Source organism: Asticcacaulis sp. (assembly GCF_051956075.1).
GTDB lineage: Bacteria > Pseudomonadota > Alphaproteobacteria > Caulobacterales > Caulobacteraceae > Asticcacaulis.
Genome location: NZ_JBQCGA010000060.1, coordinates 226,237 through 277,991 on the forward strand (window position 1 = coordinate 226,237; position 51,755 = coordinate 277,991).

A 51,755-nucleotide genomic window follows, 5' to 3' on the forward strand; every position below is an offset into this window, starting at 1 on the left:
TGGAGACGGTCGCCGATCTGTTCGGCATTGGCCGCACCTGCTATCGCCGTATCCGCGCCGGTTGCGCCGCGCCGTCGGAGGACGATCCTTATGTCGTCCTGGGCTTGACGCCGCATGCCGACGATGACGCCGTACGCCACGCCCGTCGTCAGCGCCTGAGCGAATTCCATCCCGACCGCATTCGCGCGCGCGGTCTGCCGCAGGATTATGAAACCCTCTATACCGACCGCGCCGCCCGCATCAATCTGGCCTATGACCAAATTGTGAAGGAAAGACAGCTTCTGGCGTCTTAGATATAAGCATCTGATGCGTTTCGTTTTTCAGATGTGCAGGTGCGAAATGCGGTTAATTTTGTCTTAAAATTTAGGCATCCTCTATATCACAAGGTTGACGCGCGCCGTATTCATGCCAATCTATCAGTATGAAGACGCAAGGATGTCTTCCTGTTTGCAGTCTGTAAAGGTCTGGGGTGCAGTCTGCGGGTATTGAGGTGTAATTGAGTATGACCCACCGCGACACGTCTTTCGGCGTCTTTTCCGGGAAATCGCATCCTTGGGGTGTGCTGCGTCGCCGTAATCTGATCAGCCGCACGCTCTATGCGATCAGCATGACAGTGCTTGGCCTGGCGGCTCTGACGGGCGTGGTTCTGCTGGTGGTGTTCGCCGCCTCTGTGGCTTTGGCGGCGGCGGTCGCCGTCGGCCTGTTCGGGCTCTACGCCGCCTTCACACGTAAGCCTGCCCATGTGCGCGTTCGCACCGATGACCAGACCAATGGCAAGGGCGTCTATGTGGCGCGCAAATCCGGTTCGACCTGGACCGTGTATTAATTCCTCTGGTTTCATCGCCGGTTAAGTCTTACATCAGGGACATGACCGCAGACCTGACGAATCCGTCTCCCAATTTCAATACGCGCAGCGGCCCGCCCGATATGGTGGTGCTGCATTATACGGGCATGCGCACCGGCGAAGAGGCTCTGGCGCGCATGTGCGATCCGACCTCGCAGGTTTCGGCCCATTACATGATCGGCGAAGACGGGCGGGTGTTCCGGCTGGTCGATGAGGAACGTCGGGCCTGGCACGCCGGCAAATCGTCATGGAAGGGCCAGACCGATCTCAACAGCGCTTCCATCGGCATAGAGATTGTCAATCCTGGCCATGAATTCGGCTATCGCGACTTTTCCGACGCGCAGATTGACGCCGTCATCGGCGTGTTGGACGGGGTGCGCACGCGCTGGGAGATTCCCGATCATCGCATTCTCGGCCATTCCGATATCGCGCCGTCACGCAAGCAAGACCCCGGTGAGCGTTTTCCATGGGCGCGGCTGGCGGAGCACGGGCATGGGCTGTGGGTGCAGCCGGACCTGCCGCCTGATGGCGTGATGGGGCCGCCGCTAGGGCCGGGCGATGAAGGGCTGGGGGTGTTCTCGCTGCAAGGCGGGCTGGGCAAGCTGGGTTACGGCATCCTGCCCGGCGGGCCTTATGATGAGGAAACCGCGCTGATCGTCACAGCGTTTCAACGCCATTGGCTGCCGGACCAGATCGGCTCGGAGTTGCAGGGCAAGGCCGACGCGCGTCTGCGTGTGACTCTGATGGCGCTGTTGCGGCAGATCGCTTTGCTGGAGGTTTAGACATGGAGCTTGGACAGAAGGAGCGTGAACAAAGAGAGCGTGGACAAAGGATTTTGCTTTCCATCGCCGCGCTTTGGGGCCTGTTCGGCGTCATCATGCTGGCGGCGGGCGCGCATGCGCCGCGCATGGGCATTCTGGCGACCGGCGGCATGATGCTTCTGTTTCATGCGGCGGCGGTGATCGGCCTGATCAAGACGCCATTGGTCAGCGGCTGGCGTCGCGCCCTGCCGGTGGCGCTGATGTTGCTGGGATCGGGTTTGTTCGCTCTGGAGGTCGGGCTGCACGCGGCTCTGGGCGTCACGCCCTTCGTCATGCTGGCGCCTATTGGTGGAACGATCGCTATTCTCGGCTGGCTGGCGCTTGTCGTAACGCCGCAGCTTGAGCCTTGATTTTAGCAGAATTTGCGTCCACAAGGGCCGCGGACCAGACGGACGGGCGATCGCGGGACCGCTTTCTAGCGGCCTGAGGAAAGTCCGGGCTCCACGGTAATATGGCGGCGGGTAACGCCCGCCGGGGGCGACCCCAGGGATAGCGCCACAGAGAGCAAACCGCCGCGCTTTGGCGCGGCAAGGGTGAAAGGGTGCGGTAAGAGCGCACCGCGTTCCCGGCAACGGCGAACGGCAAGGCAAGCCCCGCCAGGAGCAAGACCAAATAGGAACGGCGCGTTCGCTTCGGCGGACAGGGCATTACCGCCCCGGACCGTTCGGGTAGGTTGCGTGAGCCGTCCAGCAATGGCCGGCCAAGAGGAATGATCGCCAAGGCAGTTTCGACTGCTGAACAGAACCCGGCTTACAGTCCGTCTGGTCCGATTTCTACAGGCGTGTTCCCGTCCACAGGGCGCGGCCGATGATGCTGAACGCCGCCAGCAGGTCGCCCTCGAAGCGCTCCGGCGGATAGATGGCGTTGTCGGAAATCAGTTCGACCCCGTCAACGCCCACCGGTCGCAGCCGTTTGATGCGCATCGTTTCGCCGATGCGGATGGCGAACACGCCCTCGCGCAAGCGACGGTCCAACCGGTCGATCAGGACATGCGCGCCGTCGGTGATCACCGGCGCCATCGCGTCCCCTTCGGCGCGCACCATGATCAAGCCTTCTGTCGTCTGCCGACCGATCTGACGCAGCAGATGGTCGTCGAGCGTCATCTGCTGCGTATAAAGCTTCAGGTCGTGACCGCTGACGGGCAGGGCGCGGCTGGCGTCGAGAATCGGCACGCTGTGCGCCGCGTCCGCCACGCCCGCGCGCCCCAGCATCAGGAAGGGGACAGAGACGTCGAGCGCTTCCGCCAGGGCGATGGCGGTCACCGCCGACGGCAGGATTCGACCTTTCGAATATTCATTAATCTTCGAGGCGCCTTCCCCGGAGAGGCGGCTCAGTTCCGCCTGCGTCAAGCCCTTATTGCGCAACAATAAATTGAGTCTATCGGAAAATTGCGCCTTTAGGGAGAAATTTTCTTGACTGAATTCATCTTTTTGGTCATTATCCATTTTTACGAATTTCCAATTCGCTTTTATGGCTTGTTGCGTTTTGGGGCAGGCCGCCAGCTCTGGCGGTGAAGCGACTCATCGGGAGGGGCATATATGCAGACTACATCCATAAATCTGGATTCGCACGGCGTAAATTCGACGGGCCAATGCTCGCGCCGCCGACTGACGGATGCGCAGATTGCGGAGATCGCCAGTCTGCGCGAACGGGGATGGGCGACACGCGCCCTGGCGCTGCGTTTTGGCGTCACGGTCAGTCTGGTCGAATGGCATTGTTTACGCCTGGGCGCTGAGGCGCCGAAAAGCCGATACGCGCTGCGCAGCGTGCCGCAGGCGCCGCAAGCCTATCTGCGCGCCGGACGCTGGGTGCGCCTCTACACTCAGGAAGAGGATGCGCGTTTGCTGGCCATGGCGCGCGAAGGGCGTCCGGGCCGCCAGATCGCCAAGGCTTTGCAGCGCAGCGCAACCTCGGTGACAGGGCGATTGATGGTTTTGGCGCGACGTGAGGCGCGGGCGGAAACCTGATCGCGCCGCCATGGCGGGATCGGGGTGAAGGCGGAGGGTGCGGGGGCGCCTTCCGCCTTTTTTGCGCCTGATATGCTGATATGCGCTTGGCAAAAACATAACGATGTTCGTTGTCCGTTCTATCCACAGCGTGTGAATAAGTAAAAATGCAGGTTTAAAACTCGATTTAGAGTCATCCAGAGTCATTGCATCCCATTTAAGCCCATGTTAACCCTGTTCAGTCCGAGTGATTTGGCCGGAGGGGTTAAAATTGCGCGTTCGGACGTGTGAAGACAGGGAGCGGGCCTGAAAGGCGCGGCAAGCGGGCGGTGTTTCTCTCCAGCCATGAGAAGCCTTTGGATGCGAAGCGGCGGATATTGGTGCCGCAGGACTTCCGCGCGTCCGCGCTCGTTCCGCATGACGATGTCGAACCCTTCGAGGGCCTGTACTGCTTCGCCGCCATTGATGCAGCCTGTATCGAATGCGGCGGCGCGGCCTTCTTCGCCGGTTATCGCGACGTCATCAACGCCATTCCGAAATTCACCCCGGCGCGCAAGGCGATGGAGCACCGCATCTACGCCGCCATGCAGCGCCTGAGCTTCGACACCGCCGGGCGCATCACCTTGCCGGAGGCGCTGTGCGAGCGTTTCGGCCTGAGCGGCAATGTGCTGATCGCGGGTCTGGGCGACTCGTTTCAGATCTGGAACCCAGACGCCTACAAAACCTATATGGCCGAGCAGGAGGCGCTGGTCAGCGCCGCCTTCACCGGGCAGGGAGGCGCCGCCTGATGTCGCAAGACGCGCACGTCTCCGTCCTGTTGCCTGAAGTGCTCGAAGCGCTGGGCGATGTTTCCGGAAAATTGGTTGTTGACGGCACCTTCGGCGCAGGCGGCTATACCCGCGCCCTGCTGGAGCGCGGCGCGCATGTTATCGGTTTTGACCGCGACGCTCGCGTCAAACCGTTCGTCGCGGCGGTGGCGAAGGATTATCCGCAACGCTTCCGCTGGGTAAATCTGCGTTTTTCCGAGATGGCCGGGGGTTTGGCTGAGTTGGGCGAGTCGGCGTGCGACGCCATAGTTCTGGACATCGGCGTCTCGTCGATGCAGCTCGATCAGGCTGAGCGCGGCTTCTCCTTCATGCGCGATGGTCCGCTCGACATGCGCATGAGCGTCGAGGGGCGCAGCGCCGCCGACATCGTCAACGAAGATGACCGCGACGAGATTGCGCGCATTCTCTGGCTGTACGGCGAGGAGCGCAAATCGCGCGCCATCGCCGCCGCTATCTGCCGCCGTCGCGAGGAGAAGCCCTTCACCCATACGCTCGATCTGGCCGAAGTCATCGAAAAGGCCCTTGGCGGCAGAAGATGGATAAAGGGGCGCGGCGCGCCTGTTCATCCGGCGACCCGAAGCTTTCAGGCGCTGCGCATTGCGGTCAATGACGAGCTGGGCGAACTTGAAGCGGCGCTGGAGACGGCGGAGACCCTGCTGCGCCCCGGCGGCGTGCTGGCCGTGGTCACCTTCCATTCGCTGGAAGACCGCATCGTCAAGACCTTTCTCAATGAACGCGCAGGGCGCGTCCCGTCCGGTTCGCGCCACGCGCCCCAGGTTGCGCGCGCCGAAGCGCCGCTTTACGAACTGATCACGCCCAAGGCGGTGCAGGCCTCCGACGCCGAGGCCGCCGCCAATCCGCGCGCGCGTTCGGCCAAGCTGCGCGCCGCACGCCGCACCGAGGCGCCGACTCCTCAACAGAAAGGATCGCGTCGATGAGCGGTTTTCTGCGCCTGTTCGAGCGTCGGGTTCGCGGCGTCCGCCTGATTGAACTGATTGGGTTGGTGCTGGTCTTTGGCATGATCTTCTGGGTCTGCTTGTCCAAGGCGCGCGAAGGCGACGACATTCGTCGCATGAATGATCTCGATCAGCAGATCGCCGACGAACAGACGGCGGTGAACGCGCTCAGGATCAAGGTGTCGCAGCTTGAACGCCCGGAGCGTCTGGAGGCCCTGGCCACCGGACTTCTCGATATGAAGCCGGTCGATCCGGCGCATGAAACGGACATCAGCGGCATCAGTCAGATCTCACGCACCACATCACGCGCGCCGCTCGTTGCGCCTGCTCCGTCACCGCCGACCGCGCCGCCTGCCGACACCCTGATTACGGCTGGGGGAGCCGCTGCGGCTGCGCCCGCGCCTGCGCCTGTGACGATCTCGGGAGGCGCGCAATGAGTCTGTCCATCTTCGAATCCACCCAATCCGGCTTTCAATGGGTCGCCGACCGCGTCTGGAAGGTCGAGCACGCCTTCGAGCGCGCCAACGCTTCCGACGCCAAGGCGTCAAGCGCGCGCATGCGCATCTTCATCATCCTGGTCGGGCTCGGCTTCGCCTATGTCTGTTTGGGCGCTTTCGCCGCGCGCGGTTCGCTGTCCGGCGACAATGACCGCATGACGGCGATTACCGGCGAGCCGAACGCGCGCGCGCAACTGGTGGATCGCAATGGCCGCCTGTTGGCCACAGATGTCAACGATTACAATATGTTCGTCGATCCGCGCGATATGACCGGCCAGGACCGCGGCCTCGTCAGAGCGGCGCTGGTTCAGATATTTCCCGACGATCGCGATCAGATTGACAAGATTTTCAGCGGCCACAGCCGCGTCATGCTGAACGGCCATATTGACGAGGGCGATCGTCAGCGTCTCCTGTCCTACGGTCTGCCCGGCGTCACCTTCGAGCCGCATCGTGTGCGCGACTATCCGCTCGGCAATACCGGCGCGGCCTATATCGGCATGACCATGCGCGGCGGCGGCGGCATGTCGGGCGCCGAAAAGGCCCTGCAGGATCAGATCGTGGCGCAGGCCGTCCACGATCAGCCCGTGCAACTGGCCATGGACCTGCGCGTACAGGGCGCGCTGGAAAACGAGGTGCGCGCCGCTGCAATCGACCAACGCGCCCTGCATGCGGTCGGCATTGTGACCAATGTGCGCACAGGCGAGATTTTGGGCATGGCGTCGTGGCCCGATTTCGATCTGAACAAACCGGCGGCCTTCACCGATGATCAGCGCCGCAATCACGCCGCCGTTGACCGCTTTGAAGTTGGCTCGATTTTTAAGGTGATCTCGATCGGCGTCGGCCTCGAAACTGGCGCGACCTCAATGAGCGCCACCTATGACGGTCGCCAGCCACTGGTTCTGGGCACCCGCAAGATCCATGACGATGAGCAGTCCGATCAGCTCATGACGCTGGAGGACGTGTTCATCCGTTCGTCCAATATCGGCACTTCGCGCATCGCGCTGGCGGTCGGCGCCGATCGGATGACGCACTATTATCAGGAACTGGGCCTGTTCCGATCGGCGGATTCCGAGCTTAGCGAGCCGGCGCCGCCAATCCTGCCGCGCCGCTGGTCGGAAAACAGCCTCGCCTCCAGCGCCTTTGGCCAATCCATGGCGATCACGCCCATGTCCTATGCCGAAGCGGCGGGCGCGGTGCTGAACGGGGGCTATTTGCGACCGCTGACCATCCGCAAATATGACGGAACCTCGCCGTTGCCGGGAACGCGGGTCATGTCGGCGACGACGACGCGCACCATGCTGGACCTGATGCGCGACAATGTGCTCAAGGGCACCGGCACGCGCGCCAATGTGCCGGGCCTTCGCGTTGGCGGCAAGACCGGCACGGCGCAAAAGCCGGTCAATGGCCGTTATACGCAGGATCGCATCTCGTCCTTCGCCGCCGTCTTCCCAACCGACGGACCTGTGGATAGCGACCGATATCTGGTGCTTGTCATGTTCGACTCGCCGCAAGGTTCGCCCAGCTCAAGTATGGTTAAGACGGGCGCCTATGTCGCGGCGCCGGTCGCCGGCCATGTCATTGAGCGGATCGCGCCCTTCCTGGGCGTAAAGCGTGTCGTTGATACGTTCAGCAACCCGAACTGGGACAAGGCGCCCGTTCAGGCCGACGATGTGACCGGAGGTGATGACTGATGAGCGCCGTGCGTCTTTCCGACATTCTGCGCCGCGATCTCGACCGCGATCCCGTCGTTACCGGGGTGACAGCGGACAGCCGTAAGGTCGCCGACGGGACGCTGTTCTGCGCCCTGCCCGGTGCGAAGGCCGACGGTCGCGACTTCATTCCCCAGGCGATCCGTCAGGGCGCCGCCGCCATTCTGGCGCCGGACAGTTCAGGTCTGGAAGGCGGCGAGTCCGTGGTGGTGCCGGTGTCGGACGTGCGCCGCGCCTATGCGCTGGCCGCAAGGGCGTTTTACGGGGCGCAGCCAAAGACCTGCGTGGCGGTGACCGGCACCAACGGCAAGACCAGCGTGGCGACCTTCTGTCGCCAGATTTTCGCGGCGCTCGGCCACAAATCAGCCTCGGTCGGCACGCTCGGCATCGTCTGTCAGACCCCCGACGGGACGGAAACCGCGATCACGCCGCCGGGCCTGACGACGCCAGACGCCGCCGATGTGGCGCGTTATATGACCCAGATGGCGCAGGACGGGGTCACCCATGTCGCGCTGGAGGCGTCGTCGCATGGCATCGACCAGAGACGGTTGGACGGGGTGTCTTTGGCGGCGGCGGGTTTCACCAATCTGACCCAGGACCATCTTGACTATCATGCGACGATGGACGCCTACCGCACGGCCAAACTACGTCTGTTTGAACAATTGTTGCCACGCGGAAAAACCGCTGTTTTAAATGCAGATTCTGACAGTTATAACGCCTTTGCAGCCATGTCGATCCTGTCGGGCCTCAGCGTCATGGCGGTCGGCGAACGCGGACGCGGCCTGAATATGACCGGCCGCGATCTGACCGTGGATGGTCAGATTCTGTATCTCGAACATCATGGCCGACGCTATGAGGTCAAGCTGCCGCTGGCGGGCCTGTTCCAGGCGTCGAATGCGCTTGTCGCCGCCGGTCTGGCGATTGCGGCGGGCGAGGACGCCGGGGCGGTGATCGACGCGCTGGGTCGGCTTAAGGGGGCGCGAGGGCGGCTGGAGCGCGTCGGCGCCCGATCGAACGGCGCCGAGGTCTATGTCGATTACGCGCATACGCCGGACGGGCTGGAGACAGTGCTGAAGGCGCTGCGCCCGCATACGCGCGGCAAACTGGTCTGCGTCTTTGGCTGCGGCGGCGACCGTGATCGCGGCAAAAGACCGCTGATGGGCGCCATCGCCGCGCGACTGGCCGATCGCGCCATTGTCACCGATGACAATCCGCGTAGTGAAGACCCGGCTTTGATCCGCGCCGAAGTGCTGGGCGGCATGGACAAGACCGCCATCGAAATCGGCGACCGCCGCGCCGCGATTTTCGAGGCGGTGGCGGGTCTGAAGACCGGCGATGTGCTGGTGGTGGCGGGCAAGGGGCACGAGCAAGGGCAGATCGTCGCGGGCCAGGTTCTGCCGTTTGACGACGTCGCAGTGGTGCGCGAAGCTCTGGCCGGTTAAGGCCATAGGCTTGAAATCTACGCACAAGACACGTTATGCCTATTCCTGACACAGGCATTGGGAGGGCAGGATGTTGCGTAATATCGCTTTGGGTATGCTGGCGCTGGGTCTGACCGCCCCGGGTGTGTCGCTGGCGCAGGACGCCGCGCCGCGACTGATCAAACAGGCAGTCTTCGGCGAGGTGCGCGAAGTCACGGGCGACGCCCTGCCTCTGGTGACGGCTAAACCGGGATGTAAGATTGCGCCTCTTTCCGGCGGGCCGTGCCTTGACGGAATCGCGCTCAGTGCGACGCCGTCGCGCGTGCTGATGCTGGCGCGCCCTGCGCAGAACGGCGACCGGGTTTCAGGCGCTTACGGTCGCGATTTCACCCTCTATACAGTCTGGCGCGATGCTCAAGGCGCGCATACGCAGGCTTTGGCGCTTCCCACCTCGAATCTGAGCGTTCCACGCGATTGTTTTGCATTGAGCGGCGAAGAGGTCGGCTACGGGATCGGCAGCCGCAACGGCGCGCCGGTGGCTGTGGAAAGCCAGATCGTCAGTTGCGGCGGCGGCCCGCGCGCGCCGCATGGCCCCTATGCGCCGCAAGGCGAGGTCATCCCTTCCGGCGCCGGCGGTTGGCATGTCTCGGAAATGCAACTTGTCGCCGGTCAACGCCGCTATCTGGCCCAGCCCGGATCGTGCGACCCGCAATTCAGCCTCAGGACCGACTGGTGCGCCGAAGCGGGCGTGCGTTACCTGCAGAGTCACCCTGACGAAAAGGAACTCGACCTGATCGCAACCAAGGCGCCAGTGCGGGCGGGCGACATATTAGGCGATGACGGCATTGAGCAATGGGTGCTGAAACGCAAGGGCGAAACCAAGTTCAAGGCCGATAGCCGCTGGTTCAAAAAATCTCTGATGACGACAGTGGACGGCTGTTCGCCGGTCGAGGCTATCCGCTGGTACGTCGAACCGGGTGAAGACGGTCTCTACATTACCGAAAAGGCGCTGAACCGTTGCGGCGCGCCTTTGGCGCCGGTTCCCGCCGACACCTATGAAGCCTATGGTCAGGATATGTTTATCGTCGATTGCGCTCAGCATCGCTGGCGCGACCGCGACGAAAAATCGCCGGATGGCTGCTTCGATCAGGCGCGCGACTATCTGAAACGCACGCGCCAGACCTCGGCCTGGGTCGTGGTGCTGAACCAGGGCGCGCGCCTCGACGACCACCTCTATGACGGCGGCTATATCAGCTATGACGTCGCGCGCGTCAGCCTGAGCAAGGACGGCGCGCTGCTGGCGAAGCGCGATACCGTCTATGCGCCCGGCGTCAGCCTGCGCAACTGCGCGCCGGTCAGCAACGGCCCGGCGGAATCGCATGGCTTCATCATCGTCAGGTCAATGGGCGTGCAATGGGCGCGTCCCTATGCCTGGATGAGTTGCCCGGTCTATTAACGCCCGTCTGTTAACGAAACGAAGCTTGCCTAATCGCCTGAGTCGGGTTCAATGACGCTTTGCATCGCGTAGCAGGACATATCTATGGCGGAACGGCCCCTTTGGACCTTTGCGGAACTGGCGCAGGCCACCGGCGGCACCTTGACGGGCCTGACGGACGGCGCGCCGCAGATGGCGAACGGCGTGAATTTCGACAGCCGCGCCCTCGCTCCGGGGGATGTGTTTCTGGCTTTGAAGGGCGTGCGCGACGGCCACGATTTCGTCCCGCAGGCTTTTGCCTCCGGCGCCGCCATTGCGGTGGTGAAGCGACCGCTTGAGGGCGGACCGTGCCTGCTGGTTCCCGATGTGCAGAAAGCGCTGGAGGACATGGCCGTATTTGCGCGCGACCGGGCGCCCGATTGCCGCAGGGGCGCGGTCACCGGCAGCGTCGGCAAGACCAGCGTGACCCAGATGGTGATGCAGGGCCTGCGCCGCGCTGGTAAGGCGCATTCGGCGGTCAAGAGCTTTAACAATCATATCGGCGTGCCGCTGACCCTGGCGCGCATGCCTGCCGACACGATGCGCGCCGTGTTCGAGATCGGCATGAACCACGCCGATGAGATCACCCCTTTGTCTGAATGTGTCGAGCCGCGCGCCGTCGTCATCACCACGGTCGGCGCCGTGCATACGGAGAATTTTCCAGATGGCGAAGCGGGCGTGGCGCGCGCCAAGGCCGAGATTTTCGACGGGTTGACGCCAGGCGGCCAGAATCTTGGAGGGTTGGCGATATTGAACGCCGACAACCGCTGGTTTGAGTTTCTCGCCAGCGAGGCGCGCGGCGCCGGCGCTCTGGTGGCCGCTTTCGGCGAGCAGGGCGGCGTCGATGCGCAACTGATCGCGCATCGCGTGCTTGGAGATCGAGCGCAGATCGAGGCGCGTTATCATGGTCGCGACATCGCGTTTTCGCTGTCGCATACGGGGCGACATCAGGCCGTCAATGCGCTGGCGTCGCTTTTGATGCTGGAGGCGCTGGAGGTCGATCTGGACACGTCCCTGGCGGCGCTCGAAAGCTTCGAGACACTGGAAGGGCGTGGCAAGGTGGTCGAACGTCCGTTTCGCGGCGGCAGACTGACCATCATAGATGAAAGTTATAACGCCAATCCGGTGTCGATGCGCGCAACGCTGCAAAGCCTCGGAGAGCGTGAAAAAACAAGCGAGTCGAACGGACGTAGGATAGCGGTTCTAACGGATATGTTAGAACTGGGCGCTGACGCCGAGGCGCAGCATGCAGGCTTGCTTGAGGCGTTAGAACGGGCGTCGGTGGCGCAGGTTTTTCTGGCTGGCCCCCTGATGAAAGCGCTTTGGGATGTTCTGCCATCGGATATGCGCGGTGCCTGGCGCGAAACAGCTATGGAATTGAGCGACGATGTGCTGAATAATCTGCAGGCGGGCGATACGGTCATGATCAAAGGTTCTAACGGCTCAAAGGCCGCTCTGATCGCCAAAGCCTTATTGGCGGAAAATAGTTAAGAAAGACAATAGACTGTTATGTTTTATCTTTTGTATGAACATCTTTCCGGCCTGCATCAGCATTTTCCGCTGATCAATCTGATGCGCTACCAGACGGTGCGCATCTTTCTGGCCATGATCACATCCTGGGTGGTAGCGGTGTCGATGGGGTCACGCTTTATCCGCTGGATGCGCGCCCGTCAGGGCAAGGGCCAACCGATCCGCGAAGATGGCCCGCAAAGCCACCTGCTGACCAAGAAGGGCACGCCGACCATGGGCGGGCTGATGATCCTGGCCGGGATCGCGGTCGCCACAATTCTGTGGGCCGATCCGCATTCGGCCAGTGGCTGGGTCGTGTTCGGCGTGACCATGGCTTATGGCGTGCTGGGCTTTATCGATGACTACGCCAAGGTGACCAAGCAAAGCTCGGCGGGCCTGACCTCGATTCAGAAGCTGATCGCTCAGATCGCCATCGCCGTCGCGGCGGTGCTGGTTATCATGTATTATTCGCCCGCGCCGCCGGACGCTCCGCATCTGGCGACGTCTCTGGTCGTGCCGGTGTTCAAGAACTTCATCTGGGATATGGGGTTGTTCTACATTGTGTTCGGCGCGGTCGTGATCTTCGGCGCCTCCAACGCCGTCAATCTGACTGACGGCCTTGACGGTCTGGCCATCGTGCCGGTGATGATCGCGGCGGGCGCCTTTGCATTGATCGCCTATCTCGTCGGCAATTTCGTCTTCGCCAACTATCTGATTGTCCACTATGTGCCCGGCGCGGGCGAGGTGGCGGTGATCTGCGCGGCCATCATCGGCGGGGGCATGGGCTTTTTGTGGTACAATGCGCCGCCTGCCAAGATTTTCATGGGCGACACAGGTTCTCTGGCGCTGGGCGGCGGGCTGGGCGCGGTGGCCGTGGCGGTCAAACACGAGATCGTATTGGCCATTATCGGCGGCCTTTTTGTCGTTGAAGCCCTTTCGGTCATAATCCAGGTGGGGTATTTCAAACTGACCAAGAAGCGCGTCTTCCTGATGGCGCCGATTCACCACCATTTCGAAAAGCTGGGATGGGCGGAATCCACCGTTGTCGTGCGTTTCTGGATCGTCGCCGCCATGCTGGCCATGCTTGGTCTGGCCACGCTCAAGATCAGATAAGGGACTCGCCGTGATTCCGGTCAAAGGCTTTGCAGGCAAGCGCGTCGCCATTTTCGGCCTCGGTCGATCCGGCCTGTCGGCGGCGCGCGCGCTCAAGGCGGGCGGCGCCGAGCCTCTGTTGTGGGACGATAAGCCTGCATCCGTCATGGCTGCGACCAGAGAGCGGTTTACGGTTGAGAACCTGAAAAACGCCGACTGGTCCGAGATCGACGCCCTGATGCTGTCTCCGGGCGTGCCGCTCACCCATCCCGAACCGCACTGGACGGTCAAGCTGGCGCAGGACGCCGGCGTTCCGGTCATCGGCGACATCGAACTGTTCGCCCAGACCCTGGCCGCCCTGCCGGAACATAAACGGCCTAAGGTGGTGGCCATCACGGGCACCAACGGCAAATCGACGACCACGGCCCTGATCGGCCACATCCTCAAAGCTGCGGGCAAGGACGTGCATGTTGGCGGCAATATCGGCGTCGGCGTGCTGGACCTGCCTGAGATGCATGCGGGCTCGGTCTATGTCATTGAAACCTCGTCCTATCAGCTCGATCTGGTCCACAGTTTTCGACCCGACGTGGCGGTTCTGACCAACTTCTCGCCCGATCATCTCGACCGCCACGGCGGCATGGACGGTTATATCAGGGCGAAAAAGCGCCTGTTCATGAATCAGACGGCGGCGCAGGTCGCGGTCATCGGCGCCGACGACGACTGGTCCGCCGCCCTGATCAGCGAAATGCGCGTAGCGAGTCCGGTGAAACTGGTTCCGGTCTCTGCGCGCCGCACTCTGGGGCAGGGTGTTTATGCGCTGAACGGCGTCCTTTACGACGGCACGGGGCCGCGCGCGCGTCAGATCATTGACCTCAAGACGGTGCGCACGCTCACCGGACGGCACAACTGGCAGAACGCGGCCTGCGCCTATGCGGCGTGCCGCGCCCTGGGGCTGGAGCCGGACGTGATCGTCGCAGGTATGAGAAGCTTCCCCGGCCTCGATCACCGCATGCAGGAGATCGGGCGTATCGGCAAGGTGCGCTTCATCAACGATTCCAAGGCGACCAATGCCGACGCCGCGCGTCAGGCCATGTCGAGCTATGACAGGTTTTTCTGGATCGCGGGCGGCGTCGCCAAGGCGGGCGGCATTCAGGATCTGCGTGACCTTTTCCCCCGCATCAAGCACGCCTTCCTGATCGGGGAGGCGGCGGAGTTGTTTGAGAAAACCATTGGCAAGGATGCCGCCTGCACCCAGTCCCGGCATCTGTTCACCGCGGTGGCGCAGGCCTATGCCGAGGCGGAGAAATCGGGCCGCGAGGAGATCGTGCTGTTCTCGCCCGCCTGCGCCAGCTTCGATCAGTTCACCGACTTCGAAGCGCGCGGCGACGCGTTCAAGCAGGCGGTCAAGGAAATATCCGGCTCCATCCTGACCGGCGAGACCTTGGCGGGACGGTAGTGCGGGGGGAAGCGGACACCATGCGTGATCATGATCTCTATCCGCCCCTTAATACGCTGAAATCAATTGTTGACGATATCTGGATTGTCGATGGGCCGCTGATCCGGTTCGGCTTCGGCCCATTCAAAATGCCGTTCCCAACGCGCATGACTGTTGTGCGGGTCGGCGGTGATCTGTTCGTGCATTCGCCGACTCCACTGACGCCCGATCTGAAGGCGCAGATTGACGCCGTGGGGCGGGTGCGCTGGTTGATCGGGCCGAACCGGTTGCATTTTTGGTGGCTGCCCGACTGGCGCGCCGCCTATCCGGAGGCCGGGGTCTGGATCGCTCCGGAAATCCGCAAACAGGCCAATGGAAGGATCGACTTCCCGACTCATCTGCTGGAGGCGCGCGATGGCTATCCATGGGACGGCGCCCTGCGCACCCTGCCGATCGTCAGCCGCTTCATGACCGAGGCCATCTTCTTGCATGCCTCCAGCCGGACCCTGATCCTGACCGATCTGATCGAAAATTTCGAGCCGGATCATGTGCGGTCCTGGGGCATGCGTCTGTTGGTCCGGTTGGGCGCGGCGGACGGTTTTATGCCGAGCGATATGCGCGCCACGTTCGGGCCGTATAAGCCCGCCCTCAGGCGAGCCATCGAGACGCTGATCGGCTGGAACCCTGAACGTATTTTGCTCGCGCACGGGCGTTGGTATGAGCGTGACGGAACGATGGAACTTCGCCGGGCGTTCAACTGGCTATTAGGGTAAAGACTTTGTTGCGGATAAGGCGCGACTTTAAGGCGATCTTAACCATGGCTTGCTGAATCCTGAACTTGAATTCTTCCCCGCCAGGATTGCGTATCATGACCCAGGCCTATGCCCATCCGTTTACGCGCACCGACCGTTCGCCGACCGCCATGTGGTGGTGGACGCTGGACCGCGTAACCCTGGCGCTGGCTTTGGTCCTGCTGACCCTGGGTTTTTTCTTCTCGTTTTCGTCTTCGCCGGTGGCTGCGCGACATATCGCCAGCCACGACGACTTCTATTACACCAAGCGCCATTTCGTCTTCATGATCCTGACGGCGGGCCTGATGGTGGCGACCTCCATGCTGTCGCTGAAGGGGCTGAAGCGCGTTTCGGTTGCGGTCTATGGCTTCATGCTGAGCATCATGGCGCTGTTGCCGGTGATCGGCCACGCCGCCAAGGGCGGACGGCGCTGGCTGGCTCTGGGGCCGGTGGCGTTGCAGCCGTCGGAATTTCTCAAGCCCGCCCTGATCGTGCTGATCGCCTGGATGTTCTGCGAAGGCCAGAAGGGCAAGGGCGTGCCGGGCGTCACCATCGCCATGATCCTGTATGCGATGGCGATTTTCCTGTTGTTGATCCAGCCTGATGTCGGCCAGTCGATCCTGATCACCATCGCCTTCGGGGCGTGCTTCTTTATTTCAGGCGTGCCGTTTCGCTGGATTATCGGCATGCTGGGCGCGGCGGGGGCGGGGCTGGTCGGCCTGTTCTTCATCCAGCCGCATTTTCGCAACCGCATTATGGGCTTTATCCAGCCGGACGCCGACTCGGCCTATCAGGTCAACGCCGCCAAGGCGGCCATCGCCAATGGCGGCCTGTGGGGCGTCGGCCTCAATGAAGGGGTGATGAAGCGGCACATTCCCGACCTGCATACCGACTTCATCTACTCCGTCGTGGCCGAGGAATACGGTCTGTGGATGACGCTGATCATCATCGGCATATTCGGCTTTATCGTCGTGCGCGGCCTGCTCAAGACGATGGCGATGCAGGATCCCTTCCGTCAGATCGCCGCGTGCGGGCTTTACATCATGCTGGGCACGCAGGTGCTGATCAATGTGTCGGTCAATCTGGGCCTGATTCCGCCCAAGGGCATGACCTTGCCGTTCATCTCCTATGGCGGCTCGTCCATGCTGGCCATGGGGCTGTGCCTTGGCTTCATCCTGGCCCTGACGCGCAAGCGCAATGATGAGATCGTGGTCAATGACGATCCGAGCCATTGGTGAAAACAGGCTTAGATTTTTACATCCGCTGCATTATGCTGCCGCATAAATTTTCGCCCTGACGCTTCGCTTCTTGAGGGCTTTTCCGGGGGCTTGAAACTTGGCCGAAAAACCACGTCGTAAATCATCGTCCTTCGCCGACAAGCCGCTGGCCGTCGTCGCCGCCGGCGGCACGGGGGGGCATCTGTTTCCCGCCGAGGCTTTGGCGCGTGAACTGAGCGCGCGCGGCTGGGAGATCGTGCTGGCCTCGGACGCGCGCGGCGCCGCTTATGCTGAAAACTTCCCGGCGAAAGAGCGCCTGTCGCTGGAGGCCGCCACCTTTAAAAAGGGCGATCCGATCGGCATGGTTAAGGCCGGATTCCGCATCGCGACGGGCATTCTTCAGGCGCGCAAGGCATTCAAGCGGCTGAAGCCGTGGGCGGTGATCGGCTTTGGCGGCTATCCGTCCTATCCGGCGCTGATGGCGGCCCTGTCGCGCAAGGATGTGACTCTGATCCACGAGCAGAATTCGGTGCTGGGCCGCTCCAACCGGCAATTGGCGGCGAAGGTTGACGCCATGGCCTGCGCCTTTCCCGTGCTGCGCATGGCGCCGCCAGAGCTGGAAGGCCGGGTGCAGGTGGTCGGCAATCCGGTGCGCCCCGATATCCGCGCCCTTTACGATCAGCCCTATCCGTCGGTCGATAAGACAGTCCGCATCCTGATCACCGGCGGCTCGCAGGGCGCGAAAATCCTGTCCGAAATGGTCCCAAGGGCGCTGGCCCTGCTGCCGGTGTCGATCCGCATTCACCTGCATGTCGAGCAGCAGACGCGCGCTGAGAACGTCGCCGAAGCCGAGGCGACCTACAAGGCCGCTGACATCGAGGCCGAGATCGCGCCCTTTTTCACCGACATGGCCGCGCGTCTGGCGCGCGCGCACATCGTCATCGGTCGCGCCGGGGCTTCGACCTGCTGCGAGTTGGCCGTTGCGGGGCGGCCTTCGCTGCTGATCCCGCTCAAGATCGCTATGGATGATCACCAGACCTGGAACGCCGAGGTGCTGAAGGAGGCCAAGGCCGCCGTCGTGGTGCGCGAAGACGACTGCACGCCGGAAAAGCTGGCCGAAGAGATACGCACCCTGATCGAAGGCGCGCAACTGCTGCCGGTGCGCGCGGCGGCGGCGAAGTCCGTGGCGCGGCCTGACGCGGCGCGATTGCTGGCCGATCTGGTCGAGCGCACCGTGGCGCGCGTGAAAGGCTAAGCATGGCGCGCGATAACGAAAACCCGACAGACGGATTGACCGGCGGCTTTGTCCAGCGCGTGCTGTTTATCATTGTCGCCGCTTTCGCCGCCTTTCTGATCTTCAAGCTGACCGGCCTGTGGCTGCTGATCTTCGGCGCCGTGGTGATCGCCACCGTGCTGCGCGCCCTGGCCGAGCCTTTGATCAAATATACGCCGCTGAACGACACCTGGGCGGTCCTGAGCGTTCTGGTCGCGGTGCTGGCCTTTCTGGCGCTGACGATTTCGCTGTTCGGTCTGCAGATCGCCGATCAGGCGCATATCCTGTCCACGCAATTGCCCGCCGCCTGGGCTGCGGTGCAGGCCAAGCTGGAGACCTTGCCCATCGGCGCGCAGATCAAGGATCAGATCGACCAGCTTGGCCATCAGGCGGGCGGGGTCGTTTCCAAACTGCCGCTGGTGGCGGGCAATGTCCTGTCTTCGGTCGCCAACACCTTTGTCGCGCTGGTGGCCGGGGTCATCCTGGCCATCAACCCGGCGCGTTACCGGGACGGCGTGGTTTTCCTGCTGCCTGACCGCCACAAGGACAAGATGCGCGAGGCTATGAACACGGCGGGCGGCGCTTTGCGGCTCTGGTTTATTGGCCAGTTCATTTCGATGGTGCTGGTCGGGACGCTGACCGGCATCGGCCTGTCGATCGTCGGCCTGCCGTCAGCGGTGACGCTGGGGCTATTGTCTGGCGTGGCGCAGTTCGTGCCGCTGGTCGGACCGGTGGCGGCGACCGCGCCGGGCCTGTTGCTGGGGGCCATGTCCGGTTGGCAGACCGTGCTGTGGGCGCTGATCGTCTATACCGGCGTGTCGCAGCTTGAGAGCAATTTTATCACCCCGATGGTGCAGAGGCGCGTCGCCGATATTCCGATTGTCATCACCCTGTTCGCCGTCATCGGTTTCGCCGGACTGATGGGGCCGATGGGGGTGCTGTTCGCCATGCCGCTGACCGTGATCATCTACACCCTGATCCGCAAGCTTTATACCGGCGCCGACGCGCGGGAAGCGCACCGCAAGGGCCTGTTTCTGACGGCGTTCCTGAAGCGCAAAAAGGACAAGTGACACCCGCCGCCCGATCCGCTACATCGGGCCGTCTTTCTTTCAAGCGAACCTGATATGGCCCACACCAAGCGTCCCACACCTTTCGACCTCGGCCCCGTGCATTTTGTCGGCATTGGCGGCATCGGCATGAGCGGCATCGCCGAAATCATGCTCAAGATCGGCTATGCCGTACAGGGCTCCGACGCCAAGGCCAGCGCCAATACCGAGCGGCTGGAAAAGCTGGGCGCGAAAATCTTTATCGGCCATGCGCCCGAGCATGTGACGGACGGCGTCTGCGCGCTGGTCTATTCGACGGCGGTCAAGCACGATAACCCGGAAATGCTGGAGGCGCGCCGCCGCCGCATCCCGCTAGTGCGCCGCGCTGAAATGCTGGCCGAACTGATGCGGCTGCAATTCTCCATCGCCGTTGGTGGCACGCATGGCAAGACGACCACGACCTCGATGGTGGCGGCGCTGCTCGATGCAGGTGGGCTTGACCCCACCGTGGTCAATGGCGGCATCATCAACGCCTATGGCACCAACGCCAAGGTTGGGGACGGCGAGTGGATCGTGGTCGAGGCCGACGAGTCGGACGGGTCTTTCCTGCGGCTGAAATCGACCCTGGCCATCGTCACCAATATCGACGCCGAGCATCTCGATCACTGGGGGGATTTTGACGCGGTTAAGAAGGGTTTTTGCGATTTTATCGAAAATATCCCGTTTTATGGCTTCGCGGCGGTCTGCATCGACCACCCGGAGGTGCAGGCGCTTTCGGCGCGCGTCGAGAATCGCCGCCTGATCCCCTATGGAACCTCGCCGCAGGCCGAGGTGCGCTGCGTCAATATTGATTTCGGCCCTGAAGGCGCCTGTTTCGACGTCATCTTCCAGCCGTCCGGCGCCGAAGCCGTGACCTGGGAAAAGCTGAAACTGCCGATGACCGGCAACCACAATGTCTCCAACGCCACGGCGGCGATTGCGGTGGCGCGCGAACTGGGCGTCAGCGAAGATGCGATCCGCGCGGGGCTGGCCGGTTTCGGCGGCGTCAAGCGGCGCTTCACCACGACCGGCGTAACAAAATCAGGCGTGCGCGTGATCGACGATTACGGTCACCACCCGGTCGAGATCGCCGCCGTCTTACGCGCCGCGCGTCAGGTGTCGCAAGGCCGGGTGATCGCCGTGGTGCAGCCGCACCGCTATACCCGCCTGCGCGACTTGATGACCGAGTTCGCCACCTGCTTTAACGACGCCGACATGGTGATCGTGGCCGATGTCTATTCGGCTGGTGAAGCGCCTATCGAAGGCGTGGACAAGCAGCATCTGGTCGAGGCTCTGCATCGCTTCGGCCACCGCAGCGTCATGGCGCTAGGCGGCCCGGCGGAACTGGCCTCGGTGGCAGCGGTCGAGGCGAAGTCGGGCGATCTGGTCGTCTGCCTCGGCGCGGGCGACATCACACAATGGGCCTACGCCCTGCCGGGTCAGTTGGACGCCCTGCAATGAGCCATGAATCGAAATCCTGGATCAGCCAGTTGCCGCCGGTGCGCGGGCGGATGCTGTATGGCGAGGCTCTGGCCCCCTTTACGTGGTTCCGCGTCGGCGGTCCGGCGGATGTGATCTTCCTGCCAGAGGACGTGGCGGACCTGTGCGATTTCCTGAAAAAGCTCGATCCGGGCGTGCCGGTGATGGCGGTCGGGGTCGGTTCGAACCTGCTGGTGCGCGATGGCGGCGTCGAGGGCGTGGTGATCCGGTTGGGCAAGAACTTCGCCGGGGTTGAGCCGCGCGGCGAGGGACGCCTATGGGCAGGCGCGGCGGCGCTGGACGCGCAGGTCGCCAAGGTGGCGGCGCAGAACGGCATTGCCGGGCTGGAGTTTTATCGCGGCGTGCCGGGAACCATCGGCGGCGCGATTGTGATGAATGCAGGCTGCTATGGTTCGGAAACCAAGGACGTGCTGATCGAAGCCCACGCGGTGACGCGATCGGGCGAACTTGTGACGCTGTCCAATGCCGAAATGGGCTATTCGTATCGCCATTCCACGCCCGACAATCTGATCTATATCGGCGCGCTCTATCAGGGGACGCCTGACGATCCGGCGGCGGTCACAGCGCGCATGGAGGCGATCACCGCCCGCCGCGAACAGACCCAGCCGATCCGCGAAAAAACCGGCGGCTCGACGTTTAAGAACCCGGAAGGCAAGAGTGCGTGGCAATGCGTCGATGAGGCAGGCTGGCGCGGGCGTCTCTATGGCGGCGCCAAGTTCTCGGAATTGCATGCCAACTTCATGATCAATACCGGCGAAGCGACCGCCACCGACCTCGAAGGTCTGGGCGAAGCTGTGCGCGCCGACGTGAAGTCAAAGCTGGGCATCGACCTGCATTGGGAAATCAAGCGCGTGGGACGGACGCACAGGTAATGTCAAAAATTATCACTACTGAAATTGCTAAAAATTGTATTCACAATGGCTTAATTAGTAGTCGAGATGACTATATTGATTGGTCTGGTGGTCTCGGTTTGTGGCGGGCTCCTGAATATTTGATTACTATCAACATTGCAAGAGAGTTTAGCAAAAACGGATTTAAGAATTTTGTAGTTTTGGAAAAAAGCGCAATAGATGCGTTTCGAGAATCTCGAACAAAAAATACAGGCCGAATCGCGTCCGATTGGCGTCCTTATGGTCGTGTTGATATAATGCTTTATAATTGTGAAAAGCCTATTGTGCCAATTGAGGTTAAAAGATTTGTAAGTACGTACTCATCGATTGGATCTGACATGAAAAGAATTACAAAATTTGTCACACGATCCCATGGGGAAAGCAGTATAAAGTTTGGAGCAATCGCTTTTTACATAGGAAGTGATGATAAAAATCCAGAGAAGGCGCAGAATAGAGTTAAAAGTAGATTGGATAATATTGAAATGGAAGCGAAATTTAATCTTCCTAAGGGGCTGACTCTTAAATTGATGGCGGGTGAAATCAAGCAAGTAGATGGAGGAGCATGGTCAGCTGCCGCGCTCATTGTAGAACCTAATGAACAAAATTGATCTATTTTGAACTTCAAAATCGTATCCGCGCGACCATAACTTAGCGAAGTCCCCCCCTCCGTCAGCGACTTCGCGCTGCCACCTCCCCCGTAAACGGGGGAGGATGAAAGATAAGGAGCCACATCATGAAGATCGGATTTATCGGCCTCGGCAATATGGGGGCGGCGATTGCGCCGAATTTTCTGCGCGCCGGGCATGAGTTGGTCGTGTGGAACCGCACGGCGACGCGCGCCGGGCCGCTGGTCGCCGAGGGCGCGAAGCTGGCCTCCGGTCCGGCCGAAGCGGCGCGGGTCGATGCGGTTTTCACCATGCTGTCCGACGATGCGGCGCTTGAGGGCGTCAGCGAGGCGATCCCTGACAATCTGCCCGCCGGGGGCCTGCACGTTTCGCTCAGCACGATTAGCGTCGCTCTCGCTTACAAGCTGACCGAGGCGCATAAAGCCAAAGGGCAGGCCTTTGTCAGCGCGCCGGTGTTCGGACGGCCCGCCGTTGCGGCCGAGGGCAAGCTTTTCATCACCGCCGCCGGGTCCGAGGCGGATATGCAGAAGGCCATGCCGCTCTTGCAGGTTATCGGCCAAAAGGTCGAAGTCTTTGGCGATACGCCTTCTATGGCGAACCTCGTCAAGCTGGCGGGCAATTTCCTGATCGTGTCGCTGACCGAGACCCTGGGCGAGGCGATGGCGCTGGTCGAGACGGGCGGCGCGTCCAAGGCGCAGTTCCTCGATTTCCTGACCTCGACCCTATTCAACGCGCCGATCTATAAAAATTACGGCGCCATGATCGTGAAAGAGACCTTCTCGCCCGCCGGGTTCGGCGCGTCTCTGGCCGCCAAGGATGTGCGGCTGGCGGGCGAGGCGGCGGAGACGCTCGGCGTCGCCATGCCGCTTAATGACCTGCTGCGCGCGCGCCTAAAACGTCTGATCGACGGCGGGGAGGGCGATCTGGACCTGACGGCTCTGTCCCTGCTGGCGCAAAGAGACGTAAAATGACTCTGCTGGACCTCTACGCCGCCAAGGGGCCACTGATCATGGGCGTGATCAATGTCACGCCCGACAGCTTTTCCGATGGCGGACGGCACAACGGCCTCGAAGCGGCGCTTGAACACGCTGAGGCGCTGCTGGAAGCCGGGGCGGATGTGCTGGATATTGGCGGCGAATCGACCCGGCCCGGCGCGCATCCGGTCAGCATCACCGAGGAGATCAACCGCATCGTGCCGGTGATCGACGCCCTGTCGCGCCGCACCGACGCGCCGTTAAGCGTCGATACCTTCAAGCCGGAAGTGGCCGAAGAGGCCCGCCACGCTGGCGCCGGCATCTGGAACGACATCAGCGCTCTGGGCGCGCCGGACGCGCTGGAGACGGCGGCGCGGCTCGATATGGAGGTCATCCTGATGCACATGCAGGGCGAGCCGCGCACCATGCAGGCGAACCCGTGGTATGAGGATGTGGTGGCCGAGGTCGAATCCTTCCTGCTGGAGCGCGCCGGGGCCGCGGTGCGCGCCGGGTTGGCGAAGGAGCGCGTCTGGCTCGATCCCGGCATAGGGTTCGGCAAGACGCTCGATCACAATCTGGCCCTTTTGCGCGCTACCGACCGGCTGGCCGGGCATGGCTATCCGCTGCTGATGGCCGCCTCACGCAAGCGTTTCATTGCCGCGCTGGAGGAGCGCGAAGGCGCGGAGCTTTCGGGGCCGGAGGAACGTTTGGGCGCCAGCATCGCCGTGCATCTGCACGCCATCCGGCAGGGCGCTAAAATGGTGCGCGTACATGATGTGGCGGAGATGAAGCAGGCTTTGCGGCTTATGCGGGCGCTGGGGTAGTTACCCCTCCACCGTTTCGCGGTCCCCCTCCCCATGAATGGGGAGGAGTCACGACATCGGCGGATAGATGTCGAAGGCGGCCAGAAAGCCGGGGTCTTCGACCACCGCGCCGCAACTGAGCAGGTATTTCCCCGGCGCTTGCAGCTTGAAGGCGGCGGGAACCAGAGGCAAGGCCAGTTCCTGACCGGACTTGCCGCCGACCAGAGACAGCACAAAGCCTTCGTCGCGATTGGCGCGGACCAGCATACCCGCCATGATCTCGTAACTGAGCAGGTCATCGTCCGGCCCGATCCGGTTCAGCCGCACCAGAATCAGCGTGTTCCGCGCCGCACGCAGCACCGGATGGTCGCGCTCGGCGAACAGATCGGGTTGCAGTTCGTTCCATCTTCCGCTCATGCGGTGACGAAGGCGAAGCGCGCCATCCGTCCCTGCGGCGTTTCGACCGCTTCGGTGAACATGCCCAGCGGCCTGACCCACAGGGTCGCTTCGCCCGCTGTCTGACCTTCCGGCGCGTACAGCACCAAAATCTCCTCGGTCTCCGAATGGCGCACCGTGCCGAAGACGCGATAGGTCTTGCCCTTATAATGGCGATAAAGGCCGCGCGGCAGGTCGCTTTTGTAGAACGAGGTTGTTATGTCCATAACAGCTCCCTAGATGGATTCTTGTCTCTCGTCTTCCTAAGGATGGTCATGCAGCGCGTTCTCATCATCGCCGGGTCCGATTCGTCGGGCGGGGCGGGCATTCAGGCCGACATCAAGACCGTAACCTGCCTCGGCGGCTACGCCATGACCGCGATTACGGCCCTGACAGCGCAGAATACGCTCGGCGTTTCAGGCGTCCTGCCCATCGCGACGGACTTTGTGCGTCAGCAGGCCGATGCGTGTCTTGACGATATCGGCGCCGATGCGATCAAGACCGGCATGCTGGGCGACGCGTCAATGATTGATTGCGTGGCGGACATCATCGAAAAGGCCGGGGTCTTCACCGCGGTCGATCCGGTCATGGTCGCCAAGGGCGGGCATCCGCTGCTGGCGGCGCAGGCGGTTCATACGCTGAAAACCCGCCTGCTGCCGCTGGCCGACCTTTTGACGCCCAATACACCTGAGGCCGAGGCGCTGACCGGCCTCAGCATCGTGAGCGAGGCCGATATGCGAACCGCCGCCGAGGCCCTGCTCGATCTGGGCGCGAAGGCGGTGCTGATGAAGGGCGGGCATCTGGATACAGGCGCTGAAGTCGTCGATCTGCTGGTTACGCGAGACGCGGTTCACCGCTTTACGGCGCCGCGTGTGGAGACGCGGCATACCCACGGCACCGGCTGCACGATGGCAAGCGCCTGCGCCGCTCTGATGCGCGAAGGCCGCCCGCTGGAGGAAGCGGTCGGCCTGGCGAAAGACTATATCGGCGGGGCGATTCTGATGGCGCCCGGTCTGGGGCAGGGGCATGGACCGCTGCGTCACAACTGGCTGCTCTGAAGCCGAAGCGGCGCGGAGCGGGGGAGCGCCCCGCGCCTTCGGAGCCAGGTTCAGGATTAACGACGGTTTCCGTCGTGCGCCTGAACGCGGATATGGCCGTTGAGCACGTCGAGCTTGCCATTCAGGGTGGCGATCTCCGAGCGGGTCAGGCCGTGACGGTCATAGGAACGCTTCAGGCGGGCGATGGCGTTCAGCTTGGTTGTCAGGCGGCTGGCTTCGCGCGGGCTCAGGCGATGCGTGCGTTCGCCCATGCGGATGTCTTCGCGTAGATTGCGAATGCGGGCGTCGATCCGGGCGGAAGCGCGCATATCCATCTTGACGGCGATGGGACGCATCGGCGCGGCGGAAGCCGCGGCGGGGATGGAGGCGGCGCCTAAGCCTGCGGTTATCAGAATGGCGGCGGCGATCAGGGTCTTGTGCGTTTTCATGGTCTGGCTCCTTGGTGTATGCCTCGCTGCTCATCAGCGATGACGCCACATTCGCATGCGGCGGCTGAGCCGTTCCTGAACCGTGCGTTTCAAGCCATGTTCATGTTGCGGGCGTGAAAAAGCCGCAATGTCCGGCCCACGCCTGATCTTGTAAGGCGGCGACATGTTGCAGCCCCGACATCGACCTGGCCGGGGTTCTGCGGACGAAAATTATTTTGAAGTTTTTTCGATCCGCGTCGGCGCAAAAAAGGCTTGCCCGTACGGGTATGAAAGCGCATAGGCGGCGCAAGAAAACGCCAGATCCTTCCTGTACCTGATCCTGCCCTAAGGAGTCTCTGATGCCGACCGCCGCCCCGCAAAAGCCGCCGCGTCAGCCCGAACGTCCGTGGTTCTCCTCCGGCCCGACCTGCAAGCGTCCGGGCTGGACTGTCAAGGCGCTGGAAAGCGCACCGGTCGGTCGTTCCAACCGCTCCAAGGTCACGGTGGGCCGCATCCAGCAGGCGCTGGAGCTGACGCGCTCGATTCTGGAGATTCCTGAAGACTATAAGGTCTTCCTGATGCCGGGTTCCGACACCGGCGCGTTTGAAGCCGCCATGTGGAATCTGCTCGGCCAGCGCAGGGTGCAGTTGCTGGCGTTTGAGAATTTCGGCGAGTTGTGGGCCGACGACGCGGTCAAGCACCTGAAACTGGACGCCGAGGTGCTGAAGGCGCCCTATGGCCGTCTGCCGGACCTGGGCAAGATCGACCCGGAGGCCGATCTCGTCTTTCCGTGGAATGGCACGACCTCGGGCGTGCGCGTGCCAAACGGCGATTTCCTGAAAGGGCATAAGGGGCTGGTGCTGTGCGACGCCACCTCGGCGGCCTTCTGCATGGAGTTGCCGTGGCCGGACCTCGACGTCGCGACCTTCTCGTTCCAGAAGGCGCTGGGCGGCGAGGCGGGCATCGGCGTGCTGGTTCTGTCGCCGCGCGCGGTCGAGCGTTTGAATACATGGGAGTCGGGCCGCGCCATTCCGAAGGTGCTGCGGCTCAAGAAGGGCGCGCAGGCGGACGATAAGACGCTGGGCGGCGATGCGATCAACACCTTCTCGTTCATGGTGATTGAGGACTATCTCGATGCGCTGAAATGGGCGACCTTTGAAGGCGGATTGTCGGGTCTGGTCCGGCGCTGCAACAACAATTTCGACGCCCTGGCCGAATGGGTCGAGGCGACATCATGGATCGACTTTGTCGCCGAGGAGGCCGATCAGCGCTCGACGACGTCGGTGTGCCTGAAATTTGTTGATCCGCTGGTGACGGCGCAGCCTTCCGAGGTGCAGGCGAAGCTGGCGGCGAAAATCGCTTCCCTGCTGGAGATCGAAGGCGTGGCGTTCGACCTCAACGGTTATCGCGCCGCGCCGCCGGGCCTGCGGGTCTGGTGCGGCTGCACGGTCGAGACGGACGATATCGACGCCCTGCTGCCGTGGCTGGACTGGGCCTATGCCGAGGCGCTGGCGGCGTTGCAGGCCGAAGGTCTGGTTGCTGTTTAAGGATTAACCACGAAATACACGAAAAGGGCGAAGCCTCCCATGGTAAGCCGGGCTCCGCCCTTTCTTATTTCGTGCTTTTCGTGTCTTTCGTGGTCCGAAATCTTCCTGAAAAAAACAGGTTACACGCCCTGATTCCTGCTCTATAGGGTGCTACCCGTGAAATCCGGGCCGTGTGCGGCCCTTCAGTGTGGCCCTATCCCGCAAATCCGAACGCTCATGGCCTGTCAGGCCGGGCGTCGCCTTGCGCGACGGCCTTTCTTTTTGCGGGAGTTTCCCTTGGCGAATGTGACGGTGATTGGCGCTCAGTGGGGCGATGAGGGCAAGGGCAAGCTGGTTGACTGGCTGTCCAATCGCGCCGATGTCGTGGTGCGCTTTCAGGGCGGACATAATGCCGGTCATACGCTCGTCGTCGGCGACAAGGTCTATAAGCTCAGCCTTTTGCCATCGGGCGTGGTGCAGGGCAAGCTCAGCATCGTCGGCAATGGCGTGGTCATCGACCCGTGGGCGCTATTCGCCGAAATCGCCCGTGTGGAGGCGCAAGGTCTGAGCATCACGCCGGACCTGCTGGTCATCGCCGATAACGCCTGCCTGATCCTGCCGATCCATTCCGAACTCGACATTGCGCGCGAAGCCGCAGCGGGCGCGGGCAAGATCGGCACGACCGGCCGCGGCATCGGTCCGGCCTATGAAGACAAGGTCGGCCGCCGCGCTATCCGCGTCGCGGACCTTGAGGATTTCGACGCCCTGGGCGCCAAGATCGACCGGCTGCTGGCGCACCACAATCCGCTGCGTCAGGGCCTCGGCCTGCCCGAAGTCGATGTCGCGGGCCTGCTGGGCAAGCTGAAAGAGATCGCGCCGCGCCTTCTGTCGCATGTCAAACCGGCCTGGTATGTGCTGGACAAGGCCAAGGCCGAGGGCAAGCGCATCCTGTTCGAGGGCGCGCAGGGCGCTCTGCTCGATATCGACCACGGCACCTATCCGTTCGTCACCTCGTCCAATACGGTCGCCGGTCAGGCCGCTGCGGGCTCCGGTATGGGGCCGAAAAGCGTCGGCTATGTGCTGGGCATCCTCAAAGCCTATACGACGCGCGTCGGCTCCGGGCCTTTCCCGACCGAGCTGTTCGATGAGGTCGGCAAGGGCATCGCCGAGCGTGGGCATGAGTTCGGCACGGTGACGGGCCGCGCGCGCCGCGTCGGCTGGCTGGACGCGGTGCTGGCGCGCCAGTCGATCGCCATCAACGGCATTGACGGCATCGCCCTGACCAAGCTCGACATTCTCGACGGCATTGATGTGATCAAGGTCTGCGTCGGTTATAAGGTCGGCGACAAGGTGCTGGACTACCTGCCCGCCGGGTTTAAGGCGCAAGCCGGGATCGAGCCGGTCTATGAGGAGATGGAAGGCTGGTCGCAAAGCACGCAGGGCGCGCGCTCGTGGAAAGACCTGCCGGGCAATGCGGTCAAATATGTCCGCCGCATCGAGGAGCTGATCGGCGCGCCGGTCGCGCTTTTGTCCACATCGCCTGAGCGAGAAGACACCATTCTGATGCGCGACCCGTTTCAGGACTGACGGTGAGGGGGGAGGGCGCGTTTAGACGCGGTTAACCTTACCGTCTAAGCGAATCTTTACGCAGTTGCAGTAAGGTCTCCGGCGAAACAAAGAATTTGTTGGTCGCCCATGTTTGCTCTTGATCCCAAATTGCAGGCCCGCCTGCGCCAGCACATGAGCCGTGTGCTGATCCTCGAAGGCAATCCCGCCTATGCCCGTATGCTGGCGGATATGCTGCGCGTGCTGGGGGCGGAGAATATCGTCATCGAATCGGATGACCGTAAAGCCGCCGATCTGTTGCGCGACCTTGATCCGCACCTGATCATCACCGAATATAAAACGGCGAAGATCGACGGCGTCGAATTTACGCGCAAGCTGCGCCACAGCCGACTGCACTGCAAGGCCGCGCCGGTCCTGATGGTCAAGGCCGACATCACGCTGGACGAACTGAAGGAGGCGCGCAATTGCGGCGTCCACGAGGTTCTGAAAAAGCCGTTCGCCTGGCAGGATCTGCTCAGCCGCCTGCAAAACGTGTTGCTGAAACCGCGCGAATGGATTGAGGTCGCCACCTATACCGGCCCTTGTCGTCGCAGCTTCAACACCGGCGATTACAAGGGCGCGAAGAAACGCAAGGGCGATGGCGGTGGCTTACGCGTCGCGGTCGAAGAAGCTGTGCGTTTGCTGCGCGCTTCGCTGGATGTGTTCGATCAGGACGCCGCCGCCGCCATGGCCTCAATCATGCAGCAGATGCAGATCATCGTCCCGGCCTGCAAGATGATCAAGAACACCAAGTTCACCAACGCCGCTTCGCATATCGTTCATGCGCTGCGCAACAAGGCCTTGTCGCGCGATCTGCTGGAGCCGCACGTCACCGCCATGATGGAAGGCTTGGGCATGGACAAGTCCGCCGCCGCGAAAAAGCTGGCGGAAGAGCTGTTTGGCGACGCGCCGGAGGCGCCGGAGCCGGATAATCGGCTGGCGGTTTAAGCGGGCGTCGCCGCCTGATTGGCGCTGACCATCGCTTTTTGCAGCTTTTCAAAGGCGCGCACCTCAATCTGACGCACGCGCTCGCGCGACACGCCAAAGCGTTCGGCCAGGTCTTCCAGCGTGGTCGGATTATCCTTGAGGCGGCGTTCGGTCAGGATTTCGCGCTCGCGGTCATTGAGTTCGCCCATCGCCGCCTGCAACAGTTCCATGCGGATGTCGTATTCCTCGGCGTCGGCCAGCACGGTTTCCTGCGACACCTGCTTGTCATCGACCAGCCAGTCCTGCCATTCGGACTCGCCTTCCGAAGCGCGCAAGGGCGCATTGAGCGACGAATCGGGCGAGGACATGCGCCGGTTCATATTGATGACGTCGGTTTCGGATACGCCCAGCTTGGTGGCGATCTGCTCGACCTGATCGTGGCGCAGATCGCCTTCTTCCAGGGCCGAAATTTCCGACTTCACCTTGCGTAGGTTGAAGAACAGCTTCTTCTGCGCGGCGGTCGTGCCCATCTTCACCAGCGACCATGAGCGCAGCACATATTCCTGTATCGACGCCTTGATCCACCACATGGCGTAGGTGGCCAGACGGAAGCCGCGCTCCGGGTCGAACTTCTTGACCGCCTGCATCAGGCCGACATTGCCTTCGGAAATGACTTCGCCGACGGGCAGGCCATAGCCGCGATAGCCCATGGCGATCTTGGCGACCAGACGCAGGTGTGAGGTCACCAGCTTGTGCGCGGCCTGCGGATCCTGATGTTCCTGCCAGCGCTTGGCCAGCATGAATTCCTCGTCCTTGGCCAGCATCGGGAATTTGCGGATTTCCGACAGATAGCGGTTGAGGCCGCCATCGGGCGTCAGCGAGGGCAGGCTGCCCAGATTGCTGCCAAGATTGCTTGACGGGGACAGGGCCACAGATGTCGTCATCGGCGTTTCGCTTTCAGGTCGGGAGTCTGACATATCGGAAGGAGAGCCAGAAGGAGAAAACGTGTCGGACATAAGACCGTCTCCATAGTCTGCGAAGGGGGAGCGCAGCAGGAATGGACAGTCTTATGCCCGACAACTGCGCTTAGATTTAGGTAGGCTTGCGACGAAAAAAAGACCCGGAAGGTGAAAAACTGTACGGAGGTGGACAGATTATCACGCCGAGCGGGCATGGCGGCATCACTTATGGGTGAGTGCGCTGCACAATTCAGGCTTCATCTTCGTCATCCTCAAGGCTCCAGTCGTCGTCATCCCAGTCGTCCTCATCAACCGCTTCGTGGCCATACATGGCGCGCAGGGCGTCGAGCAGGGCGGCCATGTCGTCGGGCAGGGGCGCGCGGAAGCGCAGCTTTTTGCCGGTGATCGGGTGGACGAAACCCAGTACGGCGGCGTGCAGGGCCTGACGCGCGAAGCCGAGATCTTTCAGGATGGTCTGAACATCGCGGTGCGGCGCGCCGGAGCCATAGACCTGATCGCCGAGGCAGGGCGCGCCCAGATGCGCCATATGCACGCGAATCTGATGCGTGCGGCCCGTCTCCAGCTTGCAGGTCAGCAGGGCGGCCAGGGGTTTGGTATCGCCGAAGACTTCATCGACCGCGTAATGGGTGATGGCTTCGCGTCCGCCGCCGCGTAACACCGCCATCTTCTTGCGGTCGTGATGCGAGCGCCCGATGCGGGTATTTACTGTGCCCTTGACGTAGCGCGGCGCGCCGCGCACCACGGCGTTATAGGCGCGGTCGATATCGTGGCGGGAAAACAGCTCGCTCAAGGCGCGGTGCGTCACATCCGTCTTGGCGGCGACCAGAACGCCGGAGGTATCCTTGTCGAGCCGGTGAACGATGCCGGGGCGTAAGACCCCGCCGATACCGGACAGGGTATCGCCGCAATGATACAGCAGGGCATTGACCAGCGTGCCGTCCGGCGTGCCGGGCGCCGGGTGGGCGGCTATGCCGGCGGGCTTGTTGACCACGATCAGATGTTCGTCTTCATAGAACACCTCCAGCGGAATGTCCTGCGGCTCCGGCGCGGCGCCGACCGGGGCAGGGACCGAAAGCTCATAGCGACCGGGCCGCGCCTTGTGCTTGCCATCGCGAATTGTCTCGCCTTCAAAGCTCAGGCGGCCCTCGCCGATCAGGACTTGCAGACGTGCGCGCGACAGGTCGCTGAACGCCGCCGCCAATACGCGGTCAAGCCGGTCGCCCGCTCCGTCTGCGCCGATTTCGGCGGTCAAAACGGTTGCGTCGTCGTCAAGGTCTTCGGAATCGGACAATGGGGCGGTCCTCAAAAAGGAAAACACCGGACGCCAGCAGCGCCCGGTGTTTTGATCCTGTCGCGCTAGGCGAAGGCTTAGATGACGTCTTCGGTGATCAGGCCGACCTTGACGTAGCCGTTCTGTTGCAGCTTGTTCAGCACCTTCACGAAGTCTTCGTAATGGATGTCCTTGTCGCCGCGGACCAGAACGCGCTGTTCGGAGAGCGGCGTACCCGGATCGGTGCGCATCAAAGCCGCGGCGACATCGGGAATCAGGGTCGCCATGCTGGTCTTCTGCGCGCCGATATATATGTCGTCCGGCCCCATGATCGAGACGAACACCGGATCGTGCTTCTTCTCATTGCTGGGCGGGGACTTGGCGGGCGGCAGGTCGAGCTTGATCGACACCTGCGCGGGCGGAATGGTCGTCATAAAGATAATCAGGAGCACCAGCATGACGTCCACGAAGGGCGTCACGTTGATGTCCGAGTTTTGCTGCACGGTGTATTTGCCACCGCCGCCGCCGCCGAGCTTTGCGCCCATGAAACACTCCCTAGTTGCGCCGCAGGCGGCGAGCGCCGCGGGCCAGTAAATTCACTCGGTCACGACAAGAGGCGCGTCAAACGCCTGCGAGCGGACCGGTCGGGGTCGATTTAGACCGAGGCGAGATTAATTGTAAAGACCTTCTGTGGCGAAAAAGCCGCAAGCCGCGATAAGTTTTCGATCCTATTTGCGGGTCAGGTTCAGGAATCGCTCCTGAAGCGCCAGATCGGTCTTGAACACGCCCGTGAAGCGCGTCGTCACCGTCGTGACATTCTTGTGGTGAACGCCGCGCGTGGACATGCACTGATGCTCGGCGTCGATCATCACCGCCACGCCCAGCGGCGCCAGCGATTCTTCAATCGCGTCGGCGACCTGCTTGGTCATGGTTTCCTGGGTTTGCAGGCGCTTGGCGAAGATTTCGACGACGCGGGCGATCTTGGAGATGCCGACGACCTTGCTGGTCGGCATATAGGCGACCCAGGCCTTGCCCAGAAACGGCGCCATATGGTGTTCACAGTGCGATTCGACGTCGATTTCGCGCAACATGACCATGTCGTCATAACCCTGCACGTCTTCGAAGGTGCGCGACAGCTCCTTGGCCGGATCGGCCTGATAGCCCTGGAACCATTCTTCATAAGCGTCCACGACGCGCTTGGGCGTGTCGATCAGGCCTTCGCGTTGCGGGTCGTCGCCGGCCCAGGCCAAAAGGGTGCGCACGGCGTCCATGGCCTCTTCCCGCGTCGGGCGGTTGGTAAAGGTGGCGACGCTCTTGGGCTTGGAGGCCCCCATCAGGCTGGTTTCCGAAAAGGCGGGGCGCGAGTCCAGACTATCCATGTTCAATCTACAATTCCCTTGAGGGCCGAGTGGCGCCGGAGCGACGGCTCCGGAAATGACGCGTGGCATCCCTCATTGAAGACACCCCGGCGGCGATCCTGCCGTCAGGATGAGACGGAAGCTGTCAGCAACAGCGACCGTTACACAAAACTCTATATCGGCTCTTATACCCCATTTTGCCACGCCTGGATCATCAAAGATGGGCGATTTGGCATGGCGTCGAGCCTATGTGGCGTCTATATGGGAGGATGCCCTGCAATTACAACCGATTTCGCCGACGCCGCATATGACACTACGTATTCACGACACCCTTCGCGGCGAAAAAATCGCCTTCGAGCCGCGCGATCCGAAGCGCGTGACCCTGTATGTCTGCGGGCCGACCGTCTATAATTACGCCCATATCGGCAATGCGCGCCCGGTCGTGGTGTTCGACGTGCTGTACCGTCTGCTGCGCCATCTTTATGGCGAGGACCATGTCGTCTATGCGCGCAACATCACCGACGTGGACGACAAGATTAACAAGAAGGCGATGGACGAAGGCGTCGATATCTCAGTCATCACCGAGCGCTACGCCAGAATTTATAATGACGACATGACGGCGCTGAACGCGCTGCCGCCCAATCATCAGCCGCGCGCCACCGCGCACATGGGCGAGATGGTGGCGATGATCGAAGACCTGTTAGAGCGCGACATGGCCTATGTGGCGGACGGCGAGGTCTTGTTCCGCGTCTCGGCCTGGGATCGCGGCGCGGGGCGGTACGGTCAGTTGGCCAAGCGCTCGCTCGACGACATGATCGCCGGGGCGCGCGTCGAGGTGGCGGGCAACAAGGACGCCGCTGCCGACTTCGTGCTGTGGAAGCCGTCCAAGCCGGGCGAACCGGTATGGGCGGGGCCGCAAGGCTTACCGGGCCGTCCGGGCTGGCACATCGAATGTTCAGCCATGAGTGAGGCGGTGCTGGGCCTGCCGGTCGACATTCATGGCGGCGGGCAGGATCTGATCTTTCCGCACCACACCAATGAGATCGCCCAGTCCTGCGCCGCCCACGGGCACGACGATCCGGCGGCCTATGCAAGATACTGGATGCATAATGGTTTTCTCGACTTCTCCGGCGAGAAGATGAGCAAAAGCCTTGGCAATGTCGTGCTGGTGCATGATCTGATCAAGGACTATCCGGGCGAGGTGATCCGCTGGGCCTTGCTGAGCGGGCATTACCGGTCGCCTTTGAACTGGACGCCGGAATTACTGGAGCAATCGAAGAAGAATTTGGATTATCTGTACGGCATTTTGTTGCGCGCAAAGCATGTTCAGCCGGATGAAACGGACGAAGAAAGCTTCGATGAACTGCTTGATGACTTAAATACGTCTGGGGCGATGTCTCGACTCTATCTGTTGGCAAAAAGCGTTGAACTATCCTCGCAAAATCCAGATGTGATCAGCAATGATAAAGGTAACTTCCTTGCCTTAGCCAACATCCTCGGCATCTTGCAACAAGACCCGGAGAAGTGGTTCAAGCACGGCGCCACGGACGATCTGTCGGCGCAGGTCGAAGACCTGCTTAAACAACGCGCTGAGGCGCGGGCGGCGAAGAACTGGCCGGAGGCGGACCGTATCCGCGATGCGCTCAATGCGCTGAATGTCGAGGTGATGGATTCCCCGACCGGCCCCACCTGGAAACTGAAGGCGAGCGTCTGATGTCGGTAAAGGTTGAACAACGCATCGGCATCACCGCGCCGGTGGACGATGTCTATGATATCCTCACCGATATCGAAAACTGGCCGACCTGGAGCCCGATCCACAAGGCCGCCTCCGGCGAGGTCAAGTTCGGCGCGCCGGTGCGACTGGAGGAATATTATGAGGGGCTGGGCCTCTGGGAACAGGAAGGCGCGGTCGGGGAATATCAGCCGCTGTCGCACATCCACATCTATATTCCGCGTCCGTTCTACGCCGGTCGCCTGATCCGCTTTTTCGAGGTCGATGTGCTGTCGGAGACGGCGACCTCGTTCTCGGTCGGCGCACTGTTCGACGGCTTCCTGTCCGAACGCGAAGGCAAGCGCTATCGTAGTTATCTGCGCCAGGGCTTTCAGGCCTTTGCGGAGGCGCTGAAGGCCAAGGCCGAGGCGGAGACCGATCCCACCAAGCCGCACGCCCGCATCACCGTGCCGGAGCCGCCGACCCTGCCGAAAAAGCCGCCGGTGTGGCAGAGACAGGCGCATTTCTGGGGCAAGAAGAAGTAACGTCAATGATTGACGAACTCTATTCGCGCGAAATTCTGCGCCGCACGACGCAACTGAAGCATGTCGGCCATCTCGACGCGCCGGACGGTCAGGCGGACCGCGTGTCCAAGCTGTGCGGCTCCAGCATCCATGTCGAGGTCAAGATGGACGGCGACCGGATCGCCGATTTCGCGCAGCAGGTCGAGGCCTGCGCCCTGGGGCAGGCCAGCGCGGCGATTCTCAGTCAGACCGTGCTTGGCGCGTCTGTGGATGAGATTCGCGCCGGGCGCGATTCGCTGCGCGCCCTGCTGAACGGGGAGGCGACGCAGATACCGGCGCGGTTCAGCGATCTGCGCATTCTGGAATCGGTCAAGGATTTCCCCGCGCGCCATACCTCGACCCTGCTGGCCTGGGAGGCGACGCTGGCGGCGATAGGTGCGGCGCAGCAAAAATAGACGTTTATTTATCACTACCCTCTTGTCATGCGCGCAAAAATACGTTCCTATGGTTGTGTTCCGCGGGGGCGAACATGGCAGGGGGTTGACGATTTTTCTCTTTTTCTTCAATGAGACGCAGCATGACGTCGCTGTACGAACGCTCGGTGCGCGCGGGGCTGAAAGCCTATAAGCTGACCCTGTCGCCCTATATCGGGCAGGCCTGCCGCTTCCGGCCGACCTGTTCAGAATATATGGCCGAGGCGCTGATCGTTCACGGTCCGCTCAAGGGCGGTATGCTGGGTGTGCGGCGGATTTGCCGCTGCCGTCCCGGCGGGGGTCATGGTTTCGATCCGGTGCCGAAACGGATCGGGACATAGCCGTTTCATCGGACCTGTTTCGCCTGTCTGACGCAGGACCACATGGAATCTTTATAAATTTTATTGCGCGATGAAGCCCGCCGTAAGGGCTACAGGTCGCCAGACTGAGAGTAATGACATGACGATCGACGTAACCTTTCCCGACGGCGCGCAACGCAGCTTCGAGGCAGGGACAACCGGCAGGGCCATCGCCGAAAGTCTGTCGAAATCGCTGGCCAAGAAGGCCGTCCTGATCAAGCTGGACGGCGAACTCCGCGACCTTGACCGGCCGCTGGAGACGGGGGGGAAGTTGGAAATCCTGACGCGCGACGCGCCGGAAGTTCTTGAGGTCATTCGTCACGACACGGCCCACATCCTGGCCGAGGCGGTGCAGGAGCTGTTTCCCGGCACGCAGGTCACGATCGGCCCGTCGATCGAGGACGGCTTCTATTACGACTTCGCGCGCGACGAACCGTTTTCGACGGACGATTTCGCGAAGATCGAAGCGAAGATGCGCGAGATCGTCGATCGCGATGAAAAGATCGTGCGCGAGGTCTGGGACCGCAACGCGGCGATCCAGCACTTCGAATCCATCGGCGAGGCCTATAAGGCCGAGATTATCCGCGACCTGCCCGAAGGCGAGACCATCACCGTCTATCGTCACGGCGAACATTGGAAAGACCTGTGCCGCGGGCCGCACCTGCCGTCGTCAAAAGCCATCGGCAAGGCGTTCAAGCTGACCAAGCTGGCCGGCGCCTATTGGCGCGGCGATCATAACAATGCGCAATTGCAGCGCATTTACGGCACCGCCTGGGCCAATGAGGCCGATCTCGAAGCCTATATCACCCGCATCGAGGAGGCCGAAAAGCGCGATCACCGCCGTCTGGGCCGTCAGATGGATCTGTTCCACATGCAGGAAGAGGGCCGGGGCATGGTGTTCTGGCATCCGCACGGCTGGACGCTGTGGCGGACGCTGGAGGCCTATATGCGCCGCCGCCTCGATGCGGGCGGCTATGTCGAGGTCAAGACGCCGCAGGTCCTGGACCGCTCCTTCTGGGAGAAGTCGGGCCATTGGGACAAATATCGCCCCAACATGTTCGTCTGCGAAACGGTCGAGGGCGAGGTTCTGTCGCTCAAGCCGATGAACTGCCCCGGCCATGTGCAGATTTTCAAGGTCGGCCTTCGCTCCTATAAGGAGCTGCCGATGCGCATGGCCGAATTCGGCGCCTGCCACCGCTACGAACCGTCGGGCTCGCTGCATGGCCTGATGCGCGTGCGCGGCTTTACGCAGGATGACGCCCACATCTTCTGCCGCGAAGACCAGATCGTCGAGGAGACGGAGAAGTTCATCCGCCTGACCCGCATGATCCATAAGGATCTCGGCATGGAGACGCACCGCATCAACCTGGCCACGCGCCCGGAGATTCGCGCCGGCTCCGACGAGTTCTGGGACCGCGCCGAAGGCATGCTGGCCGAGGCGGCCAAGGCGGCGGGCGTCGAACCGGTGATTGCGGAGGGCGACGGCGCCTTTTATGCGCCCAAGCTCGACTTCATCGTCAGGGACGCCATCGGCCGCGAATGGACCTGCGGCACGCTGCAACTCGACTATGTGCTGCCGGAACGTCTTGAAGCCGAATATGTCGCCGAGGACGGCTCGCGCCAGCGCCCGGTCATGCTGCACCGCGCGATTCTGGGGTCGTTCGAGCGCTTTATCGGCATCATGATCGAGAACTATGCCGGACGCTTCCCGATGTGGCTGGCCCCGGTGCAGGTGGTGGTCGCGCCGATCACCTCGGACGCCAATCCTTACGCCGAAAAGGTCGCTGAGGCGATGCGCGCGGCGGGCCTGCGCGTCGAGACCGATCTGCGCAACGAAAAGATCAATTACAAGATCCGCGAACATTCTTTGGCCAAGGTTCCGGTCATCGCCGTGGTCGGTCGTAAGGAGGCCGAGACCGGCGAGGTCGCGCTGCGCGTCCTGGGCGCCGAAGGTCAAACCATACTCACACTCGATGCAGCCGTGGCTAAGTTGCGCGAGGAAGCAACGCCTCCCGATCTCAAGGCCTTACCTGCATGACCCATCTGCCGCCCAGCGTTATCGACCTTCTGAAAGCCCGCAAGCTCGAAACCAGCGAAGCGCGCTACTTCATGTCGCATAGCGACATGACGTTCGAGAACGATTCGGCGGCCGATGGCGAGGACGGTGTGACGGTCATCATGACCATCTACCATACTGGAAAAGTGCTGTTCGACGCCATCGACAGCGTGCTGTGCGAACCGCGCGTAACGCAGTTCATCCTGATCGACAACGGCTCGTCGGATAAAACGCAAGTCAAGCTTCGTGATCTGGCGGCGGCCTATAGCCATATTCTGCTCGTGCAGGGGCAGGGCAATATAGGTTTTGCGCGCGCCGCCAACCTGGGCGCGCACCTGGCCAATCAGCCCTGGCTGGTCTTCCTCAATCCCGACGCCCGATTGCAGCCCCAATGCGTGCCGAATCTGATCGCGGCGGCGAAGGACGCGCCGTCACCGTGTGTGGTCGGCGCGCGTGTGCTCAACCCCGATCTCAGTGAGCAGCGCGGCGCGCGGCGCGGAGAGGTTACGCCGGTGACGACCTTGCTGTCGCTGACGCGGCTGAGTCAGATCGCGCCGTTCCTGCGGCGCTTCGAGATCCACCGCGAGTTTGACGACTTGCCGTTATCGCCCTATCCGGTCGCAACCATCTCCGGCGCCTGCTTTTGTATGGCCAAGCGCGACTTTGCGCTGCTGAAAGGCTTCGATTCCGGCTTCTTCCTGCATGTCGAGGACGTCGATCTGTGTTGGCGCGCGCGTGAAATGGGCGGCGTCGTGCTGTTCCATCCCAGCGCCGAGGTCGTCCATGAAGGCCATACCTCGCGCGCCGAACCGATGTTCGTTGAGTGGAACAAGGGCAAGGGGCTGGCGCACTACTTCCACAAACGCGCCAAAGGTAAGGGACTGTGGCGGCGCGCCTATGTCTGGGCGCTGGTTCCGCTGATCCTCGGCGTTTCGGTGCTGCGCGCTATGACGCGCGCGCGATTGCGCGAAGACGAGGACGACTTCCCCGCCGAATGAGTCAGTCCACCGCCGTGTCCGGCGGATTGTCGTACAGCGTCAGAGACACGTCATGGCCATTGTAATTATGGCCCTTGACCACGGTGACCGGGTGCGGTTGCAGCCCTTCGGCCTTGGCGGCGCTCTGGAAGGCGGTCTCGAAACGCGAATCGACGAACACCGGGCGACCGTCGCTCAGCGCGTCCGCGGCGGCCTTGGCGTCGTCATTGTCCAGTTCGGTATTGGTTCCCATGGCGAAGACGAAGCTCGGTTCGGCATAGCCCAGAACGGCGACCGGACCGGCGACAATGCCCCCGCGCGGATCGAGATGGCTGCGCACCAGCGCCTGTTCCATCATCTTTGACACCCACAGGGGCTGCAATTGCGCCAGCAGACCGACAAGGGCGAGATGCGCGATGGCGCCGCCCGCCAGAAGGGCGCCGAAGCCGACGCGGTCGGGCGAGGCGGATCGGCGCAACAATCTCAGACCGCCAAAACCCGCCAGGCCGACGGCGCCGATGACGGTTAAAACAACACATATGAGGGCCAGGAAACCATGACCGTACATGACGTAGCCGATCACGGCGGCGGCGGCGATCAGCAGTCCGCCCAGGACGCCCGCCGCAATGTTCAGGACATTCGCCCAGGTTTTGCGCGGCATATCCATGCCGATGGCGCACAGCCAGATCAAGGCGCCGAAGGTCGGCAGCGGATAGTGCGGCAGCTTGGTCGGCGACAGTTCAAACACGATAAAGGCGGGCAGGAACCAGGCGATGGCGAAGCGCACCGCCGCCTCATGCCGCCGACTGATCGCGGCCTGTACGGCGCCGCCCAGCAGCCAGGCCGCCGGGAATAGGGTGATCGGCAAAAGACCTAAATGATAGCCCGGCCACATGAAATGGCCCTCTGAGCCGCCGTCCAGCTTGCTGGCGAGGTCGTGTCCGATGGCGCCGACCCAGAACTGGCCGTCCGATTTCACCGTGATCGCCACGAACCATGGGCCGCACAGCAGTAGAACCAGGATCAGCCCCCAGCCCCAGCCCAGGCTGCGCACCCAGCGAATCTTGCGATCCCAGCCCCAGAGCGCAAAGATCGTCGTCGCCAGGATCATTGGGCCGATCGGCCCCTTAATCATGATCGTCCCGGCCAGGGACAGCCAGAACAGCAGCTTGATCCCCTTCATCTTTGGCTTGTCATCGCCTGGGCCGAGATCGCGGTTGCGTAAATAGACCTGCGACAGGCAGACCATCATCAGCGTCGTCAGGCCGCACAGGACGGCGTCGGTCTTGGCGATAAAGGCTTCGGTGGACAGCATGAAGCTGACGGCGAACAAAAGGCCCGCCTTGGCGCCGATGCGCGTGCCGAAGGCGCGCGACGCGCCCCAGGCGCAGGCGAAGGCCGCCAGCGCCGCGCCGAGCATGGATGGCCAGCGATAGGGGAAAACCTGACGCTTTTCGACCTTCGAGGTCAGCTTGACCGCCAGGGCCTGCAGCCAGTGAATGCCGACGGGCTTCTTGTAGCGGGGGACGTCCTGTACGTTGATGTCGATATAGTCGTGCGTCTCCAGCATCTGCGACGTCGCCTGCACAAAGCGCGATTCGTCGCGATCGAGCGGCGGCATGATCAGCGCGCAGGGCAGGGCGACGGCAATCGCCAGCAGGGCGGCGATCAGCGGCCCGCGCCGCCCCTTGGCGACCAGTTGCGGCAGGGCGGCTTGGAACCGTTGCAAAAGGTCGCTTGCGGCCATGGGGCTCAGTCCTCTGGTCTGGTCGTTTGGACGATGGCTGTTTACGCTGACCGGCAAGTCAGGTAAGAGGCGGAAATTCAATACGGGCAAGACCTTAATGTTCAAGGCCCTAAATGGACATAACCATCGTTTTTCGCGCGAGTTCCTGAATGGCCCTGATCGTTTCTGCCGTGGCGCCCGTCTATAACGAAGAAGGCGCCTGCGTACAAGTCGCGCAGGAGATCGCGCAGGCCTTCACGGAGGCCTTCGGCGCCGACGGATTCGAGATCGTCATGGTCGATGACTGCAGCACCGACGCCACCCTGGCGCGGTTGCAGGCGGCGAAAGCCGACCTGCCGCAATTGCGCGTCCTGCACCATGCGCGCAACGCGGGCAAGAGCCGCGCCATGCGCACCGGCGTCTTCGCCGCCCGCGCCGATCTGATCGTCACGCTTGACGGCGACGGTCAGAATCCGGCGGTGGACGCGGCGCGCCTCGTGCAGAAGCTGTCTGTGGCTCTGCCGGAGGTCGGCATGGTGGCCGGACAACGCCGCAACCGTCAGGATACAGCGTCGAAGAAGTGGGCCTCGCGCACCGCCAATGCGATCCGCAAGTCCCTGCTGAAAGACGGGTCCGACGACACGGGCTGCGGCCTGAAAGCCTTGCGTCGCGAGGTTTTCCTGCGTCTGCCCTATTTCGATCAGATGCACCGCTATCTGCCGACACTGGTGGCGCATCAGGGTTTTTCGACCCTGTTCGAGCCGGTCGATGATCGCCCGCGCGCCACAGGTCAGTCGAAATATACCAACCTCGGACGTTTAGCCGTAGCCTTGACCGACCTGCCCGGTGTACTATGGTTAAACAGCCGTCAGCGCAATTGCGGCCCGGTCAGCGAAATCTGATCGACAGCGAGACGCGCGTCGCGCTGCCACGCGAGGATGAGGTTATGGCCGTTGATCGTGATCTGATTGCCAAAGAAGCTGCAATCGGCATGTATGACGAGCCGCCGCATCGTGACGAGAAGAGGGGGTCCGCCTTGCTGGTTGCGTTTCCTTTGCTGCTGATTCCAGTGGCCATCTACAATCTTCTGGCCATTATCGCCATGCTGGGCGGGACGGACGGCGGCTCCGCCTACGGCGTCACCACCCAGGTGCTGTTCAACCTGCCCATGCCGTCGGCGGGTACGCACTGGGCAGTCAGCATCGGCGATATTATCCTGTTCGGCGCCCTGATCTGCCTGTTTTTCGAACTGCTGAAATCGACCAAGTCCGACCGCGTGGCCATCGTCAACCATTCCTTGTCGATGATCCTGTTTATCGTCTGTCTGGTCGAATTTCTGCTGCTGCGCCCGTTCGCGACCTCGACCTTCTTCCTGGTCACGACCATGACCTTGATGGATGTGCTGGCCGGGTTCATCGTCACCGCGATTTCGGCGCGTAAGGATATCGACTTCGGCCATTAGCCCTGCGACAGCATGTGCGTTTTTGCATCTATCCGAATACCGTGAAGATCAGCGCCACCACGAAGGTGTCAAAAGCCAGCGTCATGAAACGCATGGGATGGGGTTTGGTGAAAGTGAAAAGACGGGACACCTGATATTCCTTGGCAAAGATGTCTTGAGCATTGCAAGGAATGTGCCGACAAATCGGATGACTGGATTTTCAAAAATGACAGCTTGTGACTGGGTGATTTTAATAGCTTTTATAGCTTACGGAGGCTGGCGCTTCTTTAGAGCGGCGATGCTCGGCAGGGAAAAATACGGCATTGCCGAATTCTACAAAGCAAATTCGCCAGTTAGCTTCTGGCTGCTTATTGTATTTGATGGAGCAATATTTTTTGGTGGTATTATATTGCTTGGACTTTTGCTAAGCAAAAATCTGGGAATATTGTAACATCGGCTTTATATTTAATGAGGTTTAAACCTCAGATTTCCGTGCGGGTGACGCGGCCCGGACGCGGGCGGCGGTCATTCTGGCCGGAATATTCCGACTGCAGGTAGGAGGCTTTTGCCCGCTCCAGCATGTCGGGGCCGCCTTTGAGACCGCGCTTTTCGCCGCCGCTCAGCAATTGCGCCGCATAGGGGCCTTCCGCCGCCTGACCGCGTCCGCGACCGGCGCGAACGCGCGGCGCGTCATGATCCACTCTGGGACCGGCGGGAACGGGTAATTGCGAAGACTCATGGCTCATAAGCGTCATTGTCTCCGCAATTGGTGAAGAGTCAATTGTCTTAACCCTTCGTTAACCACCTTTATCGGGGAGAAGCGCTTAGCCCTTCTGCGCCAGCTTATCGATCTGCGCCTTCATGGCGGCCATCTGCTCGCGCAGGTCGCGCACCTCATCGCTGTCGCGCGCGGCGTCGGGTTCCGGCGCGGCGGCGCTTGGCGCGGCGCCCATATTGGCCCCCATGTTGGCGCCGTTATTGGCGAACGAGAACGGCGAGAACATGCGCATGGCGCGGTCGAACATGGCCAAATTCTGCGCCACCTGCTCGTCGAAGAAGCCGAGGCCGGGCGTGCCGCCGAAAGCCTGCTGGAACTGCGAGCGGAAACGCTCCTGCTGTTTGGCGAAACCGTCCAGCGACATTTCCAGATAGGTGGGCAGCAGGTTCTGCATGGAATCGCCGTAGAAGCTGATCAACTGACGCAGGAACTGTATCGGCAGCAGGTTCTGGCCGCGGCTTTCTTCCTCGAAGATGATCTGGGCCAGCACCGAACGGGTGATGTCGTCGCCGCTCTTGGCGTCGAACACCACGAAGTCCACGCCTTCGCGAACCATGTCGGACAGGTTGTCCAGCGTCACATAGGAACTGGTGGCGGTGTTGTACAGCCGACGATTGGCGTACTTCTTGATGATGACGCGCTCGCCATCGCCCCTCTTGGCCCTGGTCTTGGTTTCACTCATATCCTGCTGTTCCCAGATCTTGAAAGTCCAGATTATTCAGGTTTGCAACTGCGTTGTCGCGCTGCAACCTGACACCACACTAAACCCTTTTTCGCCCTTGCGTAAAGAGGGGGCGTGATTGGATGAAATAGAGTGATAAATCAATTGATTGCTTTAATTTGCGCCTGCGATCACGACAAAAGTGATATTGCGCGGCGCCGCCTGCACAAAAACGCAGCCGCAAACCCCGGCAGGACTTCATTGTGCGCCTTGCGCCGCGCAAAAAAACATCGCTTACCTATCAGGCCTATCAAGGTTATATCATCGCCTTGATTTACAGCGTCAGGCGCCGTACCCCAATCGGCATATTATTTCGGGATTAGCCAGAGGAAGCTGCGCCCATGTCCAATGAAGTCGTCATCGTCTCCGCCGCCCGCACCCCGGTCGGCTCGTTCTTAGGTTCACTGGCCGCCCTGCCGGGCCATGAGCTTGGCGCGCACGCCATCAAGGCGGCGGTCGAACGCGCAGGCCTCGCGCCCGCCGATGTGAACGAAGTCATCCTTGGTCAGGTTTTACAGGCGGCGCAGGGGCAGGGCCCGGCGCGTCAAGCCTCGGTCAAGGCGGGCGTGCCCTATGAAAGCCCCGCCTGGTCGATCAACCAGATCTGCGGCTCCGGCCTGCGCGCGGTCGCTCTGGGCGCGCAGCAGGTCGCGCTCGGTGAAAGCGCGATCGTCGTGGCGGGCGGGCAGGAGAGCATGTCGCTGGCCGTTCACGCCGCCTATATCCGTTCGGGTCAGAAGATGGGCGACCTCAGCATGGTGGACACCATGATCAGGGACGGGCTGTGGGACGCCTTCAACAACTATCATATGGGCACGACCGCCGAGAACATCGCCACGAAGTGGGGCATCAGCCGTCAGGAGCAGGACGAATTCGCCGCCGCTTCGCAGAACAAGGCCGAGGCCGCGCAGAAGGCTGGTCGGTTCGATGAGGAGATCGCCCCGGTCACCATCAAGGGCCGCAAGGGCGATGTGGTGGTCGATAAGGATGAGTTCATCCGTCACGGCGTCACGGCGGAAAGCCTGTCGGGTCTGCGCCCGGCCTTCTCCAAGGACGGCACGGTCACGGCGGGCAATGCGTCGGGTCTCAATGACGGCGCGGCGGCTGTGGTGCTGATGTCGAAGGCTGAGGCCGATAAGCGCGGCCTGAAGCCGCTGGCGCGCATTGTTTCCGCGGGCATTTCCGGCGTCGATCCGGCGATCATGGGCACCGGACCGATCCAGGCGGTGCAAAAGGCGCTGAACAAGGCGGGCTGGAGCGTCAATGATCTCGACCTGATCGAGGCCAACGAAGCCTTCGCCGCGCAGGCGATTAGCGTCAACCGTGAACTGGGCTGGGATCTGGCGAAGGTCAATGTCAATGGCGGCGCCATCGCCATCGGCCACCCGATCGGCGCGTCGGGCGCGCGCATCCTGACCACGCTTCTGTTCGAACTGAAACGTCGCGGCGGCGGCAAGGGCATGGCCACGCTGTGCATCGGCGGCGGCATGGGCGTCGCTTTGGCCGTCGAAGCTTAAACGACTTATTTAGGAGAGACTGGGAATGGGTAGAGTAGCACTGGTTACGGGCGGCACGCGCGGCATCGGCAAGGCCATCGTCAAGCGTTTGAAGGATGCGGGCCTGACGGTCGCCGCCGGTTATTCCGGCAATGAGGAAGCGGCCAAAAAATGCGCCGAGGAACTGGGCGTCATGGTCGTCAAGGGCAGCGTCGATAACTTCTACGACTGCAAGCGCTGCGCGCATGAGGTCGAGGCGGCGCTCGGCCCGATCGACGTGCTGGTCAACAATGCCGGCATCACGCGCGACGGCTTCTTCCACAAGATGACGCTGGAGCAGTGGCAGGACGTGATCCACACCAATATGGACAGCGTTTTTAACATGACCCGTCAGGTGATCGAAGGCATGCGCGAGCGCGGCTATGGCCGCATCATCAACATCTCGTCGATCAATGGTCAGAAAGGGCAGGCGGGCCAGACCAACTATTCCGCCGCCAAGGCGGGCATGATCGGCTTCACCAAGGCGCTGGCCATGGAGTCGGCGGCCAAGGGCATCACGGTCAACTGCGTGGCTCCCGGCTACACCTCGACCGAAATGGTGTCGGCCATCGCCCCTGCCGTGCTGGAGAAGATCGTTGCGGGCATCCCTGTCGGGCGCCTTGGCACGCCGGAAGAGGTCGCCGAAATCTGCGCCTTCCTGGCCTCGGACATGGCCTCGTTCATCACGGGCGCGACCATCGCCGTCAATGGCGGCCAGCACATGCTCTGAGGGTTTCGGCCCGCACGATGTGCCCGCACGATGTGCCTGCACGACGTGCCCGCACGATGTGTATGTATCAAGGCGCGGAAGCTACGGTTTCCGCGCCTTTTTCGTGGCGGGCGGATGGTGTCATGGCGCCTGTTCCGCCGCAAAGAATCTCCATATCGGTCTTAAATCCGCCCAAGTCAGAACCTAGCTGTTAAGACAAATGAACAAGATGGCGGCACATCATCTGACAAGGCTTTGCGGCGTCGTTTTGCTGCTGGGCGCTATGCTCGGCGCAGGCGCGGCGCAGGCGCAATTGTCGCATTCCCTGCGCGAAGCCATGTTCGGCAAGAAGGCGCAGGATACGCATTCCGCCGCCTTGCCCGCCGTCGGCCATTTCGTTTCTGAGGACGGCGACGGCTTCGTCTTCGACCAGACCCACGCCACAGCCCTGATCCGTTTCGACGGCGATGACGAAACCTGGGTTCTGACCCCGTCTCCCGGCCCCAAGGGCGACGTCATCTACAGGAACGATGTCGGCGAGCCGGTGCTGAAGGCGTCGCGCTGGGGCGGCCTGACCCTGTTCACCGACGACCGCCCGATGGGCGATCCGGCCTCGGTCAATGGCAAGGCGGACGCCTTTATCCCCGGCCATATGTCGCCCACCGCCCTGTTTCAAAGCCTGGTGCGCGCCAGCCGCCGCGTCAGCCTGGCCGTCGGGCGTAATTTGGGCTTCGACGCGCCGGACGTGACGCCGGGGGCCGACTATATCTACGCCGACGCGGCTCAGGTCACCGCCGACGCCCTGAGCCATATCGCCAGCCAGCCCCGCGGTCGCAAGGCGCTCGACCCGGTGCGCGGCGTGCAGTTCATCGAAGGCCGCCCGCCCAGCGCTACGCTCGATAACGGCGTACTGGTGCTCAAACTCGATGTCGAGCGCGGTCTGTGGGGCGGCCACGTCTCGTCCAAGCGGATCGCCAATGTGGTGATGGCGTCATATGGCGTCACCGACGCGGGCCGTTAAAAGCGGTCCTTGGCAGCGCGCAGTTCGCCGAATTTCGCCGCCTGAGCGGCCAGATCTTTCTCTTTTAGCGGCCAGACCAGAAACGGGTTGGTGGTCAATTCCTCCGCCACCGTCGCTGGCACCGTTGGCAGAGTCTCGTCGCGCAAATGGCGCGCCCGTTCGCCGCGCGCCTTGAGCGCCGTATTCACCTCAAGGCTTTCGGCGAATTTCAGGCTGGCCAGCGTATATTCGTGCGCGCTGTACAGCATCGTATCACCGGGCAGGGCTATGATGCGCCTCAGGCTGGCCCACATCTGCTCCGGCGTTCCCTCGAACAGCCGTCCGCAGCCCAGCGGGAACAGGGTGTCGCCGACAAAGGCGACGGTATCGGATGCGCTGTAATAACCGATATGGCTTAGCGTATGACCGCCGAGATCGAGAACCTGCAACTCCGCTTCGCCCAGACGAAAGACATCGCCGGGCTTCAGTTCGTGATCGAGCGGCGCGATCCGCCGCACTTCGCCGGGTCCGTAAATCGCGCAACCTGTACGCGCCTTGATGAGCGCATTGCCGCCCGCATGATCGGGGTGCCAATGGGTGTTGAGGATAAAATCCAGCCTGCGTCCGTCCAGCACCCGCAGCATGGCCGCAGGCTCCGGCGCGTCGATCATGGCGGTTCGACCACTGGCGGCGTCGGTGATCAGAAAGCCGTAATTGTCCTGCAGGGCCGGGAACATCTCGATTTTTAGCGCCATGTTCACATTCTCTCCTGCCAAATCCGCGTCCGCCTCTTATATAGAGACCTTAAACGCCACCGCAAAGGACGCGCCTTGCGCCGCACCGTCGAAGACCTCAACCGCTTCTATGCTTCGCCCGAAGGCGCGACAGTGCGCCGCCTGATCGGCGCCAAGCTGGCCGAGGCCTGGCCGGACATGCGCGGACTGGACGTGCTGGGGATCGGCTATTGCACGCCCTATCTCGATCAGTGCGTGGAGCCGCGCCGCGTCCTGTCGGCCATGCCGGGCGGGCAGGGCGCCGAGATATGGCCCGCTGACGCCAGGGTGCGCTCGGTGCTGGTCGAGGAGGAGGCGCTGCCGTTTCCGTCGGCCCTGTTTGACCGTATTCTACTGATGCACGCGCTTGAGGAATCCCCGTCCCCGCACAGCCTGCTGGCCGAATCGGCGCGGCTGTTGTCGGCCAATGGGCGGCTGATCATCGGCGTGGCGGCGCGCGGCGGTTTCTGGGCGCACGCCGAGCGCACGCCGTTCGGCTATGGCCAGCCTTACAGCCGGATGCAGCTTGAGGCCGCCTTGCGTGACGCCGAACTGGAGCCGCTGGCCTGGTCCTATGCGCTGTACGCGCCGCCGTGGAGCGCGGTGCGGCGCTGGGCCGCCCCGCTGGAGCGCGTCCTGCCTGCCCTTTGGCCGATCAGCGGCGGTCTGATTCTGATGGAGGCGGCGCGGCGTCCGTTCGTGGCGCGGGCGCGCACGGCGCAGAAATCGCTGCTGAAAGACATTCAGGGCGCTCTGGCTCCGGTTCCCGCGCCCGGCGCCCTGCCGACCCCGACCTCGCGCACGCCGGAACAGGCGTAAGCCCGATTGCTCCCGTGGCGATTCTGCGCCATAGGAAGGGCATGAAACAGCTCGTCATCATGCGTCACGCCAAGGCGGAAAAAGCCCCCGCCGGGGGCGAGGATTTCGACCGTCCGCTGGCCGAACGCGGGCGCGAGGAGGCGGTATCGGTCGCGCGCGCGCTTCTGGCCTATGGCGTCAAGCCCGACTTCGCTTTAGTGTCGTCGGCGAAGCGTACGCTGGAGACCTTCCGTCAGGTCGAGAGCGTTATGGGCGAGATTCCGGCTTTGATTGGCAAGGATTTGTATAATGCGAGCGCCGACGTCCTGCGCCGCGCCATCGAAACGCACGAGAAGGAGGGCCAGTGCGTGCTGGTCGTCGCGCATAATCCGGGCGTGCAATATCTGGTCGCCGACTACCTGTTCGAGGGCGCCGCCTCGCCGGACATTGTGGGCAAGGTGCAGAACGGCTATCCGACCGCGACCGCGACTGTGTTCGAGGTCGATGTCGCGGGACGCCCTGTCTATGACGGCATCTATCTGGCGAATTCCAGTCGTGCTTGAACACGGCTGGCAACCGCGACTGCGCGCCCGAGCCTATGCGAGGAGAGCCCCAATCTTTGCAGATCAGCGCGCAAGGCGCGCATCGGCGATTGAACGCAAGGAAAAAAGTTATGTATAAAATCGCCACGCGCGCTCTGCATGTCCTTCAGCCTGAGGATGCGCATACACTGACCATGTTGCTGCTCAAGGCCGGTCTGGGGCCGACGTCGCAGCTATCGACGCCCGAACTGGCGGTCGATCTGGCCTATGACGGCGGCGTGCTGCATTTTCCCAACTGTGTAGGGCTGGCGGCAGGTTTCGACAAGAACGCCGATGCGCCCCTGGCCATGATCCGCGCCGGATTTGGTTTCGTCGAGTGCGGCACCGTCACGCCGCTGCCGCAGGCGGGCAATCCGAAACCGCGTCTGTTTCGCCTGACGGAAGATCGCGCGGTCATCAACCGCATGGGCTTTAACAATAAGGGTCTTGAGGTGTTCGAGCGCCATCTGGCACAGATCGCGCCGCGCAAAAAGGATGCGGTGATCGGCCTCAATATCGGCGCCAACAAGGACGCCGCAGACCGCATGGCCGACTATGTCACAGGGTTGAAGCGTCTGTGGGGCATGGGATCGTATTTCACCATCAATATTTCCTCGCCCAACACGCCGGGCCTGCGCGCCCTGCAAGGCAAGTCGCATCTCGACGAGTTGCTGGACCAGATTGCGGAGACGCGCGCGGCCCTGGCCAAGGTGACCGGCAAAAACTACCCTATCTTCCTCAAGATCGCGCCCGATCTGAGCGAGAGCGAGATCAATGACAGCGTGGCCTCGACCATGGCGCACGGGCTGGATGGTATGATCGTCTCCAACACCACCCTGTCGCGCGAGGGGCTGCGCTCGCCTTTGCAGGCCGAGAGCGGCGGCATGTCGGGCGCGCCGCTGTTTGCGCTGGCGACACAGGCTCTGCGCATCGCGCGGGCGGCTTCCGGCGGCAAGTTGCTGCTGATCGGCGCGGGCGGGATCGCCTCCGGCGCCGACGCCTATGCGAAGATTCGCGCCGGCGCGTCGCTGGTGCAACTCTATTCCATGATGGTCTATGAAGGCCCCGGTATCGCCGACGCTGTCCGCCGCGACCTTGCGGCGCGGCTGCGTGCGGACGGGTTCCGTTCGGTCGGTGAAGCGGTGGGGACGGGACGTTAGAACCACGGAAAGTATCCGTTATGGTCAAGCGTTAAGATCAATCCATTTTTTGTTTTTTCTGAGCAGCACGTTTGCGAGGATGGTGAGTTTTCGCATCACCGCGGTTATGGCGACCTTTGCGGGTTTTCCGGCTGCTGTTAGTCTCTGGTACATTGCCTTGAAGTCTGTGTTGTACCGGCACGCGACCAATGCTGGCATGTAGAGGTTGTGCCTGAGGTCGCGCCGCCCGCCTTTGATGGAGGCGCGGCCCGCCCTCGTTCCGGATTCTCTTGTCATTGGGGCAACGCCCATCAGGGCGGCAGCTTGTTTGTTATCGAGCGTACCGAGTTCCGGCATGTCGATAAGCAAGCAGAAGGCCGCGATTTCTCCTATTCCAGGGATACTCAGAAGGATATCGAAGCGTGTTTTCAGTGTCTGACTTGCGGTTATCCGCGTACGCAGCTCTGCCTCTATTGCCTCCATCTGGTCTTCGATCTGCTTGATCCTGGCGGTGTTTTGCTTCCTGAGCAATGCGATCAGCAGGCCTTCGGCTCGATTTTTGGCAGCCGTGATATCCTTGATCAGGGCGCGGCGCGCTACAAGCAGCTCCCGCATGTCTTCAAGCTCCAGACTGACCGGCACATAAAGGCTGGGCTCTAAGGCCTGGCCCATCCTGGCCAGCATCTGGGCATCGACGCGATCGGTCTTGGCCAGTCGCCCGCTAGCTTCGGCAAACCGCCTGGCTTGGCGCGGATTGATCTTCGATAACGGTAAGCCAGCCTGGCTCAGGGTTCGTTCGAACTGGCGATGATAACGGCCTGTCGGCTCATAGACGATCCGCTCGACAGATGCGGACCTCAGCCAGTGAACAAGCACTTTCAGGCCCGCCTTGTCGTAAGCAAAGCGTCGGTAAACCCCATCAGGCAAACGAAAAACGTCGAGATGTGTTTTCGAAATATCGACGCCATAGGTAAAACATGTCATGATTTCCATCTCCTCGGCTTGTCATGCGGGCCTAAAAGCCCCGTATCCGTGCAGGTTGCTGGAGGTGAAAGGAAACGACCCTACTTTCCGACGGTTCTTGGAACCCAACACGAAACGGTCCGAATCCTTCCGTCGTGACTGGGGTGGCTGCCCCGGTCACGACCGTTCATGTCTAGCCAAAATGAACACACAAACCATGAGACAAGCACGGAAA

At 62.1% G+C, this 51,755-nt stretch carries 55 protein-coding genes and 1 other RNA gene (1 of these 56 running past the window's edge); 43 read left to right on the forward strand and 13 right to left on the reverse strand.

What is annotated here, in order from left to right; translation table 11 throughout:
* From ACTHLA_RS16340 to rnpB, 5 genes are all read left to right on the forward strand, one after another.
* Positions 1–293, forward strand: the end of a protein-coding gene (locus ACTHLA_RS16340; protein ID WP_440191839.1) for a TerB family tellurite resistance protein. It extends 391 nt beyond the left edge of the window; 293 of the gene's 684 nt are visible here — the last part of the coding sequence; the start codon falls outside the window, past its left edge; its stop codon occupies positions 291–293.
* Positions 294–502: 209 nt separating this feature from the next.
* Positions 503–826 carry a hypothetical protein gene (locus ACTHLA_RS16345; protein WP_440191842.1) on the forward strand — a complete coding sequence of 108 codons (324 nt, stop codon included), beginning with the start codon at positions 503–505 and terminating at the stop codon, positions 824–826.
* Between the two features lie 41 nt (positions 827–867).
* The gene (locus ACTHLA_RS16350; protein ID WP_440191845.1) at positions 868–1,626 is read left to right on the forward strand and encodes an N-acetylmuramoyl-L-alanine amidase; all 759 of its coding nucleotides are present in this window, start codon (positions 868–870) and stop codon (positions 1,624–1,626) included.
* Positions 1,627–1,679: 53 nt separating this feature from the next.
* The gene (locus tag ACTHLA_RS16355; protein WP_440191848.1) at positions 1,680–2,015 is read left to right on the forward strand and encodes a hypothetical protein; all 336 of its coding nucleotides are present in this window, start codon (positions 1,680–1,682) and stop codon (positions 2,013–2,015) included.
* Positions 2,016–2,049: 34 nt separating this feature from the next.
* An RNA gene (gene rnpB, locus ACTHLA_RS16360) (RNase P RNA component class A) lies at positions 2,050–2,434 on the forward strand.
* A gap of 4 nt (positions 2,435–2,438) precedes the next feature.
* Here rnpB and ACTHLA_RS16365 read toward each other — a convergent pair.
* On the reverse strand, positions 2,439–3,032 hold the full coding sequence (locus tag ACTHLA_RS16365; RefSeq protein ID WP_440191851.1) for a LexA family transcriptional regulator: 594 nt from the start codon (positions 3,030–3,032) through the stop codon (positions 2,439–2,441).
* A gap of 171 nt (positions 3,033–3,203) precedes the next feature.
* Here ACTHLA_RS16365 and ACTHLA_RS16370 point away from each other — a divergent pair, with 171 nt between their 5' ends.
* The 19 genes from ACTHLA_RS16370 (at position 3,204) to folP (ending at position 23,711) form a co-directional block, all read left to right on the forward strand.
* Positions 3,204–3,632, forward strand: a complete 429-nt coding sequence (locus tag ACTHLA_RS16370) for a hypothetical protein (RefSeq protein WP_440191854.1) — start codon at positions 3,204–3,206, stop codon at positions 3,630–3,632.
* A gap of 308 nt (positions 3,633–3,940) precedes the next feature.
* Positions 3,941–4,399, forward strand: coding sequence for a division/cell wall cluster transcriptional repressor MraZ (locus ACTHLA_RS16375; RefSeq protein WP_440191857.1), 459 nt, complete (start codon positions 3,941–3,943; stop codon positions 4,397–4,399).
* The gene (rsmH, locus tag ACTHLA_RS16380; RefSeq protein ID WP_440191860.1) at positions 4,399–5,376 is read left to right on the forward strand and encodes a 16S rRNA (cytosine(1402)-N(4))-methyltransferase RsmH; all 978 of its coding nucleotides are present in this window, start codon (positions 4,399–4,401) and stop codon (positions 5,374–5,376) included. The genes ACTHLA_RS16375 and rsmH overlap by 1 nt, the downstream gene beginning before the upstream one ends.
* The gene (gene ftsL / locus ACTHLA_RS16385; RefSeq protein ID WP_440191863.1) at positions 5,373–5,831 is read left to right on the forward strand and encodes a cell division protein FtsL; all 459 of its coding nucleotides are present in this window, start codon (positions 5,373–5,375) and stop codon (positions 5,829–5,831) included. Before rsmH ends, ftsL begins: the two co-directional genes overlap by 4 nt.
* A complete protein-coding gene (locus tag ACTHLA_RS16390) occupies positions 5,828–7,582 on the forward strand; it encodes a peptidoglycan D,D-transpeptidase FtsI family protein (RefSeq protein ID WP_440191866.1) in 1,755 nt (584 codons plus the stop codon). The genes ftsL and ACTHLA_RS16390 overlap by 4 nt, the downstream gene beginning before the upstream one ends.
* On the forward strand, positions 7,582–9,042 hold the full coding sequence (locus ACTHLA_RS16395; protein ID WP_440191869.1) for a UDP-N-acetylmuramoyl-L-alanyl-D-glutamate--2,6-diaminopimelate ligase: 1,461 nt from the start codon (positions 7,582–7,584) through the stop codon (positions 9,040–9,042). Before ACTHLA_RS16390 ends, ACTHLA_RS16395 begins: the two co-directional genes overlap by 1 nt.
* A 70-nt stretch (positions 9,043–9,112) precedes the next feature.
* Positions 9,113–10,477: a hypothetical protein gene (locus ACTHLA_RS16400; protein WP_440191872.1), complete on the forward strand. Its 1,365-nt coding sequence runs from the start codon at positions 9,113–9,115 to the stop codon at positions 10,475–10,477.
* An 84-nt stretch (positions 10,478–10,561) separates the two neighbouring features.
* Positions 10,562–11,986, forward strand: coding sequence for a UDP-N-acetylmuramoyl-tripeptide--D-alanyl-D-alanine ligase (locus tag ACTHLA_RS16405; RefSeq protein ID WP_440191875.1), 1,425 nt, complete (start codon positions 10,562–10,564; stop codon positions 11,984–11,986).
* An 18-nt stretch (positions 11,987–12,004) separates the two neighbouring features.
* Complete coding sequence (mraY, locus tag ACTHLA_RS16410; RefSeq protein WP_440191878.1) at positions 12,005–13,117, forward strand: phospho-N-acetylmuramoyl-pentapeptide-transferase; 1,113 nt, start codon at positions 12,005–12,007, stop codon at positions 13,115–13,117.
* A 10-nt stretch (positions 13,118–13,127) separates the two neighbouring features.
* Positions 13,128–14,552 carry a UDP-N-acetylmuramoyl-L-alanine--D-glutamate ligase gene (gene murD, locus ACTHLA_RS16415; protein WP_440191881.1) on the forward strand — a complete coding sequence of 475 codons (1,425 nt, stop codon included), beginning with the start codon at positions 13,128–13,130 and terminating at the stop codon, positions 14,550–14,552.
* A 20-nt stretch (positions 14,553–14,572) separates the two neighbouring features.
* A complete protein-coding gene (locus tag ACTHLA_RS16420; protein ID WP_440191884.1) occupies positions 14,573–15,304 on the forward strand; it encodes a DUF4336 domain-containing protein in 732 nt (243 codons plus the stop codon).
* A gap of 95 nt (positions 15,305–15,399) precedes the next feature.
* Positions 15,400–16,560 carry a peptidoglycan glycosyltransferase FtsW gene (locus ACTHLA_RS16425; RefSeq protein ID WP_440191887.1) on the forward strand — a complete coding sequence of 387 codons (1,161 nt, stop codon included), beginning with the start codon at positions 15,400–15,402 and terminating at the stop codon, positions 16,558–16,560.
* Between the two features lie 97 nt (positions 16,561–16,657).
* Complete coding sequence (murG, locus tag ACTHLA_RS16430; protein WP_440191890.1) at positions 16,658–17,794, forward strand: undecaprenyldiphospho-muramoylpentapeptide beta-N-acetylglucosaminyltransferase; 1,137 nt, start codon at positions 16,658–16,660, stop codon at positions 17,792–17,794.
* Positions 17,795–17,796: 2 nt separating this feature from the next.
* On the forward strand, positions 17,797–18,882 hold the full coding sequence (locus tag ACTHLA_RS16435) for an AI-2E family transporter (protein ID WP_440191893.1): 1,086 nt from the start codon (positions 17,797–17,799) through the stop codon (positions 18,880–18,882).
* Between the two features lie 54 nt (positions 18,883–18,936).
* Positions 18,937–20,358, forward strand: a complete 1,422-nt coding sequence (murC, locus tag ACTHLA_RS16440; protein WP_440191896.1) for a UDP-N-acetylmuramate--L-alanine ligase — start codon at positions 18,937–18,939, stop codon at positions 20,356–20,358.
* Complete coding sequence (murB, locus tag ACTHLA_RS16445) at positions 20,355–21,269, forward strand: UDP-N-acetylmuramate dehydrogenase (protein WP_440191899.1); 915 nt, start codon at positions 20,355–20,357, stop codon at positions 21,267–21,269. The genes murC and murB overlap by 4 nt, the downstream gene beginning before the upstream one ends.
* Positions 21,269–21,895 (forward strand): hypothetical protein, encoded by a 627-nt coding sequence (locus tag ACTHLA_RS16450; RefSeq protein ID WP_440191902.1) that lies wholly within the window; start codon positions 21,269–21,271, stop codon positions 21,893–21,895. Before murB ends, ACTHLA_RS16450 begins: the two co-directional genes overlap by 1 nt.
* 125 nt (positions 21,896–22,020) lie before the next feature.
* The gene (locus tag ACTHLA_RS16455; RefSeq protein ID WP_440191905.1) at positions 22,021–22,884 is read left to right on the forward strand and encodes an NAD(P)-dependent oxidoreductase; all 864 of its coding nucleotides are present in this window, start codon (positions 22,021–22,023) and stop codon (positions 22,882–22,884) included.
* The gene (gene folP / locus ACTHLA_RS16460) at positions 22,881–23,711 is read left to right on the forward strand and encodes a dihydropteroate synthase (RefSeq protein ID WP_440191908.1); all 831 of its coding nucleotides are present in this window, start codon (positions 22,881–22,883) and stop codon (positions 23,709–23,711) included. The genes ACTHLA_RS16455 and folP overlap by 4 nt, the downstream gene beginning before the upstream one ends.
* A gap of 48 nt (positions 23,712–23,759) precedes the next feature.
* Here folP and ACTHLA_RS16465 read toward each other — a convergent pair whose 3' ends face one another.
* The gene (locus tag ACTHLA_RS16465) at positions 23,760–24,107 is read right to left on the reverse strand and encodes a hypothetical protein (RefSeq protein ID WP_440191911.1); all 348 of its coding nucleotides are present in this window, start codon (positions 24,105–24,107) and stop codon (positions 23,760–23,762) included.
* On the reverse strand, positions 24,104–24,352 hold the full coding sequence (locus ACTHLA_RS16470) for a DUF1653 domain-containing protein (RefSeq protein WP_440191914.1): 249 nt from the start codon (positions 24,350–24,352) through the stop codon (positions 24,104–24,106). The genes ACTHLA_RS16465 and ACTHLA_RS16470 overlap by 4 nt, the downstream gene beginning before the upstream one ends.
* Before the next feature lie 48 nt (positions 24,353–24,400).
* Between ACTHLA_RS16470 and thiD the strand changes: the two genes are divergently transcribed.
* Complete coding sequence (thiD, locus tag ACTHLA_RS16475) at positions 24,401–25,183, forward strand: bifunctional hydroxymethylpyrimidine kinase/phosphomethylpyrimidine kinase (protein WP_440191917.1); 783 nt, start codon at positions 24,401–24,403, stop codon at positions 25,181–25,183.
* Between the two features lie 56 nt (positions 25,184–25,239).
* On the opposite strand, the gene ACTHLA_RS16480 is transcribed toward thiD, so the two are convergent.
* Positions 25,240–25,611: a hypothetical protein gene (locus ACTHLA_RS16480; protein ID WP_440191920.1), complete on the reverse strand. Its 372-nt coding sequence runs from the start codon at positions 25,609–25,611 to the stop codon at positions 25,240–25,242.
* Positions 25,612–25,949: 338 nt separating this feature from the next.
* Between ACTHLA_RS16480 and ACTHLA_RS16485 the strand changes: the two genes are divergently transcribed.
* The 3 genes from ACTHLA_RS16485 (at position 25,950) to ACTHLA_RS16495 (ending at position 29,669) form a co-directional block, all read left to right on the forward strand.
* Positions 25,950–27,137, forward strand: a complete 1,188-nt coding sequence (locus ACTHLA_RS16485) for a phosphoserine transaminase (protein ID WP_440191923.1) — start codon at positions 25,950–25,952, stop codon at positions 27,135–27,137.
* A gap of 276 nt (positions 27,138–27,413) precedes the next feature.
* On the forward strand, positions 27,414–28,703 hold the full coding sequence (locus ACTHLA_RS16490; protein WP_440191926.1) for an adenylosuccinate synthase: 1,290 nt from the start codon (positions 27,414–27,416) through the stop codon (positions 28,701–28,703).
* A 108-nt stretch (positions 28,704–28,811) separates the two neighbouring features.
* Positions 28,812–29,669: a response regulator gene (locus tag ACTHLA_RS16495; protein WP_440191929.1), complete on the forward strand. Its 858-nt coding sequence runs from the start codon at positions 28,812–28,814 to the stop codon at positions 29,667–29,669.
* On the opposite strand, the gene rpoH is transcribed toward ACTHLA_RS16495, so the two are convergent.
* From rpoH to folE, 4 genes are all read right to left on the reverse strand, one after another.
* A complete protein-coding gene (rpoH, locus tag ACTHLA_RS16500; protein WP_440191932.1) occupies positions 29,666–30,592 on the reverse strand; it encodes an RNA polymerase sigma factor RpoH in 927 nt (308 codons plus the stop codon). The genes ACTHLA_RS16495 and rpoH overlap by 4 nt on opposite strands.
* Before the next feature lie 265 nt (positions 30,593–30,857).
* Positions 30,858–31,919, reverse strand: a complete 1,062-nt coding sequence (locus tag ACTHLA_RS16505; RefSeq protein ID WP_440191935.1) for an RluA family pseudouridine synthase — start codon at positions 31,917–31,919, stop codon at positions 30,858–30,860.
* A 77-nt stretch (positions 31,920–31,996) separates the two neighbouring features.
* Entirely contained in the window at positions 31,997–32,443 is a 447-nt protein-coding gene (locus ACTHLA_RS16510; protein ID WP_440191938.1) for an ExbD/TolR family protein, read from the reverse strand.
* A gap of 183 nt (positions 32,444–32,626) precedes the next feature.
* Positions 32,627–33,232, reverse strand: a complete 606-nt coding sequence (gene folE / locus ACTHLA_RS16515; RefSeq protein WP_440192021.1) for a GTP cyclohydrolase I FolE — start codon at positions 33,230–33,232, stop codon at positions 32,627–32,629.
* 331 nt (positions 33,233–33,563) lie between these two features.
* Between folE and cysS the strand changes: the two genes are divergently transcribed.
* From cysS to ACTHLA_RS16545, 6 genes are all read left to right on the forward strand, one after another.
* On the forward strand, positions 33,564–34,970 hold the full coding sequence (cysS, locus tag ACTHLA_RS16520; RefSeq protein WP_440191941.1) for a cysteine--tRNA ligase: 1,407 nt from the start codon (positions 33,564–33,566) through the stop codon (positions 34,968–34,970).
* On the forward strand, positions 34,970–35,512 hold the full coding sequence (locus ACTHLA_RS16525) for an SRPBCC family protein (RefSeq protein ID WP_440191944.1): 543 nt from the start codon (positions 34,970–34,972) through the stop codon (positions 35,510–35,512). The genes cysS and ACTHLA_RS16525 overlap by 1 nt, the downstream gene beginning before the upstream one ends.
* A gap of 5 nt (positions 35,513–35,517) precedes the next feature.
* Positions 35,518–35,946 carry an iron-sulfur cluster assembly scaffold protein gene (locus ACTHLA_RS16530; RefSeq protein ID WP_440191947.1) on the forward strand — a complete coding sequence of 143 codons (429 nt, stop codon included), beginning with the start codon at positions 35,518–35,520 and terminating at the stop codon, positions 35,944–35,946.
* 122 nt (positions 35,947–36,068) lie between these two features.
* Entirely contained in the window at positions 36,069–36,305 is a 237-nt protein-coding gene (yidD, locus tag ACTHLA_RS16535) for a membrane protein insertion efficiency factor YidD (RefSeq protein ID WP_440191950.1), read from the forward strand.
* A gap of 118 nt (positions 36,306–36,423) precedes the next feature.
* Positions 36,424–38,361: a threonine--tRNA ligase gene (gene thrS / locus ACTHLA_RS16540; protein WP_440191953.1), complete on the forward strand. Its 1,938-nt coding sequence runs from the start codon at positions 36,424–36,426 to the stop codon at positions 38,359–38,361.
* Positions 38,358–39,377, forward strand: coding sequence for a glycosyltransferase family 2 protein (locus ACTHLA_RS16545; protein WP_440191956.1), 1,020 nt, complete (start codon positions 38,358–38,360; stop codon positions 39,375–39,377). Before thrS ends, ACTHLA_RS16545 begins: the two co-directional genes overlap by 4 nt.
* Position 39,378: 1 nt before the next feature.
* Here the strand turns inward: ACTHLA_RS16545 and ACTHLA_RS16550 are convergent, their stop codons facing one another.
* Positions 39,379–41,103, reverse strand: coding sequence for an ArnT family glycosyltransferase (locus ACTHLA_RS16550; protein WP_440191959.1), 1,725 nt, complete (start codon positions 41,101–41,103; stop codon positions 39,379–39,381).
* Between the two features lie 149 nt (positions 41,104–41,252).
* Between ACTHLA_RS16550 and ACTHLA_RS16555 the strand changes: the two genes are divergently transcribed.
* The 3 genes from ACTHLA_RS16555 to ACTHLA_RS16565 are packed head-to-tail and all read left to right on the forward strand — an operon-like array spanning position 41,253 to position 42,974.
* On the forward strand, positions 41,253–41,984 hold the full coding sequence (locus ACTHLA_RS16555) for a glycosyltransferase (RefSeq protein ID WP_440191962.1): 732 nt from the start codon (positions 41,253–41,255) through the stop codon (positions 41,982–41,984).
* A 44-nt stretch (positions 41,985–42,028) separates the two neighbouring features.
* On the forward strand, positions 42,029–42,544 hold the full coding sequence (locus ACTHLA_RS16560) for a hypothetical protein (protein ID WP_440191965.1): 516 nt from the start codon (positions 42,029–42,031) through the stop codon (positions 42,542–42,544).
* 22 nt (positions 42,545–42,566) lie between these two features.
* Positions 42,567–42,974, forward strand: a complete 408-nt coding sequence (locus ACTHLA_RS16565; RefSeq protein WP_440191968.1) for a hypothetical protein — start codon at positions 42,567–42,569, stop codon at positions 42,972–42,974.
* Positions 42,975–43,005: 31 nt separating this feature from the next.
* On the opposite strand, the gene ACTHLA_RS16570 is transcribed toward ACTHLA_RS16565, so the two are convergent.
* Positions 43,006–43,269, reverse strand: coding sequence for a hypothetical protein (locus tag ACTHLA_RS16570; protein WP_440191971.1), 264 nt, complete (start codon positions 43,267–43,269; stop codon positions 43,006–43,008).
* A 78-nt stretch (positions 43,270–43,347) separates the two neighbouring features.
* Positions 43,348–43,983, reverse strand: a complete 636-nt coding sequence (gene phaR / locus ACTHLA_RS16575) for a polyhydroxyalkanoate synthesis repressor PhaR (RefSeq protein ID WP_440191973.1) — start codon at positions 43,981–43,983, stop codon at positions 43,348–43,350.
* 380 nt (positions 43,984–44,363) lie between these two features.
* On the opposite strand from phaR, the gene ACTHLA_RS16580 reads away from it, so the two are divergent.
* The 3 genes from ACTHLA_RS16580 to ACTHLA_RS16590 all read left to right on the forward strand — a co-directional run bounded on the left by ACTHLA_RS16580 (position 44,364) and on the right by ACTHLA_RS16590 (position 47,287).
* Positions 44,364–45,539, forward strand: coding sequence for an acetyl-CoA C-acetyltransferase (locus ACTHLA_RS16580; protein WP_440191976.1), 1,176 nt, complete (start codon positions 44,364–44,366; stop codon positions 45,537–45,539).
* 25 nt (positions 45,540–45,564) lie between these two features.
* Positions 45,565–46,287, forward strand: a complete 723-nt coding sequence (phbB, locus tag ACTHLA_RS16585) for an acetoacetyl-CoA reductase (protein ID WP_440191979.1) — start codon at positions 45,565–45,567, stop codon at positions 46,285–46,287.
* A gap of 208 nt (positions 46,288–46,495) precedes the next feature.
* Positions 46,496–47,287 (forward strand): DUF4908 domain-containing protein, encoded by a 792-nt coding sequence (locus ACTHLA_RS16590; protein ID WP_440191982.1) that lies wholly within the window; start codon positions 46,496–46,498, stop codon positions 47,285–47,287.
* Here ACTHLA_RS16590 and gloB read toward each other — a convergent pair.
* Positions 47,284–48,021: a hydroxyacylglutathione hydrolase gene (gene gloB, locus ACTHLA_RS16595; protein ID WP_440191985.1), complete on the reverse strand. Its 738-nt coding sequence runs from the start codon at positions 48,019–48,021 to the stop codon at positions 47,284–47,286. The two genes, ACTHLA_RS16590 and gloB, sit on opposite strands and share 4 nt — an antisense overlap.
* A 75-nt stretch (positions 48,022–48,096) precedes the next feature.
* Between gloB and ACTHLA_RS16600 the strand changes: the two genes are divergently transcribed.
* The 3 genes from ACTHLA_RS16600 (at position 48,097) to ACTHLA_RS16610 (ending at position 50,578) form a co-directional block, all read left to right on the forward strand.
* Positions 48,097–48,858 (forward strand): methyltransferase domain-containing protein, encoded by a 762-nt coding sequence (locus ACTHLA_RS16600; protein WP_440191988.1) that lies wholly within the window; start codon positions 48,097–48,099, stop codon positions 48,856–48,858.
* A 41-nt stretch (positions 48,859–48,899) separates the two neighbouring features.
* Positions 48,900–49,400, forward strand: coding sequence for a SixA phosphatase family protein (locus ACTHLA_RS16605; RefSeq protein WP_440191991.1), 501 nt, complete (start codon positions 48,900–48,902; stop codon positions 49,398–49,400).
* A 110-nt stretch (positions 49,401–49,510) separates the two neighbouring features.
* Entirely contained in the window at positions 49,511–50,578 is a 1,068-nt protein-coding gene (locus ACTHLA_RS16610; protein WP_440191994.1) for a quinone-dependent dihydroorotate dehydrogenase, read from the forward strand.
* 24 nt (positions 50,579–50,602) lie between these two features.
* Here ACTHLA_RS16610 and ACTHLA_RS16615 read toward each other — a convergent pair whose 3' ends face one another.
* Positions 50,603–51,541: an IS110 family transposase gene (locus ACTHLA_RS16615; RefSeq protein ID WP_440191997.1), complete on the reverse strand. Its 939-nt coding sequence runs from the start codon at positions 51,539–51,541 to the stop codon at positions 50,603–50,605.
* Positions 51,542–51,755: the final 214 nt, after the last annotated feature.

Bases quoted from the DNA above. Each gene is read 5' to 3' on its own strand.
- murC (WP_440191896.1), top strand. From the start codon at position 18,937: ATGGCCCACACCAAGCGTCCCACACCTTTCGACCTCGGCCCCGTGCAT.
- thrS (WP_440191953.1), top strand. From the start codon at position 36,424: ATGACGATCGACGTAACCTTTCCCGACGGCGCGCAACGCAGCTTCGAG.
- ACTHLA_RS16465 (WP_440191911.1), bottom strand. From the start codon at position 24,107: ATGAGCGGAAGATGGAACGAACTGCAACCCGATCTGTTCGCCGAGCGC.
- ACTHLA_RS16555 (WP_440191962.1), top strand. From the start codon at position 41,253: ATGGCCCTGATCGTTTCTGCCGTGGCGCCCGTCTATAACGAAGAAGGC.
- thiD (WP_440191917.1), top strand. From the start codon at position 24,401: ATGCAGCGCGTTCTCATCATCGCCGGGTCCGATTCGTCGGGCGGGGCG.
- ACTHLA_RS16530 (WP_440191947.1), top strand. From the start codon at position 35,518: ATGATTGACGAACTCTATTCGCGCGAAATTCTGCGCCGCACGACGCAA.
- folP (WP_440191908.1), top strand. From the start codon at position 22,881: ATGACTCTGCTGGACCTCTACGCCGCCAAGGGGCCACTGATCATGGGC.
- phbB (WP_440191979.1), top strand. From the start codon at position 45,565: ATGGGTAGAGTAGCACTGGTTACGGGCGGCACGCGCGGCATCGGCAAG.
- ACTHLA_RS16545 (WP_440191956.1), top strand. From the start codon at position 38,358: ATGACCCATCTGCCGCCCAGCGTTATCGACCTTCTGAAAGCCCGCAAG.
- folE (WP_440192021.1), bottom strand. From the start codon at position 33,232: ATGGGGGCCTCCAAGCCCAAGAGCGTCGCCACCTTTACCAACCGCCCG.
- ACTHLA_RS16370 (WP_440191854.1), top strand. From the start codon at position 3,204: ATGCAGACTACATCCATAAATCTGGATTCGCACGGCGTAAATTCGACG.
- ACTHLA_RS16510 (WP_440191938.1), bottom strand. From the start codon at position 32,443: ATGGGCGCAAAGCTCGGCGGCGGCGGCGGTGGCAAATACACCGTGCAG.
- ACTHLA_RS16350 (WP_440191845.1), top strand. From the start codon at position 868: ATGACCGCAGACCTGACGAATCCGTCTCCCAATTTCAATACGCGCAGC.
- ACTHLA_RS16390 (WP_440191866.1), top strand. From the start codon at position 5,828: ATGAGTCTGTCCATCTTCGAATCCACCCAATCCGGCTTTCAATGGGTC.
- ACTHLA_RS16525 (WP_440191944.1), top strand. From the start codon at position 34,970: ATGTCGGTAAAGGTTGAACAACGCATCGGCATCACCGCGCCGGTGGAC.
- ftsL (WP_440191863.1), top strand. From the start codon at position 5,373: ATGAGCGGTTTTCTGCGCCTGTTCGAGCGTCGGGTTCGCGGCGTCCGC.
- ACTHLA_RS16435 (WP_440191893.1), top strand. From the start codon at position 17,797: ATGGCGCGCGATAACGAAAACCCGACAGACGGATTGACCGGCGGCTTT.
- yidD (WP_440191950.1), top strand. From the start codon at position 36,069: ATGACGTCGCTGTACGAACGCTCGGTGCGCGCGGGGCTGAAAGCCTAT.
- ACTHLA_RS16420 (WP_440191884.1), top strand. From the start codon at position 14,573: ATGCGTGATCATGATCTCTATCCGCCCCTTAATACGCTGAAATCAATT.
- gloB (WP_440191985.1), bottom strand. From the start codon at position 48,021: ATGGCGCTAAAAATCGAGATGTTCCCGGCCCTGCAGGACAATTACGGC.
- ACTHLA_RS16480 (WP_440191920.1), bottom strand. From the start codon at position 25,611: ATGAAAACGCACAAGACCCTGATCGCCGCCGCCATTCTGATAACCGCA.
- cysS (WP_440191941.1), top strand. From the start codon at position 33,564: ATGACACTACGTATTCACGACACCCTTCGCGGCGAAAAAATCGCCTTC.
- ACTHLA_RS16590 (WP_440191982.1), top strand. From the start codon at position 46,496: ATGGCGGCACATCATCTGACAAGGCTTTGCGGCGTCGTTTTGCTGCTG.
- ACTHLA_RS16405 (WP_440191875.1), top strand. From the start codon at position 10,562: ATGGCGGAACGGCCCCTTTGGACCTTTGCGGAACTGGCGCAGGCCACC.
- ACTHLA_RS16450 (WP_440191902.1), top strand. From the start codon at position 21,269: ATGTCAAAAATTATCACTACTGAAATTGCTAAAAATTGTATTCACAAT.
- ACTHLA_RS16395 (WP_440191869.1), top strand. From the start codon at position 7,582: ATGAGCGCCGTGCGTCTTTCCGACATTCTGCGCCGCGATCTCGACCGC.
- phaR (WP_440191973.1), bottom strand. From the start codon at position 43,983: ATGAGTGAAACCAAGACCAGGGCCAAGAGGGGCGATGGCGAGCGCGTC.
- rsmH (WP_440191860.1), top strand. From the start codon at position 4,399: ATGTCGCAAGACGCGCACGTCTCCGTCCTGTTGCCTGAAGTGCTCGAA.
- ACTHLA_RS16605 (WP_440191991.1), top strand. From the start codon at position 48,900: ATGAAACAGCTCGTCATCATGCGTCACGCCAAGGCGGAAAAAGCCCCC.
- murB (WP_440191899.1), top strand. From the start codon at position 20,355: ATGAGCCATGAATCGAAATCCTGGATCAGCCAGTTGCCGCCGGTGCGC.
- ACTHLA_RS16345 (WP_440191842.1), top strand. From the start codon at position 503: ATGACCCACCGCGACACGTCTTTCGGCGTCTTTTCCGGGAAATCGCAT.
- ACTHLA_RS16485 (WP_440191923.1), top strand. From the start codon at position 25,950: ATGCCGACCGCCGCCCCGCAAAAGCCGCCGCGTCAGCCCGAACGTCCG.
- ACTHLA_RS16455 (WP_440191905.1), top strand. From the start codon at position 22,021: ATGAAGATCGGATTTATCGGCCTCGGCAATATGGGGGCGGCGATTGCG.
- ACTHLA_RS16580 (WP_440191976.1), top strand. From the start codon at position 44,364: ATGTCCAATGAAGTCGTCATCGTCTCCGCCGCCCGCACCCCGGTCGGC.
- ACTHLA_RS16560 (WP_440191965.1), top strand. From the start codon at position 42,029: ATGGCCGTTGATCGTGATCTGATTGCCAAAGAAGCTGCAATCGGCATG.
- ACTHLA_RS16615 (WP_440191997.1), bottom strand. From the start codon at position 51,541: ATGACATGTTTTACCTATGGCGTCGATATTTCGAAAACACATCTCGAC.
- ACTHLA_RS16425 (WP_440191887.1), top strand. From the start codon at position 15,400: ATGACCCAGGCCTATGCCCATCCGTTTACGCGCACCGACCGTTCGCCG.
- ACTHLA_RS16495 (WP_440191929.1), top strand. From the start codon at position 28,812: ATGTTTGCTCTTGATCCCAAATTGCAGGCCCGCCTGCGCCAGCACATG.
- rpoH (WP_440191932.1), bottom strand. From the start codon at position 30,592: ATGACGACATCTGTGGCCCTGTCCCCGTCAAGCAATCTTGGCAGCAAT.
- ACTHLA_RS16470 (WP_440191914.1), bottom strand. From the start codon at position 24,352: ATGGACATAACAACCTCGTTCTACAAAAGCGACCTGCCGCGCGGCCTT.
- ACTHLA_RS16400 (WP_440191872.1), top strand. From the start codon at position 9,113: ATGTTGCGTAATATCGCTTTGGGTATGCTGGCGCTGGGTCTGACCGCC.
- ACTHLA_RS16610 (WP_440191994.1), top strand. From the start codon at position 49,511: ATGTATAAAATCGCCACGCGCGCTCTGCATGTCCTTCAGCCTGAGGAT.
- ACTHLA_RS16570 (WP_440191971.1), bottom strand. From the start codon at position 43,269: ATGAGCCATGAGTCTTCGCAATTACCCGTTCCCGCCGGTCCCAGAGTG.
- ACTHLA_RS16550 (WP_440191959.1), bottom strand. From the start codon at position 41,103: ATGGCCGCAAGCGACCTTTTGCAACGGTTCCAAGCCGCCCTGCCGCAA.
- mraY (WP_440191878.1), top strand. From the start codon at position 12,005: ATGTTTTATCTTTTGTATGAACATCTTTCCGGCCTGCATCAGCATTTT.